The sequence below is a fragment of the Streptomyces sp. NPDC001508 genome (assembly GCF_040298665.1).
GTDB lineage: Bacteria > Actinomycetota > Actinomycetes > Streptomycetales > Streptomycetaceae > Streptomyces.
The window spans coordinates 45,297-102,683 of record NZ_JBEPAP010000024.1 but is presented as its reverse complement, the minus strand read 5'-3'; the positions used below and the strand labels follow the sequence as shown (position 1 = coordinate 102,683).

General features: G+C 72.2%; 50 protein-coding genes (1 of these 50 cut by a window edge). 22 read left to right on the top strand and 28 right to left on the bottom strand.

Translation table 11 applies throughout. From position 1 onward, the window contains the following. Positions 1-671, bottom strand: the 5' portion of a protein-coding gene (locus tag ABT245_RS22410; protein WP_351736190.1) for a BACON domain-containing protein. The gene continues 1,072 nt to the left of window position 1, outside the view; the window shows 671 of its 1,743 coding nt (coding positions 1-671); it begins with the start codon at positions 669-671; its stop codon lies off the left edge, out of view. A 198-nt stretch (positions 672-869) separates the two neighbouring features. Between ABT245_RS22410 and radA the strand changes: the two genes are divergently transcribed. Both radA and disA read left to right on the top strand, forming a co-directional pair. Next, positions 870-2,279 (top strand): DNA repair protein RadA, encoded by a 1,410-nt coding sequence (radA, locus tag ABT245_RS22405; RefSeq protein ID WP_351736188.1) that lies wholly within the window; start codon positions 870-872, stop codon positions 2,277-2,279. 80 nt (positions 2,280-2,359) lie between these two features. Next, a complete protein-coding gene (gene disA, locus ABT245_RS22400; protein WP_351736186.1) occupies positions 2,360-3,484 on the top strand; it encodes a DNA integrity scanning diadenylate cyclase DisA in 1,125 nt (374 codons plus the stop codon). A gap of 364 nt (positions 3,485-3,848) precedes the next feature. Here disA and ABT245_RS22395 read toward each other — a convergent pair whose 3' ends face one another. After that, the gene (locus ABT245_RS22395; RefSeq protein WP_351736184.1) at positions 3,849-4,667 is read right to left on the bottom strand and encodes a hypothetical protein; all 819 of its coding nucleotides are present in this window, start codon (positions 4,665-4,667) and stop codon (positions 3,849-3,851) included. Positions 4,668-4,848: 181 nt separating this feature from the next. On the opposite strand from ABT245_RS22395, the gene ABT245_RS22390 reads away from it, so the two are divergent. The 5 genes from ABT245_RS22390 to cseC all read left to right on the top strand — a co-directional run bounded on the left by ABT245_RS22390 (position 4,849) and on the right by cseC (position 9,346). After that, a complete protein-coding gene (locus ABT245_RS22390) occupies positions 4,849-5,724 on the top strand; it encodes an HhH-GPD family protein (RefSeq protein ID WP_351736182.1) in 876 nt (291 codons plus the stop codon). Positions 5,725-5,998: 274 nt separating this feature from the next. Further along, complete coding sequence (locus ABT245_RS22385; RefSeq protein ID WP_263211134.1) at positions 5,999-6,538, top strand: SigE family RNA polymerase sigma factor; 540 nt, start codon at positions 5,999-6,001, stop codon at positions 6,536-6,538. After that, on the top strand, positions 6,526-7,194 hold the full coding sequence (locus ABT245_RS22380) for a hypothetical protein (RefSeq protein ID WP_351736180.1): 669 nt from the start codon (positions 6,526-6,528) through the stop codon (positions 7,192-7,194). The genes ABT245_RS22385 and ABT245_RS22380 overlap by 13 nt, the downstream gene beginning before the upstream one ends. Before the next feature lie 91 nt (positions 7,195-7,285). After that, positions 7,286-7,990, top strand: coding sequence for a two-component system response regulator CseB (gene cseB, locus ABT245_RS22375; protein ID WP_351736178.1), 705 nt, complete (start codon positions 7,286-7,288; stop codon positions 7,988-7,990). A gap of 12 nt (positions 7,991-8,002) precedes the next feature. Beyond that, a complete protein-coding gene (cseC, locus tag ABT245_RS22370) occupies positions 8,003-9,346 on the top strand; it encodes a two-component system sensor histidine kinase CseC (RefSeq protein ID WP_351736176.1) in 1,344 nt (447 codons plus the stop codon). Between the two features lie 572 nt (positions 9,347-9,918). On the opposite strand, the gene ABT245_RS22365 is transcribed toward cseC, so the two are convergent. Further along, a complete protein-coding gene (locus tag ABT245_RS22365) occupies positions 9,919-11,502 on the bottom strand; it encodes an MDR family MFS transporter (RefSeq protein WP_351736174.1) in 1,584 nt (527 codons plus the stop codon). Positions 11,503-11,625: 123 nt separating this feature from the next. Between ABT245_RS22365 and ABT245_RS22360 the strand changes: the two genes are divergently transcribed. Continuing rightward, positions 11,626-12,282: a TetR/AcrR family transcriptional regulator gene (locus tag ABT245_RS22360; protein WP_351736172.1), complete on the top strand. Its 657-nt coding sequence runs from the start codon at positions 11,626-11,628 to the stop codon at positions 12,280-12,282. Here the strand turns inward: ABT245_RS22360 and ABT245_RS22355 are convergent. Then, positions 12,225-12,806, bottom strand: coding sequence for a M23 family metallopeptidase (locus ABT245_RS22355; RefSeq protein WP_351736170.1), 582 nt, complete (start codon positions 12,804-12,806; stop codon positions 12,225-12,227). The two genes, ABT245_RS22360 and ABT245_RS22355, sit on opposite strands and share 58 nt — an antisense overlap. 395 nt (positions 12,807-13,201) lie before the next feature. On the opposite strand from ABT245_RS22355, the gene ABT245_RS22350 reads away from it, so the two are divergent. After that, positions 13,202-16,261 carry an NACHT domain-containing protein gene (locus tag ABT245_RS22350; protein WP_351736168.1) on the top strand — a complete coding sequence of 1,020 codons (3,060 nt, stop codon included), beginning with the start codon at positions 13,202-13,204 and terminating at the stop codon, positions 16,259-16,261. A gap of 65 nt (positions 16,262-16,326) precedes the next feature. On the opposite strand, the gene ABT245_RS22345 is transcribed toward ABT245_RS22350, so the two are convergent. Further along, positions 16,327-18,852 carry an ATP-dependent Clp protease ATP-binding subunit gene (locus ABT245_RS22345; RefSeq protein ID WP_351736166.1) on the bottom strand — a complete coding sequence of 842 codons (2,526 nt, stop codon included), beginning with the start codon at positions 18,850-18,852 and terminating at the stop codon, positions 16,327-16,329. A gap of 460 nt (positions 18,853-19,312) precedes the next feature. Between ABT245_RS22345 and ABT245_RS22340 the strand changes: the two genes are divergently transcribed. Continuing rightward, complete coding sequence (locus ABT245_RS22340; RefSeq protein ID WP_351736164.1) at positions 19,313-19,993, top strand: SCO3374 family protein; 681 nt, start codon at positions 19,313-19,315, stop codon at positions 19,991-19,993. On the opposite strand, the gene ABT245_RS22335 is transcribed toward ABT245_RS22340, so the two are convergent. From ABT245_RS22335 to ABT245_RS22290, 10 genes are all read right to left on the bottom strand, one after another. Beyond that, complete coding sequence (locus tag ABT245_RS22335) at positions 19,972-20,307, bottom strand: histone-like nucleoid-structuring protein Lsr2 (protein WP_351736162.1); 336 nt, start codon at positions 20,305-20,307, stop codon at positions 19,972-19,974. The genes ABT245_RS22340 and ABT245_RS22335 overlap by 22 nt on opposite strands. A 232-nt stretch (positions 20,308-20,539) precedes the next feature. Further along, the gene (locus tag ABT245_RS22330; protein WP_351736160.1) at positions 20,540-21,073 is read right to left on the bottom strand and encodes an amino-acid N-acetyltransferase; all 534 of its coding nucleotides are present in this window, start codon (positions 21,071-21,073) and stop codon (positions 20,540-20,542) included. Positions 21,074-21,082: 9 nt separating this feature from the next. Continuing rightward, on the bottom strand, positions 21,083-21,478 hold the full coding sequence (locus tag ABT245_RS22325; RefSeq protein ID WP_502982165.1) for a BlaI/MecI/CopY family transcriptional regulator: 396 nt from the start codon (positions 21,476-21,478) through the stop codon (positions 21,083-21,085). 611 nt (positions 21,479-22,089) lie between these two features. Then, entirely contained in the window at positions 22,090-22,257 is a 168-nt protein-coding gene (locus ABT245_RS22320; RefSeq protein ID WP_351736156.1) for a hypothetical protein, read from the bottom strand. Positions 22,258-22,301: 44 nt separating this feature from the next. Continuing rightward, positions 22,302-22,904 (bottom strand): hypothetical protein, encoded by a 603-nt coding sequence (locus tag ABT245_RS22315; protein ID WP_351736224.1) that lies wholly within the window; start codon positions 22,902-22,904, stop codon positions 22,302-22,304. 184 nt (positions 22,905-23,088) lie between these two features. Further along, on the bottom strand, positions 23,089-23,886 hold the full coding sequence (locus ABT245_RS22310) for a type III pantothenate kinase (RefSeq protein WP_351736154.1): 798 nt from the start codon (positions 23,884-23,886) through the stop codon (positions 23,089-23,091). Positions 23,887-23,890: 4 nt separating this feature from the next. Continuing rightward, positions 23,891-24,868, bottom strand: coding sequence for a carboxylating nicotinate-nucleotide diphosphorylase (gene nadC, locus ABT245_RS22305; RefSeq protein ID WP_351736152.1), 978 nt, complete (start codon positions 24,866-24,868; stop codon positions 23,891-23,893). Between the two features lie 5 nt (positions 24,869-24,873). Continuing rightward, entirely contained in the window at positions 24,874-26,592 is a 1,719-nt protein-coding gene (locus tag ABT245_RS22300) for an L-aspartate oxidase (RefSeq protein ID WP_351736150.1), read from the bottom strand. Next, a complete protein-coding gene (gene panC, locus ABT245_RS22295) occupies positions 26,589-27,611 on the bottom strand; it encodes a pantoate--beta-alanine ligase (protein WP_351736148.1) in 1,023 nt (340 codons plus the stop codon). The genes ABT245_RS22300 and panC overlap by 4 nt, the downstream gene beginning before the upstream one ends. Then, entirely contained in the window at positions 27,608-28,540 is a 933-nt protein-coding gene (locus tag ABT245_RS22290) for a Rossmann-like and DUF2520 domain-containing protein (protein ID WP_351736146.1), read from the bottom strand. Before ABT245_RS22290 ends, panC begins: the two co-directional genes overlap by 4 nt. A 1,291-nt stretch (positions 28,541-29,831) precedes the next feature. Between ABT245_RS22290 and ABT245_RS22285 the strand changes: the two genes are divergently transcribed. Continuing rightward, entirely contained in the window at positions 29,832-30,998 is a 1,167-nt protein-coding gene (locus ABT245_RS22285) for a threonine aldolase family protein (protein WP_351736144.1), read from the top strand. Positions 30,999-31,081: 83 nt separating this feature from the next. Here ABT245_RS22285 and ABT245_RS22280 read toward each other — a convergent pair whose 3' ends face one another. After that, entirely contained in the window at positions 31,082-31,288 is a 207-nt protein-coding gene (locus ABT245_RS22280; protein ID WP_351736142.1) for a hypothetical protein, read from the bottom strand. A 232-nt stretch (positions 31,289-31,520) separates the two neighbouring features. On the opposite strand from ABT245_RS22280, the gene ABT245_RS22275 reads away from it, so the two are divergent. After that, a complete protein-coding gene (locus ABT245_RS22275; RefSeq protein ID WP_351736140.1) occupies positions 31,521-32,621 on the top strand; it encodes a DUF5937 family protein in 1,101 nt (366 codons plus the stop codon). Positions 32,622-32,849: 228 nt separating this feature from the next. Here the strand turns inward: ABT245_RS22275 and ABT245_RS22270 are convergent, their stop codons facing one another. The 3 genes from ABT245_RS22270 to ABT245_RS22260 form a co-directional block, all read right to left on the bottom strand. Beyond that, the gene (locus ABT245_RS22270) at positions 32,850-33,482 is read right to left on the bottom strand and encodes an AAA family ATPase (RefSeq protein ID WP_351736138.1); all 633 of its coding nucleotides are present in this window, start codon (positions 33,480-33,482) and stop codon (positions 32,850-32,852) included. 31 nt (positions 33,483-33,513) lie between these two features. Beyond that, positions 33,514-34,185, bottom strand: a complete 672-nt coding sequence (locus tag ABT245_RS22265) for a response regulator transcription factor (protein ID WP_351736136.1) — start codon at positions 34,183-34,185, stop codon at positions 33,514-33,516. A 70-nt stretch (positions 34,186-34,255) separates the two neighbouring features. Next, a complete protein-coding gene (locus ABT245_RS22260) occupies positions 34,256-35,461 on the bottom strand; it encodes a sensor histidine kinase (protein ID WP_351736134.1) in 1,206 nt (401 codons plus the stop codon). Positions 35,462-35,579: 118 nt separating this feature from the next. On the opposite strand from ABT245_RS22260, the gene ABT245_RS22255 reads away from it, so the two are divergent. Beyond that, on the top strand, positions 35,580-36,959 hold the full coding sequence (locus ABT245_RS22255) for an SAM-dependent methyltransferase (protein ID WP_351736132.1): 1,380 nt from the start codon (positions 35,580-35,582) through the stop codon (positions 36,957-36,959). 46 nt (positions 36,960-37,005) lie between these two features. Here the strand turns inward: ABT245_RS22255 and ABT245_RS22250 are convergent, their stop codons facing one another. Further along, a complete protein-coding gene (locus ABT245_RS22250; RefSeq protein ID WP_351736130.1) occupies positions 37,006-38,157 on the bottom strand; it encodes an NADH-quinone oxidoreductase subunit D in 1,152 nt (383 codons plus the stop codon). 31 nt (positions 38,158-38,188) lie between these two features. Between ABT245_RS22250 and ABT245_RS22245 the strand changes: the two genes are divergently transcribed. Together ABT245_RS22245 and ABT245_RS22240 are read left to right on the top strand one after the other, a co-directional pair. Next, positions 38,189-38,773, top strand: coding sequence for a PH domain-containing protein (locus tag ABT245_RS22245; RefSeq protein ID WP_351736128.1), 585 nt, complete (start codon positions 38,189-38,191; stop codon positions 38,771-38,773). Next, the gene (locus ABT245_RS22240; protein ID WP_351736126.1) at positions 38,770-40,185 is read left to right on the top strand and encodes a PH domain-containing protein; all 1,416 of its coding nucleotides are present in this window, start codon (positions 38,770-38,772) and stop codon (positions 40,183-40,185) included. Before ABT245_RS22245 ends, ABT245_RS22240 begins: the two co-directional genes overlap by 4 nt. 480 nt (positions 40,186-40,665) lie before the next feature. Here the strand turns inward: ABT245_RS22240 and ABT245_RS22235 are convergent, their stop codons facing one another. Next, the gene (locus ABT245_RS22235; protein WP_351736124.1) at positions 40,666-42,192 is read right to left on the bottom strand and encodes a hypothetical protein; all 1,527 of its coding nucleotides are present in this window, start codon (positions 42,190-42,192) and stop codon (positions 40,666-40,668) included. Positions 42,193-42,322: 130 nt separating this feature from the next. Further along, positions 42,323-43,447 carry an alpha/beta hydrolase gene (locus ABT245_RS22230; RefSeq protein WP_351736122.1) on the bottom strand — a complete coding sequence of 375 codons (1,125 nt, stop codon included), beginning with the start codon at positions 43,445-43,447 and terminating at the stop codon, positions 42,323-42,325. Between the two features lie 231 nt (positions 43,448-43,678). Between ABT245_RS22230 and ABT245_RS22225 the strand changes: the two genes are divergently transcribed. The 6 genes from ABT245_RS22225 (at position 43,679) to ABT245_RS22200 (ending at position 48,863) form a co-directional block, all read left to right on the top strand. Beyond that, a complete protein-coding gene (locus ABT245_RS22225) occupies positions 43,679-45,529 on the top strand; it encodes a phosphatidylglycerol lysyltransferase domain-containing protein (RefSeq protein ID WP_351736120.1) in 1,851 nt (616 codons plus the stop codon). Positions 45,530-45,648: 119 nt separating this feature from the next. After that, entirely contained in the window at positions 45,649-46,575 is a 927-nt protein-coding gene (gene folP, locus ABT245_RS22220) for a dihydropteroate synthase (RefSeq protein WP_351736118.1), read from the top strand. Further along, complete coding sequence (locus ABT245_RS22215) at positions 46,572-47,075, top strand: nuclear transport factor 2 family protein (protein ID WP_351736116.1); 504 nt, start codon at positions 46,572-46,574, stop codon at positions 47,073-47,075. Before folP ends, ABT245_RS22215 begins: the two co-directional genes overlap by 4 nt. A 249-nt stretch (positions 47,076-47,324) precedes the next feature. Continuing rightward, a complete protein-coding gene (folB, locus tag ABT245_RS22210; protein ID WP_351736114.1) occupies positions 47,325-47,684 on the top strand; it encodes a dihydroneopterin aldolase in 360 nt (119 codons plus the stop codon). Then, on the top strand, positions 47,681-48,292 hold the full coding sequence (folK, locus tag ABT245_RS22205; RefSeq protein WP_351736112.1) for a 2-amino-4-hydroxy-6-hydroxymethyldihydropteridine diphosphokinase: 612 nt from the start codon (positions 47,681-47,683) through the stop codon (positions 48,290-48,292). The genes folB and folK overlap by 4 nt, the downstream gene beginning before the upstream one ends. A gap of 82 nt (positions 48,293-48,374) precedes the next feature. Further along, entirely contained in the window at positions 48,375-48,863 is a 489-nt protein-coding gene (locus tag ABT245_RS22200) for a DUF3180 domain-containing protein (protein ID WP_351736110.1), read from the top strand. Positions 48,864-48,892: 29 nt separating this feature from the next. Here ABT245_RS22200 and folE read toward each other — a convergent pair whose 3' ends face one another. From folE to dacB, 6 genes are all read right to left on the bottom strand, one after another. Then, a complete protein-coding gene (gene folE, locus ABT245_RS22195) occupies positions 48,893-49,498 on the bottom strand; it encodes a GTP cyclohydrolase I FolE (RefSeq protein ID WP_351736108.1) in 606 nt (201 codons plus the stop codon). A 143-nt stretch (positions 49,499-49,641) separates the two neighbouring features. Then, the gene (ftsH, locus tag ABT245_RS22190; RefSeq protein WP_351736106.1) at positions 49,642-51,681 is read right to left on the bottom strand and encodes an ATP-dependent zinc metalloprotease FtsH; all 2,040 of its coding nucleotides are present in this window, start codon (positions 51,679-51,681) and stop codon (positions 49,642-49,644) included. Positions 51,682-51,867: 186 nt separating this feature from the next. After that, on the bottom strand, positions 51,868-52,428 hold the full coding sequence (hpt, locus tag ABT245_RS22185; protein WP_351736104.1) for a hypoxanthine phosphoribosyltransferase: 561 nt from the start codon (positions 52,426-52,428) through the stop codon (positions 51,868-51,870). A gap of 64 nt (positions 52,429-52,492) precedes the next feature. Further along, a complete protein-coding gene (gene tilS / locus ABT245_RS22180; RefSeq protein ID WP_351736102.1) occupies positions 52,493-53,560 on the bottom strand; it encodes a tRNA lysidine(34) synthetase TilS in 1,068 nt (355 codons plus the stop codon). A 192-nt stretch (positions 53,561-53,752) separates the two neighbouring features. After that, on the bottom strand, positions 53,753-54,886 hold the full coding sequence (locus tag ABT245_RS22175; protein WP_351736100.1) for an Rv3626c family coenzyme F420 biosynthesis-associated protein: 1,134 nt from the start codon (positions 54,884-54,886) through the stop codon (positions 53,753-53,755). Positions 54,887-55,083: 197 nt separating this feature from the next. Next, the gene (dacB, locus tag ABT245_RS22170; RefSeq protein WP_351736098.1) at positions 55,084-56,697 is read right to left on the bottom strand and encodes a D-alanyl-D-alanine carboxypeptidase/D-alanyl-D-alanine endopeptidase; all 1,614 of its coding nucleotides are present in this window, start codon (positions 56,695-56,697) and stop codon (positions 55,084-55,086) included. An 85-nt stretch (positions 56,698-56,782) separates the two neighbouring features. Here dacB and ABT245_RS22165 point away from each other — a divergent pair, with 85 nt between their 5' ends. After that, complete coding sequence (locus tag ABT245_RS22165; RefSeq protein WP_351736096.1) at positions 56,783-57,274, top strand: inorganic diphosphatase; 492 nt, start codon at positions 56,783-56,785, stop codon at positions 57,272-57,274. Positions 57,275-57,387 lie beyond the last annotated feature (113 nt).

Below are 57,387 nucleotides of genomic sequence, written 5' to 3'. Positions count from 1 at the left end.
ACGGCGAGCGCGGCACGCGTGCGTTCCACCTCGCAGGCGGCGGACGCGAGCAGATCGCGGGCGGCGGCCGGGTCAAGGCCGAGGACGGCGGCGACCTCGTGGGCGGCCAGCTGGTGGCGTACGGCGAGTTCGAGGGCCTCGCGCTGCTCCGGGGTGGTCCCGGCGGCCTCCGGCCAGGCGAGCCGGGCCAGTTCCCGTCTCCGCTGCTCCTGGACCTCGTCGGTGAGCGCCGGTCCGCCCGCCTGCGCGTCGGGCCGCCGCCCGCCGTCGGGGCCGTCCGCGGTGCCGGGCCGCTCTTCGGCGCCGGACGGCCGCTCGGTGCCGGGCCGGCCCGCCGCATGGGTGGCCTGACGTTTCTGCTTGGCCTCGGCCAGCTTGCGCAGGCATGCCCAGCGGGCCAGCGCGTACAGCCAGGCCCGGCGGCCCTCGTCCGACTCCGGCCCGCGCTGGCCGCGCCGCTCGGCCAGCGCGAGCACGTCGCCGAGCGCCGCGGTCGCCGCGTCGTGGTCGCACAGCACCGAGAGACAGTAGGTGAACAAACCGTCCAGGTAAGGCTCGTAGCGCGGCGTGCGCTGCGCCAGCGCGCGCGCCGCGGCACGGTCGCGCGCCTCCCGGTGCATCCGATGTGCGCCGGTCGTGCGGGGGAAGGTTTCCGGACTGCTGCTCATCACCCGTGCGACCGTAGGCGGCCCTGGATGGGCCCTTCCGCCACCTTGAGCACTTTTAATTCGTACGGGTGAAACGATCCCTCATAAGGGGACAGGAACGTTTCGATCTGTGACTTTCCCCTGCCGGCGCGGGGTCGGCCGCGGCGGCCGGGGCGGCGGCCCGTGCCCGCGGTGTCAGTGCCGGCCGTTACGGTTTCGTCCATGGCTGCCCGTACCAAGACGACCAAGGACCGCCCGTCCTACCGCTGCACGGAGTGCGGCTGGCAGACGGCCAAGTGGCTCGGCCGCTGCCCCGAGTGCCAGGCATGGGGCACGATCGAGGAGTACGGCGCGCCCGCGGTGCGGACGACGGCACCCGGGCGGGTCACCACCTCCGCGCTGCCCATCGGCCAGGTCGACGGCCGGCAGGCCACCGCCCGCTCGACCGGCGTGCCCGAACTGGACCGGGTGCTCGGCGGCGGCCTGGTGCCCGGCGCGGTGGTGCTGCTCGCGGGCGAGCCCGGTGTGGGCAAGTCCACGCTGCTGCTCGATGTGGCGGCCAAGTCGGCGAGCGAGGAGCACCGCACCCTCTATGTCACGGGTGAGGAGTCGGCGAGCCAGGTGCGGCTGCGCGCGGACCGCATCAAGGCCATCGACGACCATCTGTACCTGGCCGCCGAGACCGACCTGGCCGCCGTCCTCGGCCACTTGGACGCGGTCAAGCCCTCGCTGCTGATCCTCGACTCCGTGCAGACGGTCGCCTCCCCCGAGATCGACGGGGCGCCCGGCGGCATGGCGCAGGTGCGGGAGGTGGCCGGGGCCCTGATCCGCGCGTCCAAGGACCGCGGGATGTCCACGCTGCTGGTGGGCCATGTCACCAAGGACGGCGCGATCGCGGGTCCGCGGCTGCTGGAGCACCTTGTGGATGTGGTGCTCCACTTCGAGGGCGACCGGCACGCGCGCCTGCGCCTGGTGCGCGGGGTCAAGAACCGGTACGGCGCGACGGACGAGGTGGGGTGCTTCGAACTGCACGACGAGGGCATCACGGGCCTCGCCGATCCGAGCGGGCTGTTCCTGACCCGGCGTGCCGAGCCGGTGCCCGGCACCTGTCTGACCGTGACCCTGGAGGGCCGCCGCCCGCTGGTCGCCGAGGTGCAGGCGCTGACGGTCGACTCGCAGATCCCCTCCCCGCGCCGTACGACGTCGGGTCTGGAGACCTCCCGGGTGTCGATGATGCTGGCGGTGCTGGAGCAGCGCGGCCGGATCAGCGCGCTCGGCAAGCGGGACATCTACTCCGCGACGGTCGGCGGGGTGAAGCTCTCCGAGCCCGCCGCCGACCTCGCCGTCGCCCTGGCCCTGGCCTCGGCCGCGAGTGACACCCCCCTGCCGAAGAACCTCGTCGCGATCGGCGAGGTGGGGCTGGCGGGCGAGGTCAGACGGGTCACGGGGGTGCAGCGCAGGCTCACCGAGGCGCACCGCCTGGGCTTCACGCACGCGCTCGTGCCGGGCGATCCGGGCAAGATCCCCGCCGGCATGAAGGTCCTGGAAGTGGCCGACATAGGGGACGCGCTCAGAGTGCTTCCGCGCTCCCGTCGCCGAGAGGCCCCACAGGACGCGGAGGACCGCCGGTAGACTTTGCCCTGGTCTCGCCCGTCCGTACGAACGTCGTGCGGCAACGGGGGCGCCCCAGAACCTGCGACCGGAGGAGTGCAGTGGCAGCCAACGACCGGGCAGCAGCTCCCGGAAAGTCCGGTGGGAGTGCCGGTTCCGATGGCCTGATGCGCGCCTCGCTGAGCGCCGTGGCACCCGGTACGGGCCTGCGCGACGGTCTGGAGCGGGTTCTGCGGGGGAACACCGGCGGACTGATCGTGCTGGGCTCCGACAAGACCGTCGAGGCGATGTGCACGGGCGGTTTCGTGCTGGATGTGGAGTTCACCGCGACCCGGCTGCGGGAGCTGTGCAAGCTCGACGGCGGCATCGTGCTCTCCTCCGATCTGTCCAAGATCCTGCGGGCGGGCGTCCAGCTGCTCCCGGACCCGACGATCCCGACGGAGGAGACCGGCACCCGGCACCGCACCGCGGACCGGGTCTCGAAGCAGGTCGGTTTCCCGGTGGTCTCCGTGTCCCAGTCGATGCGTCTGATCGCCCTGTACGTCGACGGACAGCGCCGGGTCCTGGAGGACTCGGCGGCGATCCTCTCCCGCGCCAACCAGGCGCTCGCCACCCTGGAGCGCTACAAGCTGCGCCTGGACGAGGTCGCGGGCACGCTGTCGGCGCTGGAGATCGAGGACCTGGTGACCGTCCGCGATGTCTCGGCGGTCGCGCAGCGCCTGGAGATGGTGCGCCGTATCGCCACCGAAATCGCCGAATACGTGGTCGAACTGGGCACCGACGGGCGTCTGCTCGCTCTCCAACTGGACGAGTTGATCGCGGGCGTCGAGCCGGAGCGCGAGCTGGTGGTCCGGGACTATGTGCCGGAGCCGACGGCGAAGCGTTCCCGCACGGTGGACGAGGCACTGGCGGAGCTGGACGCGCTCAGCCATGCCGAGCTGCTGGAACTCCCCACGGTGGCCCGGGCGCTGGGGTACACCGGGTCTCCCGAGGCGCTCGACTCCGCGGTGTCGCCGCGCGGCTTCCGCCTGCTGGCCAAGGTGCCGCGGCTCCCGGGTGCGATCATCGACCGTCTCGTGGAGCACTTCGGCGGCCTGCAGAAGCTCCTCGCCGCGAGCGTCGACGACCTCCAGACGGTGGACGGTGTCGGCGAGGCCCGCGCCCGCAGTGTCCGCGAGGGCCTGTCCCGCCTGGCGGAGTCCTCGATCCTGGAACGCTACGTCTGACCGCCCCCGCTCCGGCACACGCACCGGTCTCCTGCACGCTCCTCGACTCCGACACACGCATCGACACCGCACCGGCCTCGGGCACGAGCGCGTCCGAAACGCAGCGGCTCCGGGCCATGGGGCGTCGGCGAGGCATCGGCCGCGGCACCGGAACGTCGGCGACGCATCGACCGCCGGCAGCGGAACGTCGGGAACGCATCGACCGTGGACGGAACGCCGCTCGCGGCACGTCCACCGGGTGCGGTCCGAGCGGCCGTAGCGCTCCGGTGACGGCGTTCGGGCCGTCTGCCGCAGCACGAATCGTGCGGCTGGAATGACCCCGGGGCGCCCCAGGGGACCGCCAGGTGGGACCGTCAGGTGCGCGTCAGTCCGCCGTCAGGACGAAGGAGGTCTGGGACTTTTCGAAGCCGGGGGCCTTGGCCTCGACCAGATAGGTCCCGGGGCCGGCCGAGCCGGACGGAGGCGTGGCGCACTCGGGAGCGCTCGGCTTGCGGTCCCACTTCACGGTGTAGGTGATGCTGTTGCCCGCCGGCACCCGGTACACCAGGCTTGCCGCGCCCTTGGGGCAGTCGGCGGACGACCAGTAGGCGTCGCTGTCGTCCGCGCGCGTGATGGTCAACACGGCCTTCTTCGGGCCGAGATCGACCTTGCAGTCACCGGACGAAGAGTTCTTCGCGGTCAGTTCGAAGGTCGGCGTCTGCCCGGGCGGGTAGGAGTTGTGCAGGCTGCGCAGGCTCAACTTCACCGCGCCGGGCGTGCAGTTGGACAACCCGGAGGACGCGGGGAGCGTGGGCCCCGTACCCGTACCGCCGCTGCCCGACCCGTCGCCCGCTCCCGTACCGGATCCCGAGGAGTCGCCGTCGTCCGACCCGGCGGAGCCGTCCGTGGCGCCGCCATCGCCCGCCCCGGCGCCGTCGTCGCCCGATCCCCCGCCGCCCGACTCGTCGCGCCCGCCCGGGTGTTGGCTTATCGCGGACCCGGAAGGCGACGGCCCGGCCGTGATCGTGGGCAGGGGGCTCTTGCCGTTGGACCCGTCGGCGCTCTTCTTCTCGCCCCCGCCGCCCGAGGTCACGATCCACGTGATCAGCAGCGCCAGCAGGGCGACCACGGACAGCAGAGCGACCCTCCGGCGCCAGTAGATGGAGGAGGGAAGCGGCCCGATCGGATTGCGCAGAGATCCCACGGCGCAAACTGTACGAGAGATCGGCGCGCTTGCTTGCGCCACCCGCCGCCCGCAGCCCAACTTTTCCAGATCATCATCCCGGTAACTTCCGTAGGGAGGAGCGCCCTTCAGCCGCCACGCGCCCCGGCCCGGCGGTGCCGCGGAGCACGTCAGCCCCACCCGTGGCAGGATCGGGAGGGCCATGACTGAGAAGCTCCACGCCCCCGTGATCGCCTGGTTCGACGCCCATGCCCGCGACCTCCCCTGGCGCCGCCCGGAGGCGGGCCCGTGGGGCGTGATGGTCAGCGAGTTCATGCTCCAGCAGACGCCGGTCAACCGCGTACTGCCGGTCTATGAGCAGTGGCTTGCCCGCTGGCCGCGCCCCGCCGATCTGGCCGCGGAGGCCCCCGGCGAGGCCGTCCGCGCCTGGGGCCGGCTCGGCTACCCGCGCCGCGCCCTGCGGCTGCACGGCGCCGCGGTCGCCATAACGGAACGGCACGGCGGCGATGTGCCGACGGACCACGCGCAACTGCTCGCGCTGCCCGGCATCGGCGAGTACACGGCGGCGGCCGTGGCCTCGTTCGCGTACGGGCAGCGGCACGCCGTGCTCGACACCAATGTGCGCCGGGTCTTCGCGCGGGCGGTCACGGGTGTGCAGTACCCGCCGAACGCCACCACGGCGGCCGAGCGCAGGCTGGCCCGCGAGCTGTTGCCCGAGGAGGAGCGGACCGCCGCGCGCTGGGCGGCCGCCTCCATGGAGCTGGGCGCGCTGGTGTGCACGGCGAAGAACGAGATGTGCCGGCGCTGTCCGATCGCCGACCAGTGCGCCTGGCATCTGGCGGGCAAGCCGGAGCACGAGGGCCCGCCGCGCCGCGGTCAGACGTACGCCGGTACCGACCGTCAGGTGCGCGGCAAGCTCCTGGCCGTGCTGCGCGAGGCGCACGCGCCCGTGCCGCAGGCGGCTCTCGACCGGGTGTGGCACGAGCCGGTGCAGCGCGCCCGGGCGCTGGACGGGCTCGTCGCGGACGGTCTGGTGGAGCCGCTGGCGGGCAGCCGTTATCGGCTGCCGCTCAGCTGACGTACAGGCAGATCACAGCGGCGGCGGCTCGATTACGGGCCATCAGGACGGACAAAAGGCGCCAAACCAGGACAGAAACAAGCCCTTCTTTACCCCGCCCCTACTTCCGTTACACAACTGACGGACAGCCGAGCGCCATCCGCAGGCTGCTCCGCATAACCCCGTGACAACCGCTCCGTACCTTCATTTCCGTGCCCGTCAGACCACCGGACCAGGCGACGAGGGGCACGGACCGAAGCAGAACGGGGATAACGGGGATACGGAGGCGGTTGGAATGGCGCAGGGCGAGGTGCTCGAATTCGAGGAGTACGTCCGCACCCGGCAGGACGCGCTGCTGCGCAGCGCCCGCCGGCTGGTTCCGGACCCGGTCGACGCCCAGGACCTGCTCCAGACCGCGCTCGTGCGGACGTACGGCCGCTGGGAGGGCATCGCGGACAAGCGCCTGGCCGACGCCTATCTGCGCCGGGTGATGATCAACACGCGGACCGAGTGGTGGCGGGCGCGGAAGCTGGAGGAGGTCCCCACCGAGCAGCTGCCGGACGCATGCGTGGACGACGCCACCGAGCAGCACGCCGACCGTGCGCTCCTCATGGACATCATGAAGGTGCTCGCTCCGAAGCAACGCAGTGTCGTGGTGCTGCGACACTGGGAGCAGATGTCCACGGAGGAGACGGCCGCCGCCCTCGGTATGTCGGCCGGAACGGTCAAGAGCACGCTGCACCGGGCGCTCGCCCGGCTCCGCGAGGAGCTGGAGGCGCGCGATCTGGACGCACGCGCGCTGGAGCGTGAGGAGCGGGAGCGTTGCGCGGCCTGACGGGCGCCGGGCCCAGTGCCCGAGGGAGTGTGCAGGCGGTGAGCACGGCGTTGGTCGTGCTCACCGCCCTCGCCCTTTTCGCCGCCGCCTGCGCCACCGGCGGCACCGGCGCCCGCGACGAGGGACCGGCGCACGCCGACTCGGTCGTGGGCGCGACGGTCTCCCCCACGCCCAGTCCCTCCGACAGCTACCAGCGGGTGAACGCGGTCACCCTCGTCAAGGACGACCCGAAGGTCTCGCCCGCGGTCAAACGGGACCTCAAGCCGTGCGCCGCCGACGAGTACCCGGTCGACGTGTCCTACGGCAGCCTGACCGGATCGACCGTCGAGGACATCGTGGTCAACGTGCTGACCTGCGGCGACGCCGTGGGGGTCGGCGCGTATGTGTACCGCAGCGAGGGCGGCAGGTACCAGAATGTCTTCCGGGCGGAGGAGTCCCCCGTCTACGCCGAGATAGACCGCGGCGATCTGACGGTGACCAAGCAGGTGTACGAGAAGGGCGACCCGGTCTCCAGCCCGTCCGGCGAGAACGTGATCACCTACACCTGGACCGCGGGCCGCTTCGTCGAGGAGTCCGCCCACCACACCGACTACGGCAACGCGGCCGGCGGCGTGACATCGCCGGTGCCCGAACCGACACAGGCACCGGACGGCTGACGGCTGACGGCGAGCGTGGTGAACCCCGCACATGACACCGGCGTCACAAGGGTGACGGCACAAGAAGCACACGAGGACTGAGAGCACCGGGATGGCAGAGCAGACCCACGTCCTGTTCGTCGAGGACGACGACGTCATCCGTGAGGCCACCCAGCTCACTCTGGAGCGGGACGGCTTCGCGGTCACCGCGATGCCCGACGGGCTGTCGGGTCTTGAGGCGTTCCGGGCCAGGCGCCCCGACATCGCGCTCCTGGACGTCATGGTCCCGGGGCTGGACGGGGTCAGCCTGTGCCGGCGCATCCGCGACGAGTCGACCGTGCCGGTGATCATGCTGTCGGCGCGCGCCGACTCCATCGATGTCGTGCTGGGCCTGGAGGCGGGCGCCGACGACTATGTGACCAAGCCCTTCGACGGTGCCGTACTGGTCGCCCGTATCCGCGCGGTGCTGCGCCGCTTCGGGCACGCCGGCGGGGCCGCGCAGGCCGAGAACCCCGGCACGACGGTGTCCGGCGGCGTGCTGACCTTCGGCGGACTGGAGGTCGACACCGAGGGCATGGAGGTGCGCCGGGACGGCCGGCCGGTGGCGCTCACCCCGACCGAGATGCGGCTGCTCCTGGAGTTCTCCTCCGCGCCTGGCACCGTGCTCTCACGCGACAAGCTGCTGGAACGCGTGTGGGACTACGGCTGGGGCGGCGACACCCGGGTCGTCGACGTCCATGTGCAGCGGCTGCGGACGAAGATCGGCCAGGACCGGATCGAGACGGTCCGCGGCTTCGGCTACAAGCTGAAGGCGTGAGCGGGCGGCGACATGAGGCGGTTCATTCGGCGTCCGGTCCGCGGAAAGGTGCTGTCGGTCGGCCTGCGCACGGGGCTCCGCTGGAAGCTGAGCGCGGCGATCGCGCTGGTCGGCGCGCTGGTGGCGATCGCGCTCAGCCTGGTCGTGCACAACGCGGCCCGGGTGTCCATGCTGGACAACGCGCGCGACCTGGCCGACGAGCGGGTGCAGATCGCGCAGCGCAACTACGAGCTGTCCGGGCGGCCCAACTTCCCGAGCATCAAGATCGACGACCCGGAGCTGCCGCCCGAGCTGCGGCAGAAGGTCGGGCAGGGGCGCCGGGCGACGTATGTCACCGACCATAGCGGCCCGATACCGGACATCTGGGCGGCGATCCCGGTCAAGGACGGGCATGTGCTGTCGCTGCACACCCACTTCACCGACCGCAGCACGGACGTGATGAAGGACCTCGACCAGGCCCTGGTGATCGGCTCGATCGCGGTCGTCGTCGGCGGCAGCGCGCTCGGCGTGCTCATCGGCGGGCAGCTGTCGCGGCGGCTGCGCAAGGCGGCGGCTGCCGCGAACCAGGTCGCCAAGGGCGAGCCGGACGTCCGGGTGCGGGACGCCATCGGCGGTGTCGTACGGGACGAGACCGACGATCTCGCGCGTGCGGTGGACGCCATGGCGGACGCGCTCCAGCAGCGGCTTGAGGCCGAGCGGCGGGTCACCGCCGATATCGCGCACGAGCTGCGCACCCCGGTGACCGGGCTGCTGACCGCCGCCGAGCTGCTGCCGCCCGGCCGGCCCACCGAGCTGGTCCTGGACCGGGCCAAGGCGATGCGTACGCTCGTCGAGGACGTGCTGGAGGTGGCCCGGCTCGACAGCGCATCCGAGCGGGCCGAGCTGCAGGACATCATGCTGGGCGAGTTCGTCGCCCGGCGGGTGGCCGCCAAGGACCCGGAGATCATGGTGCGGGTGGTGCACGAGTCGGAGGTCACCACCGACCCGCGGCGGCTGGAACGGGTGCTGTTCAACCTGCTCGCCAACGCCGCCCGGCACGGCAAGCCGCCCGTCGAGGTCACCGTCGAGGGCCGGGTCATCCGGGTCCGCGACCACGGGCCGGGCTTCCCGGAGGAACTGCTCGCCCATGGCCCGAGCCGCTTCCGTACCGGCAGCGAGGACCGCGCGGGCGAGGGCCACGGTCTGGGCCTGACCATCGCCGCCGGGCAGGCCCGGGTGCTGGGCGCCCGGCTGACCTTCCGCAACGTACGCCCCACGGGCACACCGGAGGACATCCCCGCCGAGGGCGCGGTGGCCGTCCTCTGGCTCCCGGAACACGCCCCGACCAACACGGGCAGCTACCCCATACTCCAGTAGCAGCCCCGCACCAGACGGGCGGCGCACCCGGCAGCACCCCGCACCGGGCCGGGCAGGCCCCGCGGGGCCTGGCCGTGCACCGGGCAGCGAGCACGGCGACTTTCTCCGCCGGGCGGATGGTGCGCGGCGGCGCACGGCCGCGGATGGCGGGCGGTCCGCCGACCACACACCACCCCCCAGCCCGACGACACCCGGCCAGCCGGCACCCCACACCGCCCGGGCTACCTGCCCCCAGCCTCGTACACACAGCAGCAGGCACCCGACCAGCACAGCAGCGCCCGACCCCGCGGCACCCCGGCCGGCCGGGCTACCTGCCCCCAGGGGCGTGCACACAACAGAGGACGCCCCGACCGGCACGACGACGCCCCAGCCAGCAGCACCCCACACCGACCGGACGGCCGCCCCCAGGGGCGGGCCTCGTCGACCAGAGGGCACCGGCAGGTCGGCTGGGTGGGGTGACACGCGGTGTCGACAACGCCCCGCGGGCGAGCAGACTCGCGGTGCTCGACGCACGGACAAGGCGAGGGCCCCCAGGGCGGACACCGCTGGAGGGCCTTCGGGGCGGGCGTGGGTCAGATGGCCTCGGCCACCGGCGTCTGCGCGGCGTCCGCCGGGTCCTTCTGCGGTCCGCCCTTGAGCGGGACCTCCTTCACGAACAGCGCCGCGACCAGCACGATCACGGCGACCGCCGTGCCCAGCAGGAAGGCGCTGTGGGTGCCCGCGGACACCGCGTGCTGGTAGGCCTCGCGTGCCGCCGCCGGCAGCTTGGCCAGGCTCGCCGCGTCCAGCTGTGCGGACTGCTCGGTCAGCTGCCGGCCCGCCGAGCCGGCCCGCTCCGCCATGACGTCCTGGACCCGGTGGTTGAACAGCGCACCCATGATGGCGACACCGAACGAGGAGCCGAGCGTACGGAACAGGGTGGTCGACGAGGACGCGACGCCCATGTCCTTCATCTGCACGCTGTTCTGCGCGACCAGCATGGTGATCTGCATCAGGCAGCCCATGCCCAGGCCCAGGACAGCCATGTACACGCCGGAGGTGAACCGGGAGGTGCCCGTGTCCATCAGTGACAGCAGATACAGACCGGCGACCATCAGCACGCCACCGGCGATCGGGAAGATCTTGTAGCGGCCGCTGTTGGTGGTGACCCGCCCCGCGACCATCGACGTGACCAGCATCGCGCCGAGCATCGGCAGGAGCAGCAGTCCGGAGTTGGTCGCGGACGCGCCCTGCACCGACTGCTGGTACAGCGGCAGGAACAGCGTGGCGCCGAACATCACGAAGCCGGTGATGAAGCCGATGACCGACATCAGGGTGAAGTTGCGGCTGCGGAAGATGTGCAGCGGCAGCACCGGCTCGGCGGCCTTGGTCTGCCAGAACACGAAGCCGACCAGCGAGACGATGCCGATGGCGCCCAGTTCCATGATCCGCGCGGAGGTCCAGGCGTACTCGGTGCCGCCCCAGGTCGTCACCAGCACGATCGCGGTGATGCCGACGGTCAGCAGCGTGGCACCCAGATAGTCGATGCGCGTCTTGGTCCGCTTCTTCGGCAGGTGCAGCACCGCGCTGATCGCGGCCAGCGCGATCACGCCGAGCGGCAGGTTGATGTAGAAGGCCCAGCGCCAGCCCCAGTTGTCGGTGATGGTGCCGCCGACCAGCGGGCCGCCGATCATCGCGAGCGCCATGACGCCGGCCATCATGCCCTGGTACTTGCCGCGCTCACGCGGCGGAATGAGATCGCCGATGATCGCCATGACGCCGACCATCAGACCGCCGGCGCCGAGACCCTGCACGGCCCGGAAACCGATCAGCTCGCCCATGTTCTGGGCCATACCGCTCAGCGCGGACCCGATCAGGAAGATCACGATCGAGGTCATGAAGGCGCCCTTGCGGCCGTACATGTCCCCGAGCTTGCCCCAGATCGGGGTGGCCGCCGCGGTGGCGAGCGTGTACCCGGTGACCACCCAGGACAGGTGTTCAAGGCCGCCCAGTTCACCGACGATCGTCGGCATCGCCGTGCCCACGATCATGTTGTCGAGCATCGCGAGCATCATCGCGATCATCAGCGCGAGCAGGACCACGCGCACGCTCTTCGGCTGCTTGCCCTGCTCTTCGGATATCTCCTGGCCCGCCCGGGCCTGCAGTGTGTCCGCCATCTTTGGCACTCCCCCTGCGGCGGCCACTTACTTGCCGCCCGGCTAGTTGACTACACTGGGGAAGGTAGACCCGTCACTAGCCGGTCGTCAAGTAAGTTTCCGCAGCGCGCGAGGAGTACGAAGATGGGGGTCACCATGGACGGGACCAAGCAGCAGCGCCGCGGAAACACCCGCCAGCGCATCCAGGACGTGGCGCTCGAACTCTTCGCGGAGCAGGGGTACGAAAAGACCTCCCTGCGGGAGATCGCCGAACGCCTCGACGTCACCAAGGCGGCGCTCTACTACCACTTCAAGACGAAGGAAGAGATCATCGTCAGCCTCTTCGAGGATCTGACGAAGCCGATGGAGGACCTGATCGCCTGGGGCGAGCGGCAGCCGCACACCCTGGAGACCAAGCGGGAGATCATCCGGCGCTACAGCCAGGCACTGGTCGACGCGGCACCGCTGTTCCGCTTCATGCAGGAGAACCAGGCGACCGTGCGGGAACTGCGCATCGGCGACTCGTTCAAGGACCGCATGCGCGGCCTGCGGGACATCGTCATCGACCCGGACGCGGACCTGGTGGACCAAGTCCGCTGTGTGAGCGCCATCTTCACGCTGCACGCCGGGATGTTCGTCCTGCTGGACCTGGAAGGCGACCCCGAGGAGAAGCGCGCGGCCGTTCTCGAGGTCGCCGTGGACCTGGTGACACAGGCGCACAACGGCGCCGGGAACACCAGGACTCAGACCCGCACACCCTTGCCCCGCAGGAAGGAGACCGGGTCTATCGCGGAGCCGTAGTTCGGGGTCGTACGGATCTCGAAGTGCAGGTGCGGGCCGGTGGAGTTGCCGGTGCTCCCGGAGCGCGCGATGTGCTCTCCGGCGCCGACGGCCTGACCCACCCGCACGTCGATCCTCGACAGGTGGGCGTACTGGGAGTACGTCCCGTTGCCGTGCTTGATGACGATGGCGTTGCCGTACGCGGGGCCGTCACCGGCGCCGTTGCCGCCGGCCTTCACGACGGTGCCGCCGGACGCGGCGACGACCTCGGTGCCGGTCGGCACGGCGAAGTCCTGGCCGCTGTGCTTGGCCTTCCACATGCCGCCGGCCTGGTTGAAGCTCGCGGAGAGCGTGTACTTCTTCACCGGGTCGACCCACGCGACCGCACCCTGGGCGGTCGTGGCCGTGACGGCGGTTGCGGGAGTGGCGGCCGCCGCGACCCCGGCCCCCAGTACGGCCGAGACACCGAGACCGGCGGCGAGAACCGCGGCGCGGTTGCGGAGCAGGGACGTGCGGGACCGGCGGGACGTGACGCGCTGGGACATCGAAACCTCGTGTACTCGGGGACGGGAGACCCGGCCGGAGCGCGGACGGCTCCCGGTCGGGCCATCCCTTGGTAACCCCCGACCTCACCCGCCTCCAAAACCCCCATCTACGAGGCGATCTAGTATTTCATCGGGACATCATTGCCTTTCTTGACAAATGCCTCACTAACCGGACAGGCCTCCTGGCACGGGCAAATCGACTCCCAGACATCCGGGGCAAATGTCCTAATTTGCCCCGACGCGAACTGCCACTAAGTGGTCTAGTAACGGACATTTGACCTGTGTGGCATATCACCGAGCCGCTGGATCCAACCGCCCCGTAACCCCCACCGAACGCTCCGGTTAGGCTCCTCCGTGTTTCTCGTTCGCGGCGGTACGACCACGGGGGTGGACGGATGGAGCCGACGGTCCTGGGCAGCAAGCTCGCCTCCAGCGTGATCGGGCCGCTGGTGAGAAAGCTGATCGTCGGCGACGGCCCCGGCGCCGGACTCGTGGACAAGCCGGTGCGACTGACCCGTCTGGTGTCCTTCCGTGGCGAGAAACGCACCCTCACCGAGCAGGACGTCCACCGGCTCGCCGCACATCTGGTGAAGCAGGCGGTGGACTCCCCCGGCGAACCGCCCTTCCCGGCGGACGAACAACCGGCCGTGGCCGACGCCCTCGCCCGCAGGCTGCTCGCCCTCGGCGACCTGGACATGGACGACGTCCAGGCGGTCCGGCTCGGCCACCGAGAGCTGGCCAAGAAGCTGCACCACGGCTCGGCGGCTCCCGGCGGCCTGTCCGCGGATGCCACCCTCTTCCTCGACTCCGCGACCGAATGGGCCTGCCTGCAGATCCTGGAGTTCTTCACCCGGCGCTCCACCTTTGTCGCGCGCACCCTCGTCGAACAGACCCGCGGCCAGGCCGAACTCATCGCCAAAGTGGACGAGTTGCTGGCCCGCGCCGCACGGCCCGACGCCCGCGACACGGCCTTCGAGCGCCGCTATCTGCCCTACGTCGCGCGACAGCACGACCACATCACCCTCTACGGCGTCGACCTGCGCGACGCACCCGACCGCTGGCCCCTGGAAGTCGCCTACCTGAGCCTGGAAGCCACGGGCGACGACGAAGCGGGCGACGCCACCTCGGACGAGCACCCCGCCCCGGCCACGGTCCGTCGGGCCGCCGAGGACGCGCTGCGCGGCCACGACCGGGTACTGCTGCGGGGCGACGCGGGCTCCGGCAAGACGACCCTGGTGCAGTGGCTGGCGGTGACGGCCGCCCTGCACGGGGACGGGCGCATCCCGTACGTCCTGCCGCTGCGCTCCCTGATCCGCGCGGGTGCGCTCCCGGCGCCCGCCGCCTTCCTCACCGCGGTCAACTGCCCGCTGTCACCGCCCGAAGGCTGGGCGGAACGCGTCCTGACCGCCGGCCGGGCCCTGGTCCTCGTCGACGGCCTGGACGAGATCCCGGCCGCCGAGCGCCATCGCACCCGCGACTGGCTGCTCGCCCTGATCCACGCCTTCCCCGGCAACCGGTGGCTGCTGACCTCCCGCCCCACCGCCGTACGCCCCGACTGGCTGGCCGCCGAGGGCTTCCGGGAGCGGGCCCTGGCTCCGATGCGGCGCGCCGACGTCACCACCTTCGTGCGGCGCTGGCACACGGCGGCACGGGCCGAAAAGTACGCGGCCGGGCTGCTGGACTCCCTGCGCACCAAGCGTGACCTGGCCCGGCTCGCCACCAACCCGCTGATGTGCGGCCTGATCTGCGCCCTGCACCGCGAGCGCCGCGGCTATCTGCCCACCGGCCGCAAGGAGTTGTACGACGCCTCCCTCACGATGCTGCTGTCCCGCCGGGACCGGGAGCGGGGCATGGGCGCGGTGGACGGCACGGAGCTGGGCGAGGAGGCCCAACTGGAGCTGTTGCAGCGCCTGGCCTACGCGCTGGTGCTGAGCGGCCGTACCGAGATGGACCTGGACACGGCCGAGGGGATCGTGGAGCGCTGTCTGCCGACAGTGGCGTCGGCCGCGGGCCAGGGGGACGCGGCGACGGTGCTGCGGGCGCTGCTGCTGCGCAGCGGTCTGCTGCGGCAACCGGCCGAGGGCGTCGTGGATTTCGTGCACCGCACCTTCCAGGACTACCTGGGCGCCCGGTACGCCGTGACGGAGGGCCACCTGGACGTCCTGATGAGCCACGCGGACGACACACAGTGGGAGGACGTCATCCGCATGGCGGTGGCCCACGCCCGCCCCCGCGAACGGGCCACGCTGCTACGGCGGTTGACGGCCCGGGAGACACCCCGGCTGACCTTGCTGGCGCTGGCCTGCCTGGAGCAGGCGACGGCCGTGGATCCGGCGGTGCGGGCGGAGGTGGAGGAGCGTGCCGCGGCGCTGATTCCCCCGCGGAGCACGCAGGACGCGCGGACGCTGGCCGAGGCGGGGCCGCTGGTGCTGGAGCTGCTGCCGGGTCCCGAGGGGCTGACGGACGAGGAGGCGCGGGGCGTGACGGTCACGGCCTCACTCCTCGGGGACGAGGAGCCGGACGGGGCACTGGCGGTGCTGCGCCGGTTCCGGAACCACCCGGACCTGGGCGTACGGCGTCAACTGGTGGGAACCTGGGGCCGGTTCGACACCGTCGAGTACGCGGCCGAGGTACTGGACCAGCTGGACCGTACGGAGCTGCATCTGTCCTGCGGGTCGGCCGGACAGCTCGCGGCACTGGCCGGGATGCGGCCCTGGTACGAACTCTCCTTCGAGGGCGAGCACCGGATGGCGGACATCCTGGCCGCCGTGCCGACCGCCGACGCGGTGGCATCGCTCCGGGTGTCGGACAACCCCCGTCTCACCGATCTCGGGTCCCTGCTGCCGTTCGGCTCCCTCCACAGGCTGTGGATCGACGACTGCCCGGCGGCGGGCGCCCTTGACCGCCTCTCCGCGCTGCCGCTCAGGTTCTTCGGCTGCTCCGGAATCGGCGACATGACGGGGCTGCGGGCCCTGCGGTCACTGACCAGGATCACCCTGGGCCAGCGGCTGCCGGGCACCGACCTCACCGACACCCTGCCGCTCGACGCGCCGTTGGAGTTCCTGTTCCTCGGCGCACACAGCACCGACGGCACGGGGCTGCGCGGGGTGCAGCACTGGAGCGGCCTGAAGACGCTCAGCCTCGGGCCGCTGACCACGGAAGTGACGGCCACCGACTGGCGGGCGGTCACCGAACTGCCGGAGCTGACCCAGCTCTGTCTGAACGCGCGGTTCATCCAGGGGTTCCCGCAATCCATCGCACGGATGCCGGAGCTGCCGGGCATCGAGGTGCTGCGGGTCGCCTCGATGACGGGCGAGGAGGATCTCGCCCCTCTGGTGCCCCGGCTGCCCGGAGTGCGTTCGGTGACCCTGGCCAACCGGCCGGGGCACTCCGTTGCCGTCTCCCGCTTCGCGGGTCTCTTCCCCGGCGCGGAAACGAGCCTGGAGCCGCGCTGAGAACGCCCGAGGGGCCGGTGCCCGCAAGGCACCGGCCCACTCGGCTCGGCCAGTGGGCCGGAGGCTTACGCCTCCTTGCTCAGGTTCGGGCCGGCTCCGCCGGCCGCCTGCTCGATCGGCGGGGCGTCCGGCAGTGCGGACTTCTCCTCGCCCCGGAAGGTGAAGGTCTTGGTCTCGCCCTCGCCCTCGGTGTCCACGACCACGATGTGACCGGGGCGCAGCTCACCGAAGAGGATCTTCTCCGAGAGTGTGTCCTCGATCTCGCGCTGGATCGTGCGGCGCAGCGGCCGGGCGCCCAGCACCGGGTCGTAGCCCTTCTTGGCCAGCAGCTCCTTGGCGGACTGGGACAGCTCGATGCCCATGTCCCGGTCCTTCAGGCGCTCGTCCACCTTGCTGATCATCAGGTCGACGATCCGCAGGATGTCCTCCTGCGTCAGCTGCGGGAAGACGACCACGTCGTCGACGCGGTTGAGGAACTCGGGCCGGAAGTGCTGCTTCAGCTCGTCCGAGACCTTGTTCTTCATGCGCTCGTAGTTGGTCTTCGTGTCGCCCGAGGCCGCGAAGCCCAGGTTGAAGCCCTTGGAGATGTCCCGGGTGCCGAGGTTGGTCGTCATGATGATGACCGTGTTCTTGAAGTCCACGACCCGGCCCTGGGAGTCGGTCAGCCGACCGTCCTCCAGGATCTGCAGCAGCGAGTTGAAGATGTCCGGGTGGGCCTTCTCGACCTCGTCGAACAGGACGACGGAGAACGGCTTGCGGCGGACCTTCTCGGTCAGCTGACCGCCCTCCTCGTAGCCCACGTAGCCGGGGGGCGAACCGAAGAGACGCGAGACCGTGTGCTTCTCGCTGAACTCCGACATGTCGAGGGAGATCAGCGCGTCCTCGTCGCCGAACAGGAACTCCGCCAGCGCCTTGGACAGCTCGGTCTTACCGACACCGGACGGGCCGGCGAAGATGAACGAGCCACCCGGACGCTTGGGGTCCTTCAGACCCGCGCGCGTACGGCGGATCGCCTTCGACAGCGCCTTGACGGCGTCGACCTGGCCGATGACCCGCTTGTGCAGCTCGTCCTCCATGCGGAGCAGACGGCTGGACTCCTCCTCGGTCAGCTTGAAGACCGGGATGCCGGTGGCCGTGGCGAGGACCTCGGCGATCAGCTCGCCGTCGACCTCGGCGACGACGTCCATGTCGCCGGCCTTCCACTCCTTCTCCCGCTTGGCCTTGGCGGCCAGGAGCTGCTTCTCCTTGTCACGCAGGGAGGCGGCCTTCTCGAAGTCCTGCGAGTCGATCGCGGACTCCTTGTCCCGGCGCACCCCGGCGATCTTCTCGTCGAACTCGCGCAGGTCCGGCGGAGCCGTCATCCGGCGGATGCGCATCCGGGAACCGGCCTCGTCGATCAGGTCGATCGCCTTGTCCGGCAGGAAGCGGTCCGAGATGTAGCGGTCGGCCAGGGTGGCGGCCTGGACCAGCGCCTCGTCCGTGATGGAGACCCGGTGGTGGGCCTCGTAGCGGTCGCGCAGGCCCTTGAGGATCTCGATCGTGTGCGGCAGGGACGGCTCGGCGACCTGGATCGGCTGGAAGCGGCGCTCCAGGGCCGCGTCCTTCTCCAGGTGCTTGCGGTACTCGTCCAGCGTGGTCGCACCGATGGTCTGCAGCTCACCGCGGGCCAGCATCGGCTTCAGGATCGAAGCGGCGTCGATGGCGCCCTCGGCGGCACCCGCACCGACCAGCGTGTGCAGCTCGTCGATGAACAGGATGATGTCGCCGCGGGTGCGGATCTCCTTGAGCACCTTCTTCAGGCGCTCCTCGAAGTCACCGCGGTAGCGGGAGCCTGCGACCAGCGCGCCGAGGTCCAGCGTGTAGAGGTGCTTGTCCTTGAGCGTCTCGGGCACCTCGCCCTTGACGATGGCCTGGGCCAGGCCCTCGACGACGGCGGTCTTGCCGACGCCGGGCTCACCGATGAGGACCGGGTTGTTCTTGGTACGGCGGGACAGCACCTGCATGACCCGCTCGATCTCCTTCTCGCGCCCGATGACCGGGTCGAGCTTGGACTCGCGAGCGGCCTGGGTGAGGTTCCGGCCGAACTGGTCGAGGACCAGGGACGTCGAGGGAGTGCCCTCGGCAGGGCCGCCGGCGGTGGCGGTCTCCTTGCCCTGGTAGCCCGACAGCAGCTGGATGACCTGCTGGCGGACACGGTTGAGATCGGCGCCCAGCTTGACCAGGACCTGGGCGGCGACGCCCTCGCCCTCACGGATCAGACCGAGCAGGATGTGCTCCGTACCGATGTAGTTGTGGCCCAGCTGAAGGGCCTCGCGAAGCGACAGCTCCAGGACCTTCTTGGCACGGGGGGTGAAGGGGATGTGCCCGGACGGGGCCTGCTGGCCCTGGCCGATGATCTCCTCCACCTGCTGGCGGACCGCCTCAAGCGAAATGCCGAGGCTCTCCAGGGCCTTGGCGGCGACACCCTCACCCTCGTGGATCAGGCCCAGGAGGATGTGCTCGGTGCCGATGTAGTTGTGGTTGAGCATCCGGGCTTCTTCCTGAGCCAGGACGACAACCCGCCGCGCGCGGTCGGTGAACCTCTCGAACATCGTTAATCGCTCCTCAGAGCGGTCAGGCAGTAAGGGGACGCTCCCCTCTCTGTCCTTCCGCAGCTTAGTCCCGCAAGCGGGGACCGCTCATTCCAACTGCCGACACCGTCCGGATCACCTCCGCTCTCGCGGAGACAAGCTGCTGCCTCCTGACCCCGAACGCCGACATGTGCTCCAACCCGATGGTGCGAGACGATGTTCCCGCAGGCCAGACAGTTACCCCCACCATCAGTACGCCGATGGCGAACGTGAGACGGTCTGTTCTGCGTGTCGCCCCCTCCCACTAGGGATGTCTTACCCGTACGGACTGACACTCCATGCCGGGCGCCCCGGTTCCCTCCGCTATGGGCGAACAACCTTGCGCCTGCTCGGGCCCCCTGGCGCCCCCTCGTCCAGCACTCTGCGCAGTCATTGCCATACCAAGCGTAACTCTCGGCGAGGTTCCGCTGTTGCGCCTTGCATGGTTGGCACCGTCCCCAGGATCCCGCTCCCCCGTCGGCCTGTCGCGCCGGACGCACGAGCCCTCGACTGGTACGAGAACGAGCTGGGCTGGGCCACGGCACCCGGGGATCCGCTGCGGCTTCTCACGGGGGTGCGCTTCGACGTCCTGGACGTCCCGGCCGCGGCGGGCGCCGCGGCGCTCCGGCATCTGGCGCCGGGCTCTCCGGTGGCGCTGCGGGGCGACCGGGTGCGGCTTCTGGTGGCCGCGGGCAGCGCGGAGGAACTGCCGGCGCTGCTTGACTGGCTGGAGTGGGGCTCGCTGCCGCTCGATCTGATCGCTCTGGGCGCGGGCGGGTGGCTGGCCGCGCCGGTGCCTCCGGGTCCCGGCGCCGACGGGCCGCGGCCGCCGCTCCCGGGCCGCTCCGGTCCCGCGCTGCACGCGCGCGCGGTCCCTGCGCCGCGTTCCCCGCGGTCCGTGCGTTCTGCTCATCCCGCGCAGGGGGCCGCCGTGTGGCTGCGGCCCCCCGAGCCGGGGCGCGAGGTCGAGGCCTCGCTGCCGACCCTGTCGGCCGTGGGGGGCGGTGGGGGCGCCCCCGATCTCGTACGGCTGGTGGACACGGTGGCGACGTGCTGCCACCGGATCCGGCTGCGGCGCGCGTGCGCCGGGCCGTCGGCCGGTCAGCCGTTGGCCTTCTCGTAGGCCTCGCGGATGGACGCGGGAACACGGCCACGGTCGTTGACCTCGTAACCGTTCTCCTTCGCCCAGGCGCGGATCTGCGCGGTGTCCTGGCTGCCGCCGGAGGTGACGCGGGTCTTTCCGCGTCCGCCCGAAGCACGGCCACCGGTACGACGACCGCCCTTCACATAAGGGTCGAGAAGTCCACGCAGCTTGTCCGCGTTGGCGGTCGTGAGGTCGATCTCGTACGTCTTGCCGTCCAGCGCGAACGTCACGGTCTCGTCCGCCTCGCCACCGTCGAGGTCGTCGACAAGAAGGACCTGAACCTTCTGTGCCACCGGATTTCCTTTCATCGATAACTTGAGGGCTCGGAGCCCGCGGCGTCCGCCGTTTCGCCGCCCCCTGTTATATGCAGTACTGCAGTACGTCGGAAAGCAAACCGCCTTTGCCGGAAAAACACAAACCCCCGGGAGAGACTCTGGGGGCGCACCAGTCCGGAAACATGCGCGTTTCGGACATAGGGAACGTGGGCAGGGTCGGCGGCCGGAATACCGGGTCAAGCCCCGGCGATCACAGATGCAGAAGCATCCGGCTGTTGCCCAAGGTGTTCGGTTTCACTCGTTCGAGACCCAGGAACTCGGCGACGCCCTCGTCATAGGAACGCAACAGCTCCGTGTAGACATCGGTGTCGACGGGTGTCTCGCCGATCTCCACGAAGCCGTGCTTCCCGAAGAAGTCCACTTCGAAGGTCAGGCAGAAAACGCGTCGAACACCGAGCCAACGGGCGGTGTGCAGCAACTTCTCCAGCAACTGGTGGCCGACGCCGGCGCCCTTCAGTCCGGGTTTGACCGCGAGAGTGCGCACTTCCGCGAGGTCTTCCCACATGACGTGCAGCGCGCCGCAGCCGACCACCTCGGCGTTGTCGTCGCGTTCGGCGACCCAGAACTCCTGGATGTCCTCGTAAAGCGTGACGGTCGCTTTGTCCAGCAGGATGCGCTCACGGACGTACACGTCAAGGAGACGGCGCACGGCCGGGACATCGCCGGTCCGGGCCCGCCGGACGGTGATGGCTTTTGCGGTGACTTCGGGGCGCTCTGCTGACATGAGCGGACGCTATCGCCCGCCGCCGTCCTGTGCGGAGCCGGGGTTCTCGGCGCCGGTATCGGGGACCGTATCGGAGGTTTCCGGGCCCTGGACGATGCGGACGGCGTCCCTGAGGGCCCGGCGCTGTTCGTCGCTCATCATGCCGAAGAAGGCGACCAGAGCGGCCGCCGGGTTGTCACTGTGCGACCACGCGTCGTTCATCAGGGCGGCGGCGTAGGCGGCCCTGGTGGAGACGGCCGCATATCGATAGGCCCGACCCTCGGCCTCGCGGCGCACCCAGCCCTTCTGATGGAGATTGTCCAATACGGTCATGACCGTGGTGTACGCGATCGACCGTTCCCGCTGAAGGTCTTCCAGGACTTCTCGAACGGTCACCGGGCGGTTCCACTTCCACACCCGCGTCATGACCGCGTCTTCGAGTTCTCCCAATGGGCGAGGCACAACTCAGAACAATAGTAGGAGACCCGACCAACGGCCCCCCGAGCGCCCCCAACCCCAACAACCCACCCAAAAAGGACCCCACCTAGCCGCCGCCCACCCCACACAGACGATCACCGCACCCCTCATGGCGGGCGCCGCGGTCCGAGGCGGGCGCCGCAGGCGCGGGCGGGCGCCGCGGTCCGAGACGGGCGCCGCCGTCGGGCGCAGGCGCTGCGGTCCGGGACGGGCGCCGTGGGCCTAGGCGGGTGCCGTGGTGCGGGGCGCGCCTCACGGGGGCGGGTGCCGTGGGCCGGGACGCGCCACGGGCACGAGCAGGAACGCGAGCCGGGACAGGCGCTTCAGGAGCGGGCAGACGCCGTGGGTCGGGGCGGGATCTCAGGCGGCGAGGCAGTTACCGCGGGTCGCAGTGGGCGCCGTGGGCCGGAGTAAGGGCTCAGCCGGGCGCCCGGGGCGCGGACTGGCATCGAGGTCCGGGAGGCGCCTCGGGCGCGAGCATGCACGGCTGTGCCGCGCGGGTGCCGTGGGTCAGGATGGGCGGCGCAGGCGCGGGCAGGGGGCGTGCACCGGCGGAAGGCTCAGGCGTCGGAGTTGGCGGGGGGCTGTTGGCGGGTCAGGGCGGCTTCGACGGCGGCGTCTTCCTTGGTCTTGGCGGCGCCGCCCTGGGTCTTCACGATCACCCTGACCACACCGATGAAGAACACCGCCATGACGACGGGGGGCACGAGCGCGGAGACGTATTCCATGCCCTCAGGGTAGCCACGGACCCGTGCCGCCGGCGGACCGCCCCTCAGCCGGCGGCGAGCCGCTGCTGAGGGGGGCCGGGGTCGGCGGGAGGCGTGGGCGGCTTGCGGCGGGGAAAGACCTCGCCGGGCGTCGGAATGGGCCGTGACGGCTTCGACGGGGCCGGGGCCGGCCGCTGCCCGGGCCGCTCGCCCGGACGCTCCTTCGGGCGCTCCGCGGGCTTCTTGCCCTGTTCCTCGCCCGCTCCTCCCGGCAGGGCCAGCAGCCGGGTGCTCCGGCGGGAGGCGGGCACACTCCGCACACCGGCGCCCCCTCCGCCCGTGCAGCGGTGCAGCAGCGCCGCCGCGACCGGATTGCCGCGCAGCGCCCGCAGCGCGGCGAGATCGTCGTCCGACGGCCGGTACCCGGCGGCCAGCGTTTCCTCCAGGAGCGCGAGATAGCCGACGACGGTGCCGGGCAGGGCGGCGCGGTACCGGGCGAGGTCCGCCACCAGGAAGGCGCGCAACCGGGCCCCCTCGCGCATCGCCTCGTCGAGCGACTCGGCGAGCCGGAGACAGTCCTGGACGTCCTCGGCCGAAGCGGGGCAGGGGTGAAGGGCGAGGGCGAGAGCACGGCGGAGCACACGCAGCTCCTCCGCACCGAACGCCATGCCGCCGCGGGATCCGTATGGCGTGGGCATGCACCGACGATACGCACTAATCAGACAAACTCGACACAAGGGGCGCGCGTGGCGTGCGCGGCCCACCCGCCTGGACCTCCGCGCCCCGCCCCGCGCCGGGTCGAAAACAGGCCAGAGTCAGCAGGCAAGGGGCAGGGCCAGCGACAGGCCAGGCTCAGAGACGGGACATGTTCCGCTCGTACACCAGGCGCAGCCCGATCAGCGTCAGCCACGGCTCGTGCTCGTCGATGACCGACGACTCGCCCAGGACCATCGGCGCCAGCCCACCCGTGGCGATCACCGTCACGTCGTCCGGGTCGTCGGCCAGCTCCCGGGCCATCCGGGTCACCACGCCGTCGACCTGGCCGGCGAACCCGTACACGATCCCCGCCTGCATCGCCTCCACGGTGTTCTTGCCGATGACGCTGCGCGGCCGGGCCACCTCGATCTTCCGCAGCTGCGCGCCCTTGACCCCGAGCGCGTCGACCGAGATCTCGATGCCCGGCGCGATGACCCCGCCGATGTACTCCCCGCGCGCGCTGACCGCGTCGAACGTGGTCGCCGTGCCGAAGTCCACGACGATCGCCGGGCCCCCGTACAGCTCGACGGCCGCGACCGAGTTGATGATCCGGTCCGCGCCGACCTCCTTGGGGTGGTCGGTCAGGATCGGCACGCCGGTCTTCACCCCGGGCTCCACCAGCACCGCGGGCACGTCCCCGTAGTACCGCCGCGTCACCTCCCGCAGCTCGTGCAGCACCGACGGCACGGTCGCGCAGATCGCGATGCCGTCGATGCCGTCCCCGAGTTCCTCGCCGAGCAGCGGGTGCATGCCCATCAGCCCCTGCAGCAGCACCGCCAGCTCGTCCGCCGTGCGCCGGGCGTCCGTGGAGATGCGCCAGTGCTCGACGATGTCGTCACCGTCGAACAGACCCAGCACGGTGTGCGTGTTGCCCACATCGATCGTGAGGAGCATGGCCCTACTCCGCCTCACGCAGGTCCAGGCCGATGTCCAGGATCGGCGACGAGTGGGTGAGGGCACCGACGGCAAGGAAGTCCACGCCGGTGTCCGCGTAGGCCCTGGCGTTCTCCAGCGTCAGCCGGCCCGACGCCTCCAGCAGCGCCCGCCCGTGCACGACGGCCACCGCCTCCTCGCACTCCCCGGGCGTGAAGTTGTCCAGCAGGACCAGGTCGGCGCCCGCGTCGACGACCTCGCGCAGCTGGTGCAGGGTGTCGACCTCGACCTCGATCGGCACATCGGGGAACGCCGCCCGCACCGACTCGAAGGCCAGGGCGACGCCGCCCGCGGCGACCACGTGGTTGTCCTTGACCAGCGCCGCGTCCGACAGCGACATGCGGTGGTTGACCCCGCCGCCGCAGCGCACCGCGTACTTCTCCAGCGACCTGAGGCCCGGTGTCGTCTTGCGGGTGTCACGGACCTTCGTGCCGGTGTCCCCGAGGGCGTCCGCCCACGCGCGCGTGGCCGTCGCGATGCCCGACAGGCGGCACAGCAGGTTCAGCGCGCTGCGCTCGGCCGTCAGCAGGTCACGCGTGCGCGTGGTGACCGACAGCAGCCGCTGCCCCGCCGCCACCCGGTCGCCGTCCGCCACGTGCCGCTCGACCTCGAACTCGTCCGTGCAGACCACCGAGAGCACCGCCTCGGCGACCCGCAGGCCCGCCACCACGCCCGCCTCGCGCGCGGTGAAGTCGCCGGTGGCCACGGCCTCCTCGGCGATGGTCGCCACGGTCGTCACGTCCACGCCGCCCGCCAGGTCCTCCTGGACGGCGACGTTCGCGATGTCCTCGATCTCCATGGGGTCGAGCCCGGCGTCGGCCAGGAGCTGGGCGAGCGCGGGGTCGAGCCCGCACTCCAGGTATGCCTCGTCGCCCTCGGCACCGCAGGCGCAGCCGTCGCCGCAGCAACCGGTCGAGGCGAGGGGAAGGTCGGGGGTGCTCACTTGTGTCACTGCTCCTGGGGACGGTGCTGCCGGGTCGGGGGGAAGTCTGCGGTGTCCGTGGTACGCACGGCCAGCGTGCGGTCCGGATTCAGCCGTACGACGATGTGGCGCCGCCAGGCCGCGTCGTCGCGGGCGGGCCGGTCCTCGCGCCAGTGGCAGCCGCGGGTCTCCTCGCGCAGCCGGGCGGCGGCGACCAGGACGCGGGCCACGCACAGGAGGTTGGTGGCCTCCCAGGTGTCCACGCCCGGCTCGGCGGTCTTGCCGTTCTCTTCGAGGGCGTCACGGGCCTCGGTGTCCAGCCGCTGAAGCTGGTCGGCGGCCTTGGCCAGGGACTCCTCCGAGCGCAGAACGCCCGCGCCGTCGGTCATGATCCGCTGGATCGCGAACCGGGCCTCGGGGCCGAGCAGCGGGTGCGCGGGCCGGCCCGGCCGCCCGACCGGGTCCGGCTCGCCGGCGGGCAGGCCGTCCCGCGCCCGGCTCGCCGCGATGTCGGCGGCGATCCGCTCGGCGTAGACCAGGCCCTCCAGGAGGGAGTTGGAGGCGAGCCGGTTGGCGCCGTGCACGCCGGTGCAGGCGACCTCGCCGCACGCGTACAGCCCGGGGACCGTCGTACGGCCCAGGGAGTCGGTGCGGACGCCGCCGGAGGCGTAGTGGGCGGCCGGGGCGATCGGGATGGGCTCCTCGACCGGGTCGATGCCGTGCGCGCGGCAGGCGGCCAGGATCGTCGGGAAGCGGCGCTCCCACATGGCGGCGCCGAAGTGCCGGGCGTCCAGGAACATGTGCCCGGCGTCCTGTTCCTGCATCCGCCGCATGATGCCCTTGGCGACGATGTCCCGGGGTGCCAGCTCGGCCAGTTCGTGCTGCCCGAGCATGAAGCGCACGCCGTCGCCGTCGACCAGGTGGGCGCCCTCGCCGCGCACCGCCTCGGAGACCAGCGGCTGCTGGCCCTCCGCGTCCGCGCCGAGGAACAGCACGGTCGGATGGAACTGCACGAACTCCAGGTCGGAGACCTCCGCGCCCGCGCGCAGGGCGAGTGCGACGCCGTCGCCCGTCGACACCGACGGGTTGGTGGTCGCCGAGAACACCTGGCCCATGCCGCCGGTCGCCAGCACCACGGCGGGCGCGTGCACGGCGCCCACGCCGTCGTGCTGGCCCTCGCCCATGACATGCAGGGTGACGCCCGCGGTCCGGCCGTCCGGGCCCGTCAGCAGGTCGAGCACGAGCGCGTTCTCGACGGTGCGCAGTCCACGCGCGTGTACGGCCTCCACGAGTGCCCGGGAGACCTCCGCGCCGGTGGCGTCGCCGCCGGCGTGCGCGATCCGACGGCGGTGGTGGCCGCCCTCCCGGGCCAGCTCGATGTCGCCCTCGTCGTCGGTGTCGAAGTGGGCGCCGGTGGAGATCAGCCGCCGTACCGCGTCGGGGCCCTCGGTGACGAGGATGCGTACGGCCTCCTCGTCGCACAGGCCCGCGCCCGCCACCAGGGTGTCGTCCAGGTGCTGCTCGGGGCTGTCGCCCTCGCCCAGGGCCGCCGCGATGCCGCCCTGCGCCCAGCGGGTGGAGCCGTCGTCGAGGCGGGCCTTGGTGACGACGACGGTGCGCAGGCCGGCCGCCTCGCAGCGCAGGGCCGCGGTCAGTCCGGCCACGCCGGAGCCGACGACGACCACGTCCGCGTCGATGGACCACCCGGGAGCGGGCGCGTGCAGTCGTATGCCTGTGCTGGTCACGAGGCGGCTCCGAGGGTTCCGAAGGTGAGGGGGAGATTGTCGATCAGCCGGGTCGTCCCGACCCGGGCGGCCACCGCGAGGACGGCCTCGCCGGTGAAGTCGTCGTCGATCTCGGTGAAGTCCGCCGGGTCGACGAGGGCGACGTAGTCAAGCTCCAACGGCGGGTCGTAGCGCGCCGCCTCGTCCAGGACGGTGCGGGCGGCGGCGCGGACGGCCGCCGCGGCTCCCGGCACGGCCTTGGCGACGGCATGCGCGTCGGCCGCCGCCCGGGACTCGCCGATCGCGCTCAGCGCCTCGGCACGCGCACGCGTGGAGGGCACTTCGAGGGCACGCGCGCGCAGTGCCTCCTGGGCGGCGTGCCGGTCGTGGCCCGCGAACAGGGCCCGGGACAGGGCGAGCGCGGTGCGCCGCTCGGCGGGCGAGAGATAGCGGTTGCGGCTGGACAGGGCCAGGCCGTCGGGTTCGCGCACGGTCGGCACGGCGACGATGTCGACGCCGAAGTTCAGGTCCCGCACCATGCGCCGGATCAGGGCCAGCTGCTGGGCGTCCTTCTGCCCGAACAGGGCCAGGTCGGGGCGGGTGAGGTGGAACATCTTGCCGACGATCGTGAGCACGCCGTCGAAGTGCCCGGGGCGCGCGGCGCCCTCCAGGCGCTCCCCCATGGGGCCCGCGGAGATGCGCACCTGGGGCCGGCCGCCGGGGTAGACCTCGTCCACCGACGGCGCGAACACCGCGTCGGCGCCGGACTGTTCGGCGATCTTCAGGTCGGCTTCGAGGGTGCGCGGATAGCGGTCGAGGTCCTCGCCCGCGCCGAACTGGAGCGGGTTGACGAAGACGGTGACGATCACGAACCCGGCGTCGCCGACGCGCTCGCGCGCGGCCCGCACCAAGGTGGCGTGGCCTTCGTGCAGGGCGCCCATGGTCATGACGACGGCGGTGCGTCCCGGTGCCGCGAAACGCTCGCGCAGGTGCGTCAGGTCCTCGGCCGTGGGGACCGGTTCGAAGCGGCGGCGGCTCATCGGTCTTCCCCGTTCTCGGGCAGGTCCGTCCCCGTGGCGAGCACTCCGAGCAGGTCCTCGGCCAGTTCCGGCTTCAGCAGTCCGTGCGCCAGCGCCCGGTCGGCGGTCGCGCGGGCCATCGCCAGATAGCCGGCGACGCTCTGCGGGGCGTGCTTGCGCAACTCGGTGACGTGCGCCGCGACCGTGCCCGCGTCCCCGCGCGCGACCGGCCCGGTCAGCGCCGCGTCACCGGAGCGCAGGGCGTTGTCCAGGGCGGCGCCGAGCAGCGGGCCGAGCATCCGGTCGGGCGCGGCGACGCCGGCCGCGCGCAGCAGCTCCATGGACTGCGCGACCAGGGTCACCAGGTGGTTGGAGCCCAGGGCGAGGGCCGCGTGGTACAGCGGGCGGCTCTCCTCGTCGATCCACTCGGGTTCGCCGCCCATCTCGATGACCAGCGCCTCGGCGGCCAGCCGCAGCTCGTCGGGGGCGGTGACGCCGAAGGAGCAGCCGGCCAGCCGCTGGACGTCCACGGGGGTGCCGGTGAAGGTCATCACGGGGTGCAGCGCGAGCGGCAGCGCGCCCGCGCGCAGCGCCGGGTCCAGGACCCGGGCGCCGTAGCGTCCCGAGGTGTGCACGAGCAGCTGACCCGGCCGTACGGCGCTGGTCTCGGCGAGGCCCGTCACCAGGTCCGGCAGGGTGTCGTCCGGGACGGTGAGCAGGACCAGGTCGGCCCGCTGGAGGACCTCGGCGGGCGGCACGACCGGTACGTCCGGCAGCAGCAGTTCGGCCCGCCTCCTGGAGGCGTCGGAGACCGCGGAGACGGCCACCGGGTGGTGCCCGGCGAGCCGCAGGGACGCGGCCAGGGCGGGGCCCACCCGGCCGGCGCCGACGACGCCCACGGTGAGCCGCGCGGGGCGGTCCTTGAGGTCTGGCTGTTGGTCTGTACTCACGCGACGGTGGCCTTCCCGTTCCAGTCCGCTCCGGGTACCGGACGATTTCTCGTCATGTTAACGCGATCGGCCCAGAGCCCGGCCGCTTGTCCACACCCTGTGGGCCCCCTCGAACCCGACTCGGACCCTGCGGTCAGGGGGCCTGTGGTTCGGGCGGCCTGTGATCAGGGGGGCCTGTGGTTCGGGGGGCCTGTGATCAGGGGGGCCTGAGGTTCGGGGGGCCTGAGGTTCGGGCGGCAGTGTGGAGCGGGGCCATGTGGAGCGGGGGCGCGGCGCGAGCGCCGTCGGGGCAGCGGGGGCGGGGGCGCGGGCACCGCGGGGCCGTGCGCGGGTGACGCCCGGGGTGGTGCGCCGCGAGGCGCGGGCGCGCGGGTCGGCCGTGCGCGGGGGGACTCCCAGGGTGGTACGCCGCGAGGCACGGGCGCACGGGCCAACCAGCCGTGCGCGGGGGGACTCCCAGAGTGGTACGCCGCGAGGCACGGGCGCACGGGCCAACCAGCCGTGCGCGGGGGGACTCCCAGAGTGGTACGCCGCGAGGCACGGGCGCACGGGCCGGCCATGCGCGGGGGGACTCCCAGAGTGGTACGCCGCGAGGCACGGGCGCACGGGCCAACCAGCCGTGCGCGGGTAACACCCAGGGGGTGCGCCACGAGGGCACGTGCGCACGCGGGTTGAGCGGTGCGCGACACCACCACTGCTTCCGTTCGCCCCGCACAGGGCCCAACGCCCCGATGGCCGCCGCCCCGGCGCACCGCACAGCCCCGCAGGCACACCGTCCGCGTGCGGTCCACCGCACCGCTCACCCAACCCCCCATACGCCCCACCCGCTCACGCCCCGCAAGCACCCGCCACACCGTGGGCGCTCCCCACACGCCCCACTACGGCGCTCTCGCCCCGCTTACACCCGCAGCGCCGCCGCGCCCCACCACCGCCCGCGACCCGCGTCAGAGCGCAACCCCCGCACAGCCCACGGCACAGCACCCGCATCGCATGCCATCACTCCGCCCGGCCCGCTGCTTCACGCGCGAACCGCCCCACCCCGCACAGCCCCACTTCACGCACGAACCACGCACCGCCCCGCTTCACGCGCGCGTGGTCCACCGTGCCGCCCAGCTTCACGCGCGCCGCGCCCACGCACCGCCCCGCTTCACGCGCGCCGCGCCCACGCACCGCCCCGCTTCACGCGCGCGTGGTCCACCGTGCCGTTGTGCGTCGCCCGTGGGTCGCCCGGGGTGCCGGCTCTCGGAAATGGGGCTGCCTTCGGGGAGGTCGGCGCGGCATGATCCGGGGCATGAGCGACAAGGCTGAGCAAGGCGAAGAGCCGTCGGAGCGGCTGCGGGAGCGGCGGGCGGCGGCGCACCGGAAGGCGCGGCACGTACTGGCCCGTCCCGGCATGCGGGCCACGCTCCGCGAACGGCTGGACCTGCTGCGGGATGCCGGATCCCGGGTGTACGACCTGGACGAACCGGCGGACATGTACGGCGACCGGATCGTGGCGGCCTTGGAGGACCGGGTCGCCGCGCTGCTCGGCACGGAGGCCGCCGCGTTCTTCCCGACGGGCACGATGGCCCAGCAGGTGGCCCTGCGCTGCTGGGCGGCCCGCACCGGCAACACATCGGTCGCGCTGCACCCGCTGTCGCACCCCGAGGTGCACGAGCGGCATGCGCTCAGCCAGGTCAGCGGCCTGCGCCCGGTCCATGTGACCACCGCGACCCGGCTCCCCACGGCCGCGGAGATACACGCCCTCGCGGAGCCCTTCGGCACCCTGATGCTGGAACTGCCCCTCCGGGACGCCGGTTTCGTGCTGCCCACCTGGCAGGAGCTGACCGAGGTCGTGGCGGCCGCCCGGGAACGGGACGCCGTGGTGCACTTCGACGGGGCCCGGCTGTGGGAGTCGACCGTCCGTCTCGGCCGCTCCCTGGACGAGATCGCTGGCCTGGCCGACAGCGTCTACGTGTCGTTCTACAAGTCCCTCGACGGCCTGAGCGGCGCCGCGCTCGCCGGCGGCAGGGGGCTGGTGGAGGACGCCAAGGTCTGGCGGCACCGGTACGGCGGCACGCTGTTCCAGGAGTTCCCGGCCGCGCTGTCGGCGCTCGTCGGACTGGAGCACGAACTGCCCCGGCTGCCGGAGTACGTGCGGCACGCGCGCGTGGTGGCCTGCGCGCTGCGCGAGGGGTTCACCGCGGCCGGGCTGCCGTGGGCGAGCGTGCACCCCGAGGAGCCGCACACCCACCAGTTCCAGGTCTGGCTGCCGTACGAGCCGGACGTGGCCGCGGAGGCGGCGGTGCGCCAGGCCGAGGAGACCTCCGTTGCCCTCTTCGCGGGCGCCTGGCAGTCCGGCGGCCCCGGCCTCGCCATGACGGAGGTCACCGTCGGGGCGGCCGGCCTGGAGTGGACGGCGCAGGACGTGAGGGCGGCCGTGGCCGAGTTCACCGCCCGGCTGCCGGAGAAGCCGTAGCCACCACCGGCCGCTCCCGCCCCGCTCGGGCTGCTCCCGGCCCGTTCCCCGCGCGGCGCGGGACCGCTCCCACGCGCGGCGCGCTACAGGGGCCCGGCGCGCAGCCACCGGCCCAGGGCGTGCCGCAGCCGGCCCCGGGCCGGGCGGCCCGCGACGACCGCGCGGAAACGCCGCAGGTCGCGCAGCTCGCGCACGAGACGTACGTCACCCGTACCGGGCGCGGGTGGTGCGGGCTCGCCGTGCTGCCGGGCACGGTGGATGTCGAGGAAGTACTGCTGGGTGACGCTCATGGCCGTTCGCCCTCCCGGAACGCGCTCGGACGTCCTCAGGCGTGCTCAAAACGTGCTCAAGACGTCCTCGGACGTGCTCAGACCTGCTCAGGACGTACTCGGATCGTGGTGTCGGGCTCCGCGGCTGCCCCGGTGGTCCCAGGTTGCGCCGATCGCACCGGGAAGTCCCGTCGTTTGACGGCCGCCGTCAAACGAGACGGCCGTTGTCAGTGGCGCCGTGCACCATGGGGGCATGAGCGTGCGCATCGACATCGCGGGGCTGCGGCCGGAGCGGGTCGTCGTCGTGCCCTCGCCCCTGGCCGAGCTGGGCATGGCGCTGCACGCGCTGTCCGAGCCCGGGCACCATCCGGGCCTGCGCGGCTGGGCGGCGGACGTGACCGCGCGGCTGGACGCGCACCTCGCCGACCGGATGTGCGACGCGGACTTCCTGTGGCGGACGACGTTCTCGGACCTGTTCATGCCGTTCGCGGGCCTGTCCGGCGCGGTCCCGGGCACCACCCTCGCCGAGGACATGGACCTGCTGGACAAGCTGGCGGACGAGGACTTCGTGGACGCGGCCCTGGAGTTCACGTGCCTGCTCACGTACGACACCCAGGCCCCGGACATCCTGTCGAACGCCGGCGTACGCCGCCGCGCGCTGGAGGCGGCCGCCTCGCGCGGGCCGCGGCAGGTGCGGTTCACCCAGCGGCTGCTGGACGATCCGCCGAGCGTCCGGGCCTGGCTGCGGCGGTTCCTGGAAGACTGCGACGAGGCGTTCTTCGCCGACACCTGGGACCGGCTGCGCCACCAGCTCACGGCGGACGCCCGGCACAAGGGCGAGTTGCTGCGCCGCAAGGGGCTGGCCGAGGCGCTGGCCGCCGTCTCCCCGGCCGTGACGCTGGACGAGTCCGCCGCGCGGATCACCGTGGACAAGCTCACCGAGGGCCGCACGGTCACCGCGGGCGGCGGCCTGCTCCTGATACCGACGAACCTGGGCCGGCCGCATCTGAGCGTGCTGCACCGCTACGGGTGGCAGCCCGCCCTGCACTACCCGGTCGCCTCCCCCGAGCCGGCCTCGCCCCCGTCGGTGGAGCAGCTCACGCTGCGGATGACCGCGCTGTCCCACCCGGTCCGTATGCGAATATGCCGCCATCTGGCGCGCAGCGCGTACACCACGAGCGAGCTGGCCCAGGTGCACGGCCTGACCGCACCCGAGGTGTCCCGGCACCTGGGCGTGCTGAAGAAGGCGGGCCTGGTCACCACCCGCCGCCGCGGCCGCTATGTGCTGCACCAACTGGACGTGACGGTCGTCGCCCGGCTGGGCGGCGACCTCCTGGAGGGGCTGCTGCGCTGAGCGCTCCGGGGGGCAGGGCCGTGATGCGCCGTCCGTCGGCTGCGGCGGCATCGTGGCGGGTCGCTCCCCACGTGCTCGGCTTCGCTCGAACAGGGGGGACCTCATCGCAGCGGAGCCTCAGGCGATACAGCCCCGCACCCCATCGCGGCGGAGCCACATGGCGATAAAGCCTCGCGCCCCCTTCGGGGCGCTGCCGGACCCGGTCGGCCCGGGCGTGCGCGGGCGGGGTCAGTCGAGACGGATGTGCCGCAGCCCGACGCCGACCTGTCTGATCCGTGTGCGCAGCGCGCCCTCGGTGTTGGACAGCAGCGTCAGCCCGGCCAGCACCGCGATCCGGTCCGCCGTCTTCGGCACGGTCGAGTGGTCGGTCCACAGATGCTCGGCGAACTCCGGCTCGCGCAGCCGCTCCAGGCAGCGGTCGAGCTGCTGGACGGCCCAGCTCTCCCTGCGCGGAACCGTCTTCTTGCCGCCGGAAAGCCGCAGCAGCTGCCCGAGGCCCCGCTCGCGCAGCCGCCGCAGCACCGTCTCGCGCTCGGCGAGAAGCGTGAAGTGCTGTACGTCGTGGCCGAGTTCACGCAGCCGGCCGACGGTCTCGGCGAAGTGGCCCGTGTCGGTGACCGTCATCGGCGCGATCACCACGCCGTCGTGCCGGGCCAGGGCGAGATCGAGCACCTCGACGACGCCCTGCCGCCAGGACGTCAAGTCCTGGAAGTCTCCGCGCAGTTCGGGCGGGAGCATGCGGCTCAGCCCGAAGCCGGGGTGCTCGGGGTCGCAGATCACGCTGCCGGGCAGGCGGCGCTGGATCTCGTGCGCGGTCTGTGTCTTGCCGCCCCCGAAGGGGCCGTTGATCCACAGGAGCATGCGCAGACCCTATCGATGCCCCGCGCCGGGGTCAGCCGTGTCCGCCCGCCCGCACCAGACCCTTCTCGTACGCGAGGACCACCACCTGCACCCGGTCCCGCAGCCCGAGCTTGGTCAGGATGCGGCCGACGTGGGTCTTGACCGTCGCCTCGGACAGCACCAGCCGGGCCGCGATCTCGCCGTTCGACAGTCCCTGGGCCACCAGCACCATGACCTCGCGCTCGCGGTCCGTGAGCCGGTCCAGCTCCTTGTGCTGCGGCTCCCGGCCTGCGGCGGGCAGCATCGGCGCGAAGCGGTCGAGCAGGCGCCGGGTGGTGGAGGGGGCGACGACGGCGTCGCCGCTGTGCACGGAGCGGATGGCGGCCAGCAGTTCGGCGGGCGGCACGTCCTTCAGCATGAAGCCGGATGCGCCCGCCTTCAGCCCGGAGAAGGCGTACTCGTCCAGGTCGAAGGTGGTCAGGATCAGCACCTTCGGCGGGTCGGGCTCCGAGCAGATGCGGCGGGTGGCCTCCACACCGTCCAGCTTCGGCATGCGGACGTCCATCAGGACGACGTCGACGGCGGTGGAGCGCAGCACCTGAAGGGCCTCGACGCCGTCACCCGCCTCCGCGACGACCTCCATGTCCGGCTGGGCGGCCAGCACCATCCGGAAGCCGGTGCGCAGCAGCACCTGGTCATCGACGAGCATCACGCGGATCGTCATCGGGTCCTCAATTCGGCTCTCGGGTCTGCCGCGGGGCGTGACAGATGTCAACAGGGAGCGTGCGTCGGCGTCAAAGCGCTGGTTTGAGCGGGAGCAGGGCACTGATGCGGAATCCTCCGCCCGGACGGGGGCCCGCGTCGAGAGTGCCGCCGACCATGCCGACCCGCTCGCGCATGCCGATCAGGCCGTGGCCGCCGCCGTCGGCGCCGCCCTCCTCGTACAGCTCGTGCGGGGCGCCCTTGCCGTCGTCCTCGACGAGCAGGCCGAGCCCGTCGTCGAAGTAGACGAGGCGCACGCTGGCGCCCGCGTTCGGCCCGCCGTGCTTGCGGGTGTTGGTCAGGGCCTCCTGCACGATGCGGTACGCGGTCAGCTCGACACCGCTGGGCAGCGGGCGCGGGGTGCCCTCGACCTTGAAGTCGACGGGCAGTCCGGAGCTGCGGCACTGCTCGATCAGCTCGTCGATCTGCTCCACGTCGGGCTGCGGGACGTACTCGCCGGCTTCCTTGTGCTCGCCGGTGCGCAGCACGCCGAGCAGGCGGCGCATCTCGGCGAGCGCCTGGCGGCCGGTGGAGGAGATCGTCTCCAGGGCCTTCTTCGCCTGGTCGGGCGCGGCGTCGAGGACGTAGGCGGCGCCGTCCGCCTGCACCACCATCACCGACACGTTGTGCGCGACGACGTCGTGCAGCTCGCGCGCGATCCGGGCGCGCTCGGCGGCGACCGCCACCTTGGCCTGCGCCTCCCGTTCCTTCTCCAGGCGGGCGGCCCGCTCCTCCAGCTGGGCGAAGTAGGCGCGGCGTGTGCGCATGGAGTCGCCGAGCACCCACGCGAGGGCGAACGGCACCGTCTGGAAGACCGCTATCCCGATCTGCCCCGCGAAGCCCGCCTGCTCGGTCGGCCAGCGGATCTCCGCGAGGGTCGCCGCGCACAGGCCGGTGACCAGGGCGAACCTGGAGGCCCAGCGCACGCCGGTCGCGGCGACCGTGTAGATGATCACCAGCATGGCGAAGTCGGCGGCGGTCGTCTCGATGTCCAGGGCGAGCTGGGCCACACCGGTCGCGGCCGTCACCAGCAGCATCGGCTCCGGCAGCCGGCGGCGCAGCGCGGTGACGATGCACAGCACGGCGGACACGGCCAGCCCCGAGGCGACCGATCCGTGGTGGCCCGACGCCCGGTGGACGCTGACGACCCCCACGCAGGAGATCCCGAACAGGACGACGGCCCAGAAGCTGTCGACCCACGTCGGGTGTCTGCGAAGGAAGTCGTAGAGGCGCTGCACGTAACCCAGAGTAGGGAAGTGTGATGTGTGCAGGGGTCAACCGGAGGGCCGATCCGCGGCTGACGCACATACTCCGCAAGGTGGAGACTGTGATCATCTGTGCGCCTAGTCTGGTCCGATGACGGATGGAACGACGCGCGGAACCACGAGCGGATCCACGGGCGGGTCCGCAGGTGAAACGGGCGGCGCGGAGCGGAATGCGGCGCCGGGCGCGTGGCGCGGCTGGCGTGCCGCCACCGAGGCGGCGCTCTACGGGCCCGGCGGCTTCTACCGCCGTCCCGAGGGCCCCGCCGGGCACTTCCGTACGTCCGTGCACGCCTCGCCGCTGTTCGCCGCGGCCGTGGCGAGGCTGCTGTGCCGGGTCGACGACGCGCTCGGACGACCCGGGACGCTGGATTTCGTGGACATGGCAGCCGGGCGGGGCGAACTGGTCACCGGCGTGCTCGCCGCGCTGCCCGCAGAGGTGGCCGCACGCGCGCGCGGGTACGCCGTGGAGATCGCCGCCCGTCCGGCGGGGCTGGACGAGCGGATCACCTGGCTGAGCGAGCCCCCTGCCGGGATCACCGGGCTGCTGTTCGCCAACGAGTGGCTGGACAACGTGCCGCTGGACGTCGCCGAGGTGGACCACGCGGGCGTGCCCCGGCGGGTGCTCGTACGGCCGGACGGCGCCGAACGGCTCGGGGAGCCCGTGACGGGGCCGGAGGCGGCGTGGCTGGCGCGCTGGTGGCCGCTGCCGCCCGAGGAGGGGCTGCGCGCGGAGATCGGGCTGCCGCGGGACGCCGCGTGGGCGTCCGCCGTCGCCTGCGTCGAGCGGGGGCTCGCGGTGGCCGTCGACTATGCGCACACGGCACGGTCACGGCCCCCGTTCGGGACGCTCACCGGGTTCCGGGAGGGCCGCGAGACGGCGCCCGTGCCGGACGGGTCGTGCGACATCACGGCGCACGTCGCACTGGACGCGTGCGCGGCGCTGGACCCATCGGCGGCACTGGCCCCGTTCGCCGCGCCAGGTGCCTCGGCGGCGCGGGAAGCGTCGGCTGCGCCGGAGGCATCGGCGGCGCGGGAAGCATCAGCGGCGCCGGAGGCGTCGGCGGCGCGGGAAGCGCGCGCGGGGGGTACGTCGGCTGCGGGTGCCGATGGGCCGCCGGGCGCCGACAGGGCGCGTACCGCCGATACGATGCCGGCCTCCGGGGCCTCGGATGCCGAGGCAGCCGCGGGCGTGCGCGCCGGGCCGGGCGCCGGTACACCCTTCCGCGCGGCGCGGGCGCTCCCGGCCGCGCGCCTGCTCACCCAACGCGATGCGCTGCACGCCCTGGGCCTCGCCGGCACACGCCCCCCGCTCGCGCTCGCCGCCACGGACCCCCAGGCGTACCTACGCGCCCTCGCGGGCGCCGGCGAGGCCGCGGAACTCACCGAGGCCGGCGGCCTGGGCGACTTCGGCTGGCTGCTCCAGCCGGTCGGCATCCCGCACCCGCTCGCCCCGGCCCCCGCCCGCGCCTGAGGCGCCACCCGGGCCGCTCCTCGGCTTCCGGCCGGCCGGAGGCCGGTTACTTGTCGATGTCCCCGACCACGAAGAACATCGACCCAAGGATCGCCACCATGTCCGCGACCAGCGTCCCCGGAAGCAGCTCGGTGAGCGCCTGGATGTTGTTGTACGAGGCGGAGCGCAGCTTGAGCCGGTACGGGGTCTTCTCCCCCTTGCTGACCAGGTAGTAGCCGTTGATCCCGAGCGGGTTCTCGGTCCACGCGTACGTGTGCCCCTCGGGTGCCTTCAGGACCTTCGGCAGCCGCTGGTTGATCGGGCCGGGCGGCAGCTCAGCGAGCCGGTCGAGACAGGCGTCGGCCAGCGCCAGGGCGTTGTGCGTCTGCTCCAGCAGGCACTCGAAGCGGGCGAGGCAGTCGCCCTCCTGCCGGGTCACCACCCGCAGGGTGTCCCGCAGCTCCCCGTACGCCAGGTACGGCTCGTCGCGCCGCAGATCGAAGTCGACGCCGGCCGCCCGGGCGATGGGCCCGCTCACGCCGTACGCGTGCACGGCCTGCGGCGCGAGCGTCCCGACGCCGCGGGTGCGTCCGCGGAAGATCTCGTTGCCGAGGACCAGGTCGTCGAAGACGTCCATGCGCGAGCGCACCGCGGCGACGGCGGCACGCGCGCGTGCCGTCCAGCCGGCCGGCAGGTCCTCCTTGAGGCCGCCGACCCGGTTGAACATGTAGTGCATGCGCCCGCCGGAGACCTCCTCCATGACGTTCTGCAGCACCTCACGCTCCCGGAACGCGTAGAACACGGGGGTGATGCCGCCCAGCTCCAGCGGGTAGGAGCCGAGGAACATCAGGTGGTTGAGCACCCGGTTCAGCTCGGCGAGCAGCGTGCGCGTCCACACCGCGCGCGTGGGGACCTCCATGCCGAGCATCCGCTCCACGGCGAGCACCACGCCCAGCTCGTTGGAGAACGCCGACAGCCAGTCGTGGCGGTTGGCGAGCATGATGATCTGGCGGTAGTCGCGCGCCTCGAAGAGCTTCTCCGCCCCCCGGTGCATGTAGCCGATCACGGGTTCGGCGTGCAGGATGCGCTCGCCGTCCAGCACGAGCCGCAGCCGCAGCACGCCGTGTGTGGAAGGGTGCTGCGGGCCGATGTTGAGCACCATGTCGGTGCTCTCCGCCGCGCCGCCGATCCCGACCGTGGTCTCCGTCGTAGGAGTCATGCACCCAGTCTCCCCTACGTAGGCTGGCCGTATGGAGACGGGGAGCCCGCGCGAGGCGGGAGCGGAGGGGAGCGCCGAGGGAACGGGGACGGCGGACGCAACGGAGACGGCGGACGCAACGGAGACGGCGGGCGCGACGGGGACGGCGGGGACCGAGCCGGTGTGGACCGGGCTGCCGCCGGGGCTGCTGCGGATGCGGCGACTGCTGCTGTCGGTGTGGCTGGGGCTGGTCGCCCTTGCCGCGGGTCTGCTGCCCGGCCTGCTCGCCGGGCCGCCCTGGGCCGCGTTCGCGCTGCCGCCGCTCGCCCTGCTGGCATGGGGCTGGGTGATACTGGGCCGCAACTGGCGCTCCTGGCGGTACGCCGAGCGCGCCGACGACCTGCTGATCAGCCGCGGCGTCCTGTGGCGCGAGGAGACCGTCGTGCCCTACGGGCGCATGCAACTCGTCGAGGTGACATCCGGGCCGGTGGAGCGGCACTTCGGGCTGGCCAGCGTCCAGCTGCACACCGCGGCCGCGGCCACCGACGCCACCATCCCGGGCCTCGATCCGGCCGAGGCGGAGCGGCTGCGCGACCGGCTCACCGAGCTGGGCGAGGCCCGATCGGCCGGCCTGTGACCGCGCCGGGCGTCGAGGACGGCGTACGACCGCGGCGGGCCGTGACCGAGCGGCGGCTGCACCCGGTGACGCCGTTCCGGCGGGCGTGGGCGCCGGTCGCCGTGCTCGCCGGATGGGCGATGCACGACCCGAACCAGGCGCAGGAGCAGCTGACCAGGCTGACCACGGCATGGCTGCTGACCGGGCTCGCCGTGCTGGTACCGGCCGCCGCCCTCTACGGCTTCCTGTCCTGGTGGTTCACCCACTTCTCGGTGACCGACAGCGAACTGCGCATACGCACCGGCCTGTTGTTCCGGCGCACGGCGCACATCCGGCTGGAGCGCATCCAGGCCGTCGACGTGACGCGTCCCCTCCTCGCGCGCGTGGCGGGCGTCGCCAAGCTGCGGATCGACGTCGTCGGGGCCGACAAGAAGGACGAACTCGCCTTCCTGGGCGAGGACGAGGCGCGCGCCCTGCGCGCGGAACTGCTCGCGCGCGCCGCCGGTTTCGCGCCCGAGACGGCGCACGAGGTCGGCGAGGCCCCGGCGCACGAACTGCTGCGGCTGCCCGCGCGGGATCTCGCGGTCTCCCTGGTGCTGACGGGCGCCACCTGGGGCTCTCTGGTGGCCGCGCTCGTCGTGCCGCCCGTGCTGTGGCTGGCCACCCACAGCGTGTGGACGGTCCTCGCCACCGGGCTGCCGCTGCTCGGCGCGGCAGGCGCGAGCAGCGTGGGCCGGTTCGTCGCCGAGTACGACTGGACGGTGGCCGAGTCCCCGGACGGGCTGCGGATCGACCACGGGCTGCTCGACCGCGCGCACGAGACGGTGCCGCCGGGGCGGGTGCAGACGGTGCGGATCGTGGAGCCGCTGCTGTGGCGCCGGCGCGGCTGGGTGCGGGTGGAACTGGACGTCGCCGGGTCGTCGAACTCGGTGCTGGTGCCGGTCGCCCCGCGCCAGGCCGCCGAGTCGGTCATCGCGCGCGTGCTGCCCGGCGTGGCCGTGCCGCGGTCGGTGGAGCGCCCGCCGCGGCGCGCCCGGTGGTGCCTGCCGGTGTGGTGGCGCGGGCACGGCATCGCGGTCACCGACACGGTGTTCGCCGCCCGGCACGGGCTGCTGCGCCGGAGCCTGTCGCTGGTGCCGCACGCCAAGGTCCAGAGCGTACGGCTCACGCAGGGCCCCTGGGGGCGCCTGTGGCGCCTCGCGGACGTCCATGTGGACACCGGGGCCGACGGGACCGTCACGGCCCGTCTGCGGGACGCCCGGGAGGCGACGGAACTACTGCACGCCCAGGCCGAGCGATCCCGAACAAGCCGCAGAGACGCCCCACCGGACCGATGGATGACCTCAACACACCCGGCAGCCCCCGGAGTTGCCCCGAACACGCCCGGCAGATCAGAAATCGGCCCGAACGCACCCCACCTGACCGGTGAATGACCTCAACGCGCCCGACAGACCACGGCGTTGCCCCGAACACGCCCGGTTGACGGCAACGACGGAACGACCGCTCGCAGATCAGGAGCCGGCCGAACACGCCCCACCTGACCGGTGAATGACCTCCACGCGCCTGGCACACCACAGCGTTGCCCGAACACGCGCCGCAGATCAATCTCGGCCCGAACGGCCCCACCGGACCGGTGAATGACCTCAACACGCCCGGAGGACCGCGTCGTTGCCCCGAACACGCCCGGTTGACGGCGACGACGGAACGACCGCTCGCAGATCAGGAGCCGGCCGAACGCGCCCCACCGGATCGGCGGGCGGCCCAGACGCGCGCCCCCGCACGCGGCCACGGGCACCGGCCGACGGCAGGGCCGGACCGGGCCGCCGCGCGCGACCATGGGCACCGCCCGGTGGCCGGCCCGGACGCGCCGGGCGGACGCGCGCCGCTTGCCGGTCCGAGCGCGCCCGCCGGGCTCAGGAGGCCGCGCTGTGCAGCCCGTGCAGGTCGAGCTGTTCCGTCTCGTCGTGCGCCGTCAGGTCGATGACCTCGCCGGCGTCGTCCGCTTTCTTGTCCGCGGGCTTGAACCCGCCCTCGGACTCGGCCTTGTGGAGCGCGAGCGCCTCCTGACCGACCACATCGGCCAGGTCCTCGTTCTGCACGGCGTCCAAGGGGGCCGACAGCGCGTCCTCCTGGGTGCCGAAGAAGTCGAACCCGCCCTCGACCGCCGGCCGGCGCGCGGGCGTGGCCGGTACGACGGCCACCGCGGTCGGCACGGTGAAGTGCCCCGAGGGCTGCCGCTCGGGCGTGGCGGACCCGGCGGGCGCAGAGGTGTTGACGGCGGTCGCGTGCTCGGGCCCGGCGACCGCCTCGGACTGCCCCTGGTCCTCATCCTCCGGGACGGGCCCCGCGGCGCGCTCCCTGACGTGCTCCGCGTCGCCGCCGCTCGGCCGCGCCTCGGCGGCCTCGGCCTCGACCGTCACGCCCCTGTCCGTCACGCCCGTGTTCGTCACGCCCGCGCGCCGCTGCTTCCCTCCTTTGGGAGCGGACTCCGGGGCCTGCCGCGGTGCCGGCGCGGCGGGCGACGCGGACTCCGTGGCGGCCTCGGGGTCGGAACCGGACCCCGGTCCGGCGGCGGGCTCCGGAACGGACTCGGCGGCGGATCCGCCCACGGACGCCACGTCGGCCACGGCGGCCTCCTCAGCCGCGGCCTCGTCAGCCCCAAGCACCTCGTCGGCCTCGTCAGCCCCAAGCACCTCGTCGGCCTCGTCAGCCCCAGACACCTCATCGGCCGCGACCGCACCGCCACCGCCGGCCAAGCGGGCCAGCGCCACCCCGGCCCGCAGGAACAGTTGGGCGCCCTCGGGCGAGAACACCCCGGCAGCCGCCTGCTTCCCCTCGACGGCCTCGTTCTTCTCGAAGTCCCCGTCAGCCGAGTTCGCCTCCAACGCTCCGCGGACCCCGCGTTCACCGGCCGCCCTGCCGGCGTCCGCCCGTGCGGGCTCCGGCTGCGCCCCGGTCGGCGCGGGCGGCGGCGCGGGCGAGGGCGCGGCCTCGATCTCCAGCAGCCGGCGGCCCTCCAGGGCGGTGGCGCGCTCGGTCTCCGCCGTGGCGTAGCGCCGCAGCAGCGCGGCGTGCTCGTTGCGCAGCCCCGCCAGTTCGGCTCGCTTGGCGCGCAGCCGCTGTTCCAGCTTGACGCGCAGTTCGCGCGACTCCTCCAGGTCGGTCTCCAGCTCCGCGACCCGCTCCTCGTGGCGCCACTCGTCACCGGCACGCGCGCGCGTGAGGTCGGCGACCTGCTTGCCCGCCTGCGCGTCCCAGCGTCGCATCACGGCCGCGCCCACGAACGCGGTCGCCGCGGCGACCGCGGCGACCAGTCGGAGCGCCATCGGATCGGAGGACACCCAGGGGCCCAGCGCGCAGACGAGGGAGACGCCGGCGATCGCCGAGGGCGGCAACAGCCTGTGCAAAGAGGGGGAATGGCGGTGACGTCCACGTGGCATGGCCAGAAACTTACCGCGCGTACGCGAATCGTGGTGACCCGGCCCGTAAAAACACAGCCATACCGAAGCCTTCTCGCAACATAGGGAACGGCATCGGCGAACCGCGCCGCCGAATTCATCAAGATCGTTTTCAGTGGTCGGCCAATCTCCGGCTCAGCCACTGCAACGTACCGGGGATCTCGCGCCGCCAGGTGTTGAAGTTGTGCCCGCCGCTGTCGAGGATGATCGACGAGATCCGGGTCAGGCGCGTGGCCACCACCCGCCTGATGAATTCCCGCGTGGCCTTGTAGTTGGTCTCGCCGACCTTGCTGCTGCTGACGAGCAGTGAGGTGTCCGGCGCGGGCTCGTGAGCGAGGAACCAGCGCAGATCGGCGCGATTGCGCAGCTCCTTGTCGCCGTGGAAGAGATCGCCGGTGGTGGGATCGACCGGCGCCTTGTAGTACGGCGACAGGCCCGCGCCCGCCGCGTACACATCCGGATGGTGCATTGCGAGCTTCAAGGCGCAGTAACCGCCGGTGGAATCACCGACGATTCCCCAGCTGTCAGGCTTTTGGCCCACCCGGTAGTGGGCGCGCACGGCATCGGGCAGGTCCCGGGCGAAGAACGTCTCGGCGCGCGGGCCGCCCGGGACGTCCACGCACTCCGTGTCCCGCGGCGGCGCCACCGTCGGCCGCAGCATCACCAGGATCATCGGCTGCGCGCGCCCGTCCTCGGCGAGTTGCTGTGCGGTCCGCGGGTAGTGCAGCTTGTCCACCAGGGAGCGCGCCGTACCGGGGTAACCGGTGAGGACGACGACCGCCGGGAACGTACGCGTGCGGTAGCGCGGCTGGAAGTACTCGGGCGGCAGATACACGTACGCGGGCGTGGCGAGGTGGGTCGTACGCCCCACGACGGAGACCCGCTGCACCTCCCCGGCGGTCTGCGGCAGCGAGCCGCTGACCCCCGGCACGCGCGCGGTGCCGACCACCCGGAGCGGGCCCGCGTGGCCGCCGGCCGCGTGGTCGACGACGACGCCCTGTTCGGTCTCCTGACCGAACAGGTCCGCCCAGCCGGCGTAGAAGCCGAACGCCTGGTTGGCGGCGACGCCCAGGGAGGCGAACAGCGCCACCTGGGTCGCCAGGAGAAGGGCGATCCGTCCGCTGACGGCCCGCCAGGTCGTGCGGGCCAGCCGCGGCCACACCCACACCGTGCCGGCGAACAGGAGGACGGCGAACCCCACCGCCAGCGCCAGCACCTTGTCGCTAGTGAGACCCATGGGTTGTTTCCTGCCTGCGCTTTCCGCCCACGGCCCGTCGACGCGTTCGTCGCGTGGACTTGCCCTGAGCTTTCCGTGGCCTTTGAACCGGCTTTCCGGTGAGCAATGAACCTCTCCCCCCGAGACACCGTCCTAGAGGGCGCAATGTCGCCGGATGCCCGAATCGGCACCGGGTCGAAGGTCTCTCGCAGAACTACGGGATGCGATGTGTCTGTCAGGATAGATGGGGATATGTCGGGCAAGGTTCCGAGTCGAGCAAACGTGGCGCGCCGCATACTCCGCGGCCCTCGCCCCGAGGCCGTCCCCGCCCTGACCGGCCGGGCGAGCGCTCTCGTGGGCATCCTGGACATCGCCGCGAGCGTCTTCCCGCGCTTCAGACACAGCCGTATGCACGCGCTCGCCGAGGTGCTGCCCGGCGCGCTCGGCCCGTTCGCCGCCGCCCTCTCGCTCAGCACCGGTGTGCTGTTGCTGCTGCTCGCGCACGGCCTCAAACGGCGCAAGCGACGGGCCTGGCGGGCCGCGGTCGCCCTGCTGCCGGCCGGCGCGGTCGCCCAGTTCACGTACCGGCACTCGGTCATCGGGGCGCTCATCTCGCTGGCCCTGCTCGTACTGCTGCTGCGCCACCGCGGCGAGTTCGCGGCCCTGCCCGATCCGCGCAGCCGGTGGCGGGCGCTCGCCAACTTCGTCCTCATGGGCGCCGGTTCGCTCGCCCTCGGGCTGGTCATCGTCAGCGTCCACCCGAAGCGCACGATCGGCGACCCGAGCGTGGCCGACCGTCTCACCCACGTGCTGTACGGCCTGTTCGGCATCGAGGGACCGGTGAACTACCGGGGCAGCACCTCCTGGACGGTCGCCTTCTCGCTCGGCGCCCTCGGCCTGCTCACCGCGGTCACCACCATCTACCTCGCCTTCCGTCCCGAACACCCGGCGGCCCGGCTGACCGAGGAGGACGAGGCCCGGCTGCGCGCCCTGCTCGCCCAGCACGGCGGGCGCGACTCCCTCGGGCACTTCGCACTGCGCCGCGACAAGGCCGTCGTGTTCTCGCCCAGCGGCAAGGCGGCCGTGACCTACCGCGTCGTCTCCGGCGTGATGCTCGCCAGCGGCGACCCGATCGGCGACGTCGAGGCCTGGCCGGGCGCCATCGAGCGCTTCATGGACGAGGCCAGGGCGCACTCCTGGACGCCCGCCGTGATGGGCTGCTCGGAGACCGGCGGCGAGGTCTGGACCCGGGAGACCGGTCTGGACGCGCTCGAACTCGGCGACGAGGCGGTGGTGGACGTCGCGGATTTCTCGCTCGCCGGACGCGCGATGCGCAACGTCCGGCAAATGGTCAAGCGCATCGAACGAGCCGGTTACGAAACCCGGGTACGGCGCATCCGTGACCTCGGCGAAGGGGAACTCGAACGCATCCGGCGGGCCGCGGAGGACTGGCGCGGCACCGACACCGAGCGCGGCTTCTCCATGGCGCTCGGCCGCATCGGCGACCCGGCCGACGGCGACTGCCTGATCGCCACCGCCCACCGGGTCGACGGGGCGGCGGCGCCCGCCCCGGGCGACGGCCGGGCCGAGGACCAGCCCGGCCCTTACGGCGACTTGAAGGCCATCCTGCACTTCGTGCCCTGGGGCGACGACGGTGTGTCCCTGGACCTGATGCGCCGCGACCGCACCGCCGATCCCGGCATGAACGAACTGCTGATCGTCGCCGCGCTCCAGGCGGCGCCGAAGCTCGGCATCACCCGGATCTCGCTCAACTTCGCGATGTTCCGCTCGGCCCTGGCCCGCGGCGAGAAGATCGGCGCGGGCCCGGTGCTGCGCGCCTGGCGCGGGCTGCTGGTCTTCCTCTCGCGCTGGTTCCAGATCGAGTCGCTGTACAAGTTCAACGCCAAGTTCCGGCCCCGCTGGGAGCCGCGGTTCGTCGTCTACCGCGCCTCCGGGGACCTGCCGCGCATCGGCTTCGCCGCCATGCAGGCGGAGGGCTTCGTCAACCTCGCCCTGCCGCTGCCCCGTTTCCTGCGACGCCGCTCGCCCGCCGCCCGCCCGTGCGCCCACGGCCTCGCGGAACGCGACGTACGAGCCGCCTGACCGGCACCGGCACCCGACCTCCATGGCCCGGGGGCCGGCTCCGGCCGGGGCCCGCCGGCCCGGCCGCGTCGCCCGGTCCGACGGGCCGGACCGTCCCGCCCGGGGCCTACGCTGAACGTATGAGCAACCAGAGCGGACGCGGCCGAGTGGCGGGCCTTCCGGCATGGGACCGCTGCGCGGTCATGGGCGTCGTGAACGTGACCCCCGACTCCTTCTCCGACGGCGGCCGCTACTTCGACACGACCGCCGCCGTCAAACACGGCCTCGACCTGGTCGCCGAGGGGGCCGACCTGATCGACGTCGGCGGCGAGTCCACCCGCCCGGGCGCCACCCGCGTCGACCGTGCCGAGGAGCTGAGGCGGGTCACCCCTGTCGTGCGCGGCCTCGCCGCCGAGGGCGTCACCGTCTCCGTCGACACCATGCGCGCCTCGGTCGCCGAACAGTCCCTCGCGGTCGGCGCCACGCTCGTCAACGACGTCAGCGGCGGGCTCGCCGACCCCGCGATGATCCCGGTGGTGGCCGCGGCGGGCGCCCCCTTCGTCGTCATGCACTGGCGCGGCTTCCTGCACGGCGGCAACGTCCCCGGCGGGTACGACGACGTCGTCACCGAAGTCGTCGACGAGCTGCACGCGCGCGTGGAGGCCGTCCTGGCGGGCGGCATCGCCGCCGACCGCATCGTGGTGGATCCGGGCCTCGGCTTCTCCAAGGAGGCCGAGCACGACCTCATGCTCCTCGCCCACCTCGACCGTCTGCGCGCCCTTGGCCACCCGCTGCTCGTCGCCGCCTCCCGCAAGCGGTTCCTCGGCCGGGTCCTGGCCGGCCCGGACGGGGCGCCGCCGCCCGCCCGGGAGCGCGACGCGGCCACGGCCGCCGTCTCCGCACTCGCCGCACAGGCCGGCGCCTGGGCCGTGCGCGTCCACGAGGTACGCGCCACGGCGGACGCCGTAAGAGTGGCGCGCGCCGTGGAGAAAGCGCGCACGCCGGCGAACCCGACGGGAAGCACGCCGGGCGCGAACGACGCGCACGGCGCCGGTGACGCCCGGTGAGCGCCGCCCACACGGACGTCGAACACGTCGAACAGGCCAACGCAGCCTTCTACGAAGCGCTGGAACGGGGCGACTTCGAAGAGCTGTCCTCGCTCTGGCTCGCCCCGTCCGACCTGGGGGTCGACGAGGAGTACCACGACCCGGCGGACACCGGCGTGGTCTCCTGCGTGCACCCGGGCTGGCCGGTGCTCACCGGCCGCGGCGAGGTCCTCAGGTCGTACGCGCTGATCATGGCGAACACCGACTACATCCAGTTCTTCCTCACGGACGTGCATGTCTCCGTCACCGGCGACACCGCCCTGGTCACCTGCACCGAGAACATCCTCAGCGGCGGCCCCGCACCCGAGTCCGGCGCGGAACTCGGCCCCCTGGTCGGGCAGCTCGTCGTCGCCACGAATGTGTTCCGGCGCACATCCGACGGATGGAAGCTCTGGTCACACCACGCCTCACCGGTTCTGGCCGAAAACGACGAGGACGAGGACGACGCCTCACCGGCCTGAGCGGGTAGGGGCCCTGCCAGGGATCGAGAAGTGGCCGGAATCACGAACCGGCGGGCAGGTCGGGCCACCGACCCGTGAGCCGCCGGGTTCCCCACGGGAAACAGGCGGTGAAACCTCCCGGTCCCCGGCCGGGCGCACACCCCCGTGGCCCGGTGCTGTCAGTGCCCGCAGGTAGATTCGTGTGAGGCCGGAGTGCCGCCCGCACTCGGTACGAACCGGCCGTCACCGACGATTGCAGGAGTGATTCGCGTGGATCGTGTCGCGTTGCGCGGCCTGAAGGCCCGCGGGCACCACGGTGTGTTCCCCAAGGAACGCGAGGAGGGCCAGACCTTCATCGTGGACCTGGTCCTCGGCCTGGACACCCGGCCGGCCGCCGCCGACGACGACCTGGCGAAGACCGTGCACTACGGCATCGTGGCCGAGGAGGTCGTGGCCGTGGTCGAGGGCGAACCGGTGAACCTGATCGAGACCCTGGCCGAGCGCATCGCGCAGAGCTGCCTGAAGCACGAAGGGGTCGAGGAGATCGAGGTCTGCGTCCACAAACCGGACGCGCCGATCACGGTTCCCTTCGACGACGTGACCGTCACCATCACCCGGAGCCGAGTATGACCGCATTCTTCACACACGGTCCGAGCGACCCGACCGTACAGCCGGTGCCCGCCTCCGTCGTCGAGCAGGTCGACGCCGCCGACACCACCCTGCAGAACCCCAAACGCGCGGTGATCTCCCTCGGCTCCAACCTCGGCAACCGCCTGGAGACCCTTCAGGGCGCCGTCGACGCCCTGGAGGACACCCCGGGCGTCCGCATCAAGGCGGTCTCGCCGGTGTACGAGACGCAGCCGTGGGGTGTGAAGCCGGGCAGCCAGCCCTCGTACTTCAACGCGGTGGTGGTGCTCAAGACCACCCTCCCGCCGTCCTCCCTGCTGGAGCGGGCGCACGCGGTCGAGGAGGCCTTCCACCGGGTGCGGGACGAGCACTGGGGTCCGCGGACCCTCGATGTGGACATCGTGGCGTACGCCGACATCGTCTCCGACGACCCGCAGCTCACCCTGCCCCACCCGCGCGCCCATGAACGCGCCTTCGTGCTGGCGCCCTGGCATGATCTGGACCCCGACGCCAAGCTCCCCGGCCGCGGCACCGTCGCCGGCCTCCTCGGCACCGTCACCCGCAACGGCGTCGAAGCGCGCACGGACCTGGAACTCCGACTGCCCGAGTAGTCGTTAAGGTCGAGACGACCACGGGACGGACACACCGAGGTGGGCCGCCCACGACCACGTCCGGGGGAGCTGAACAAACACCGTGAGAGAGCTGCACATCAGGGTGCTGGTCGGCGTGTTCGTCGTCGCCGGAGTGCTGTCCTGGGCGGGCGCCCGCCTGTGGAACTCGGTGGGGACGCTGCCCAGCGTGCCGCTGGCCGCCCCCATCGTCCTCGCCCTGATCGCGGCGGTCCTGCTGTCCACGGCGCTGTCGCTGCGCGCCCGCCTCAAGGCCCAGCGGGAACGGCGTCCCGGCGCCAAGGGTGTCGACCCGCTGATGGCCGCCCGCGCGGTCGTCTTCGGCCAGGCCAGCGCCCTGGTCGCCGCCCTCGTCGCCGGGATGTACGGCGGCACGGGCGTCTTCCTGCTGGAGCTACTCGACATCCCCGCCCGCCGCGACCAGGCCTTCTACGCGGGCTTCTGCGTCCTGGCCGGCATCGCCGTCATAGCGGCGGCCCTCTTCCTGGAACGTGTCTGCAAACTCCCCGAAGACGACGACCACGACAACTCGGGCGCGGAACCGGTGTCCTGACGCGACTGTCCCCGGACGGGGCGGGCCGTTCAGCGCGCCAGTATCAGGCTCATGGCCTCGGCGCGGGTCGTGGCGTCCCTGAGTTGGCCGCGCACGGCCGAAGTCGTCGTCTTGGCACCGGGCTTGCGGATGCCGCGCACGGACATGCACATATGCTCCGCCTCGATGACGACGATCACACCCCGGGCCTCAAGGATCCGCACGAGGGAGTCGGCGATCTGCGTGGTGAGTCGTTCCTGCACCTGCAGACGACGGGCGAACACCTCCACGAGGCGAGCCAGCTTCGACAAACCGGTGATCTTGCCGCTTTCGGCCGGAATGTACCCGACGTGCGCCACGCCGTGAAACGGCAGCAGATGATGTTCGCAGAGCGACACGATCTCGATGTCCTTCACCAGGACCATCTCGTCATGGCCCAGATCGAACGTCGTCGTCAGAACGTCCTCGGGCTCCTGCCGCAGCCCCGCCAGCAGTTCGCGGTACGCCCGTGCCACCCGTGCCGGTGTCTCCCTCAGGCCCTCGCGGTCGGGGTCCTCGCCGACCGCGATGAGGAGTTCGCGTACGGCGTTCTCGGCGCGCTTCTCGTCGAACTCGCCGATGGTGCCCTCGACGTCCAAGGTCACGGGGTCGGTCATGGGGTGCCTCGTTCCTGTCGCTCATGTGCGGACATGCGTGAATGCCGCGCCCCCAAGGCTAGAACCCTGGGGGGCGCGGCATTCATTCCGGGGTTGGTGTGGCCACCGGGGCCACACCGCCGACGGCCACACCGTCGGCGGGGTCAGCTCTCCGGGCGGTCCTCCGGGGTCGGCTCGGCCACCGGAGCGGACTCCGCCGCCGTCGACTTGGCCGTGGTGATCGCCGGCGTCGCACCGTTCGCCCCGTTGGTCAGTGCCAGCTCCTTGGGGGAGAGCACCGGCGGGCGGGTGGAGGGCGTACGCCGGGAGGAGCCGGTCCAGGCGGGCCGCGGCGGCCGCTTGACGATCGGCGCGAAGACCTCGGCGATCTCCTCCTTGCCCAGCGTCTCCTTCTCCAGGAGGGCCAGCACCAGGTTGTCGAGGACGTCGCGGTTCTCGACCAGGATCTCCCAGGCCTCGTTGTGCGCGGTCTCGATGAGCTTCTTGACTTCCTCGTCCACCAGGGCGGCGACCTCTTCCGAGTAGTCGCGCTGGTGGGCCATCTCACGTCCGAGGAACGGCTCGGTGTTGTCGCCGCCGAACTTGATCGCGCCCAGCCGCTCGGTCATGCCGTACTGGGTGACCATCGCGCGGGCCGTGGCGGTGGCCTTCTCGATGTCGTTCGCGGCGCCCGTGGTCGGGTCGTGGAAGACCAGTTCCTCGGCCGCGCGACCGCCCAGCATGTAGGCGAGCTGGTCCAGCATCTCGTTGCGGGTCGTGGAGTACTTGTCCTCGTCCGGGAGCACCATGGTGTAGCCGAGCGCCCGGCCGCGGGACAGGATGGTGATCTTGTGGACCGGGTCGGAGTTCGGGGAGGCCGCCGCGACCAGGGCGTGTCCGCCCTCGTGGTACGCGGTGATCTTCTTCTCCTTGTCCGACATGATCCGGGTCCGCTTCTGCGGGCCCGCGACCACACGGTCGATCGCCTCGTCCAGCATCTGGTTGTCGATCAGCTTCCTGTCGCTGCGGGCCGTGAGCAGCGCCGCCTCGTTCAGCACGTTCGACAGGTCGGCGCCGGTGAAGCCGGGGGTGCGGCGGGCGACGGCCGAGAGGTCGACGTCCGGGGCGACCGGCTTGCCCTTCTGGTGGACCTTGAGGATCTCCAGGCGGCCCTGCATGTCCGGGCGGTCGACCGCGATCTGGCGGTCGAAGCGGCCGGGGCGCAGCAGGGCCGGGTCGAGGATGTCCGGACGGTTCGTCGCGGCGATGAGGATCACACCGCCCTTGACGTCAAAGCCGTCCATCTCGACCAGCAGCTGGTTCAGCGTCTGCTCGCGCTCGTCGTGACCGCCGCCGAGGCCGGCGCCGCGGTGGCGGCCGACCGCGTCGATCTCGTCGACGAAGACGATCGCGGGCGCGTTGGCCTTGGCCTGCTCGAACAGGTCACGGACCCGGGAGGCACCGACACCGACGAACATCTCGACGAAGTCGGAACCGGAGATCGAGTAGAAGGGGACCCCTGCCTCGCCGGCCACGGCACGCGCGAGCAGCGTCTTGCCGGTGCCGGGCGGGCCGTAGAGCAGCACGCCCTTGGGGATCTTGGCGCCGACGGCCTGGAACTTGGCCGGCTCCTGGAGGAACTCCTTGATCTCGTGGAGTTCCTCGACCGCCTCGTCCGAACCCGCGACATCGGCGAACGTCGTCTTCGGGGTGTCCTTGGTGATGAGCTTGGCCTTGGACTTCCCGAAGTTCATGACCCGGGAGCCGCCGCCCTGCATCTGGTTCATCAGGAACAGGAAGACGACCACGATCAGGACGAAGGGCAGCAGCGAGAGCAGCACGCCCACGAACGGGTTCTGCTTGGACGGCGACACGGTGTAGCCGTCGGTGATCTGCTTGTCCTGGTACTTGGTCTGCAGGGTGCTGGCAATGGCCACGCCCTGGTCGCCGATGTAGCTCGCCTGGATCTTCGAGCTGCCGTCGACCTTCTGGCCGTCCTTCAGCGTGACCTTGATGCTCTGCTCGTCACCGGTGGTGAGCTTGGCCGACTGCACCCGGTTGTCGTTGATCGCTGCCACGACCTGGCCGGTGTCCACCGTCTTGTAGCCGCCGGACGAGCCGACGACCTGCATCAACACGACCACGGCAAGGACGGCCAGCACGATCCACATGACCGGCCCACGGAAGTATCGCTTCACGTCCATCCATACGGAGCGGTGCCGCCCCGTCCCTCCTGCCATAGTGAGTTTGATAAGACAGTTCTTCTGACGGTACCCCAGCATTGTTGCCCGAAGTGGCACGGACGGCTGGCATTCCCGTCTCTGCATGCTCCAACGGCGCGAAACCCGCTGGGGTTCCCGATCGTCTTACGAGAATGGCCCCGCTGGGGCTCAGCCGCCGTAGACGTGAGGCGCGAGCGTACCGACGAACGGGAGGTTGCGGTACTTCTCGGCGTAGTCGAGCCCGTAGCCGACGACGAACTCGTTGGGGATGTCGAAGCCGACCCACTCCACGTCGATGGCGACCTTGGCGGCCTCGGGCTTGCGCAGCAGCGTGCACACCTTGAGGGTGGCCGGCTCCCGGGAGCCCAGGTTGGAGATCAGCCAGGACAGGGTCAGCCCGGAGTCGATGATGTCCTCGACGACGAGCACGTGCTTGCCCTTGATGTCGGTGTCGAGGTCCTTGAGGATCCGCACGACACCGGAGGACTGGGTGCCCGCGCCGTAGGAGGACACGGCCATCCAGTCCATGGTGACGGGGGTGGACAGTGCCCGGGCGAGGTCCGCCATGACCATCACGGCGCCCTTGAGGACACCGACGATCAACAGGTCCTTGCCCGCGTACTCCGCGTCGATCTTCGCGGCCAGCTCGGCCAGCTTCGCGTCGATCTCTTCCTTGGTGATGAGCACCTGCTGGAGGTCGGCACCCATGTCTTTCGCGTCCACCCGCATCACTTTCGGTCGTCCCGCAGTTACGGCACCGGCCCGTCCGGCCCCCCGCACGGAGGAGTGAGATTCAGCCCTGCCGGATCACCAGTCTGCCACCCTGGCGCTGGGCGACGACTTTGCCCGGGAGGTTGATGGCTCCCTGGCCGCGCCAGCCCGTGATCAGGCGGTCGACTTCCTCGATATGGCGGGCGAAAAGCGAGCCGGCCGGGGCGCCGGCCTCGATGGCGGCGCGGCGCAGCACTCGGCGGCGCACGGCGGGCGGCAGCGCGTAGAGCTTGGCGCACTCCAGGACCCCGGCGGCGTCACGCACGGCGGTCGCGGCCTGGACGGCCCAGGCGTCGAGGGCGTCGGCGTCGTCGCGGGACAGCCGCGCGGTGCGGGCGAGGGCTTCGACGACGCCCTTGCCGAGGGCCTTCTCCAGGGCGGGCAGGCCCTCGTGGCGCAGCCGGGAGCGGGTGTACGCCGGGTCCGTGTTGTGCGGGTCGTCCCAGACCGGCAGGGACTGGACCATGCAGGCCTTGCGGACGGTCTGCCGGTCGAGCCGCAGGAAGGGACGCCGGTAACGGCCGCCGGCCCCCGAGACCGCGGCCATTCCGGACAGGGAGCGGATGCCGGACCCCCGGGCGAGCCCGAGCAGGACGGTTTCTGCCTGGTCGTCACGGGTGTGGCCGAGCAGGATCGCGGAGGCGCCGTGCCGGTCGGCGGCGGCGTCGAGGGCGGCGTAGCGGGCATCGCGGGCGGCCGCCTCGGGTCCGCCCGCGCGGCCGACGCTCACCGCGACGCACTCCACGGGGTCCAGGCCCAGCTCACGCAGCCGCAGCACGACCTCCTCGGCACGGGCGCCGGAGCCGGGCTGGAGGCCGTGGTCGACGGTGATGCCGCCGGCGCGGATGCCGAGTTTGGGGGCTTCGAAGGCGAGGGCGGAGGCGAGGCCCATGGAGTCGGCGCCGCCGGAGCACGCCACGAGTACGAGCGGGGAGGGGGAACGCTCGTGCCCGGCGCCGCGACCGCCGGTGCGCGGGCCCGCGCGCCGGGGAGCGGCCTGCGGGGTCGCGGAAGTGTGGTCGGTGAGGATGTCGTGGAGGACGCGGCGGACCGCCAGGCGTATCGCCGCGACCGCAGGATGGGGACCCATGTCCGGTTCCCTTCATGAAGTCTTCGGGGGTGAACCCGAGGTTCGGTCACTCAGAGTGTGTAGATGGTGACAGAAACGGGCCGTTCCCCGAGCATTGCACGCCTACCCCTGGCACACGGTCCCTCGGACGAGTGATTGAAGGGGCGTTCGCCTGCCGTAGGCCGGATTCCGTTCACGACGACCGCATGCCGTTCACGACTCCGGCTTGCGATGCACCCGCGCGATCCAGTCCGCCGGTTTGGCGATCTCCGCCTTGGTCGGCAGGGTGTTCGGGGAGGTCCACACCCGGTTGAAGCCGTCCATGCCGACCTGGTCGACGACGGCTCGCACAAAGCGTTCGCCGTCCCGGTACTGCCTGAGTTTGGCATCCAGACCGAGCAGCTTGCGCAGGGCCATGTCCAGCCGGGAGGCGCCCTTGGCGCGGCGCTGCTGGAACTTCTCGCGGATCTCGGCGACGGTCGGCACGACATCCGGGCCGACTCCGTCCATCACGAAGTCGGCGTGTCCCTCCAGCAGGGACATCACGGCGGTGAGCCGGCCCAGGATCTCCCGCTGCGCCGGAGTCTGCACGAGGTCCACGAAGGACCGCCCGCCGTCGTCCTCCTCGGCCTCGGGCCGTCCGCCGGCCAGCGACTGGGCGGCCTCGCGGATGCGCTCCAGGACGGTCATGGGGTCGACGTCGGTCTCCGCGAGGAACGACTGGATCTCGCCCTCCAGGTGGTCGCGCAGCCAGGGCACCGCCGAGAACTGGGTGCGGTGGGTCTCCTCGTGCAGGCACACCCACAGCCTGAAGTCGTGCGGCCGGACGTCGAGTTCCCGCTCCACGTGGACGATGTTCGGCGCGACCAGCAGCAGCCGGCCGCCGCCGTTCCGGCCCGCCGGCAGGTCCCGGGTGGCGGGGGCGAAGGTCTCGTACTGGCCGAGGACGCGGGAGGCCAGGAAGGACAGCAGCATGCCGAGTTCGACGCCGGTGACCTTGCCGCCGACCGTGCCAAGGACCGCGCCGCCCGGGGTGCCGCCGCGCCGCTCCTGCATCTTGTCGAGCAGCGGTTTGAGGACCTCCCGGAACCCGGCCACGTTCGCCCGGATCCAGCCGGGGCGGTCGACGACGAGGACCGGGGTGTCGTGGATGTCCTCGGTACCCAATCGGGTGAAGCCCCGGACGTGCGCCTCCGAGGACTTCGCGTGCCGGCGCAGCTCCGCGACGACGGCCCTGGCCTCGTCGCGGCTCGCCTCGGGGCCCGGCCGTACGAGCCGGGTCGCGGTCGCGACCGCGAGATTCCAGTCGACCAACCCAGAAGAAGCGGCACCGCCGATGCTCGTCATGCGTCAACGGTACGTGAGCACCCCGCCTTGAGGCAGTCCAAGCACCCGCGCCCCCAAGGACCGCAGGCAACTGCACGACCTACGCCGCGAAGGGGCGCGGGGAACTGCGCGAGCAACCACAGCGCACCCGCACCCGAAGGACGCCCCCCTTTCGGCCCCACCCGGCAAAGCGTCCGGCGGAGCGTCCGGTGGAGCGGTCAGCAGCCGCAGTCCGCCAGCGCCGTAGCGGTGGCGTCCAGCGCCGCCTGGGCCTCGACGGCGTTCGTCGTGTCGGACGCCAGGAAGGCGAAGGCCAGCAGCCGGCCGTCCCGGTCGGCCACGGTGCCGGCCAGCGAGTTGACCCCCGTGAGGGTGCCGGTCTTGGCCCGTACGACGCCCGCCGCGCCGTTCGCGTAGCGGTCGCTGAGGGTGCCGGTGAAGCCGGCCACCGGGAGGCCGGTGAGGACCGGACGCAGATCGGGCCGGCCGGGCGAGGCGGCCTTGGCCAGGAGGGCGGTGAGCAGGTTCGCCGTCAGCCGGTCGTCGCGGTTCAGGCCGCTGCCGTCGTGGAAGACGGACCCGGCCGTCGGCAGGCCCAGCTTCGTCAGCTGGGCGGCGATGGCCCGGGCGCCGCCGTCGAAGTCGGCCCGCCCGCCGGTCGCGACGGCGGTCTGCCGGGCCAGCGCCTCGGCGATGTCGTTGTCGCTGTCGGTCAGCATGCGTTCGACCAGGGCGGACAGCGGGGGCGAGGCGACGGAGGCGAGGGCGGCGGCGCGTCCGGTGGCCTTGGCGGGGCCGGGAGCCGTCGTCTTGACGCCGGCCTTTCCGAGGAGGTCGGCGAAGGTGCGGGCCGCGCCCGCCGCCGGGTCGGGCACCCGGGGCGCGGGGCCGCTCGTGGTGGCGTCGGCGCGGCCCTCGTCGGCCATCAGGGCGCTGACCCGGGCGAGGTTGTCGTTCACGCCGATGGGGTGCAGGTCGGGGCCCGAGTACAGGCTGGTGTCGTAGGAGAGGGTGACCTCGTGGACGCCGCGGGCGCGCAGCGCCTTCGCGGTGTCGGCGGCGAGGGTGCGCAGGCCGGCCCAGCCGTCGGGGTTCTTCCGGGCGGTGAGGGTGGGGTCGCCGCCGCCGACGAGCACGAGTTTCCTGCTGCCGGGTTCCAGGACGGCGCGGGTGGTGAGGCGGTGGTCGGGGCCGAGAGTGGAGAGCGCGGCGACCGCGGTGGCGATCTTCGTGGTGGAGGCGGGGGTCAGCGCCTTGTCGGCTCCGGTGCCGTACAGCCGTTTACCGGTCGCCGCGTCCACCACCACGGCCGTGTGGGAACCGCCCAGTGCCGGGGCGTCCAGGAGCGGCCCGAGGACGTCCGCGAGGGCTTTCCCGGTGCCCTTGGCGCCCGTGGAGTCGCTGGTGTCCTTGGTGTCCGCGGCGCTCGCGGTGCCGCCGAGACCGGTCAGCACAGGCGCCGCGCTCGGGGCCGGCCGCAGGTCTTCGGAGGCCGTACCGGAGTCGCCGCCGTGATCTGCGCCACCTGCCCGCTCCAGGGCGGCGGCCCGGTCCCGCTCGGCCGTACGCTGACCGTTGGCGTCCCAGGGACCGGCGGCGGTCACCACCCCGGCGGCCAGCGCCAGCCCGGCGGTGGCGGCACCCGCGGTGACCTGCCAGGTCCGCGCTGTCCCGGGCCCGGGGAGCCGCGCGAGCTGCGGTTTCACGGCCCGTACGAGCCGCGCGACCCGTGGCCGGACGGTCGCCGCGCCCCCTGCCAGACGTGGTAGTACGGCGTTCACGATCCGCATCACGTGCGGTCTCGCGGCGCGCCACGGCCTCAGCTCTGGCATGACCACCAGCCCCTTTCGCGATCACACACCTGCGTGAGGGACACTTAACCACCAGAACTATGTGCTGATCATGGAGGAGCCACCGGTGGAGTTCGACGTCACGATCGAGATTCCGAAGGGTTCGCGGAACAAGTACGAGGTGGACCACGAGACCGGTCGTATCCGCCTGGACCGTCGTCTCTTCACCTCGACCGCCTACCCGACCGACTACGGCTTCGTCGAGAACACCCTCGGCGAGGACGGCGACCCGTTGGACGCGCTGGTCATCCTGGACGAGCCGACGTTCCCGGGCTGCCTGATCCGCTGCCGGGCGATCGGCATGTTCCGCATGACGGACGAGGCGGGCGGCGACGACAAGCTGCTGTGCGTCCCGGCCACCGACCCGCGGGTGGAGCACCTGCGCGACATCCACCACGTCTCCGAGTTCGACCGCCTGGAGATCCAGCACTTCTTCGAGGTCTACAAGGACCTGGAGCCCGGCAAGTCGGTCGAGGGTGCCAACTGGGTGGGTCGTACGGACGCCGAGGCGGAGATCGAGCGGTCCTACAAGCGCGCCAAGGAGCAGGGCGGTCACTGAGCCCGCTGCCGCACGGACGGGGCGCCCCCCCACCCCTGCCGGCCCTCCCGGTGTACCAGGGGCTAAAGAGGGTGAGGGTAGGTGGGGGTGAGGGGGGGGGGAGGAGTGACGGA

Coding starts and splice junctions, on each gene's coding strand:
- ABT245_RS22320 (WP_351736156.1), bottom strand. CDS start 22,257: ATGGAATACGTCTCCGCGCTCGTGCCCCCCGTCGTCATGGCGGTGTTC.
- ABT245_RS22360 (WP_351736172.1), top strand. CDS start 11,626: ATGGGGGTCACCATGGACGGGACCAAGCAGCAGCGCCGCGGAAACACC.
- cseB (WP_351736178.1), top strand. CDS start 7,286: ATGGCAGAGCAGACCCACGTCCTGTTCGTCGAGGACGACGACGTCATC.
- ABT245_RS22310 (WP_351736154.1), bottom strand. CDS start 23,886: ATGCTCCTCACGATCGATGTGGGCAACACGCACACCGTGCTGGGTCTG.
- ABT245_RS22265 (WP_351736136.1), bottom strand. CDS start 34,185: ATGACGATCCGCGTGATGCTCGTCGATGACCAGGTGCTGCTGCGCACC.
- ABT245_RS22280 (WP_351736142.1), bottom strand. CDS start 31,288: ATGAGCGTCACCCAGCAGTACTTCCTCGACATCCACCGTGCCCGGCAG.
- ABT245_RS22225 (WP_351736120.1), top strand. CDS start 43,679: ATGTCGGGCAAGGTTCCGAGTCGAGCAAACGTGGCGCGCCGCATACTC.
- folK (WP_351736112.1), top strand. CDS start 47,681: ATGACCGCATTCTTCACACACGGTCCGAGCGACCCGACCGTACAGCCG.
- ABT245_RS22315 (WP_351736224.1), bottom strand. CDS start 22,904: ATGGCGTTCGGTGCGGAGGAGCTGCGTGTGCTCCGCCGTGCTCTCGCC.
- ABT245_RS22175 (WP_351736100.1), bottom strand. CDS start 54,886: ATGACGAGCATCGGCGGTGCCGCTTCTTCTGGGTTGGTCGACTGGAAT.
- ABT245_RS22235 (WP_351736124.1), bottom strand. CDS start 42,192: ATGCCACGTGGACGTCACCGCCATTCCCCCTCTTTGCACAGGCTGTTG.
- ABT245_RS22285 (WP_351736144.1), top strand. CDS start 29,832: ATGAGCGACAAGGCTGAGCAAGGCGAAGAGCCGTCGGAGCGGCTGCGG.
- ABT245_RS22275 (WP_351736140.1), top strand. CDS start 31,521: ATGAGCGTGCGCATCGACATCGCGGGGCTGCGGCCGGAGCGGGTCGTC.
- folP (WP_351736118.1), top strand. CDS start 45,649: ATGAGCAACCAGAGCGGACGCGGCCGAGTGGCGGGCCTTCCGGCATGG.
- hpt (WP_351736104.1), bottom strand. CDS start 52,428: ATGCGGGTGGACGCGAAAGACATGGGTGCCGACCTCCAGCAGGTGCTC.
- folE (WP_351736108.1), bottom strand. CDS start 49,498: ATGACCGACCCCGTGACCTTGGACGTCGAGGGCACCATCGGCGAGTTC.
- ABT245_RS22230 (WP_351736122.1), bottom strand. CDS start 43,447: ATGGGTCTCACTAGCGACAAGGTGCTGGCGCTGGCGGTGGGGTTCGCC.
- ABT245_RS22365 (WP_351736174.1), bottom strand. CDS start 11,502: ATGGCGGACACACTGCAGGCCCGGGCGGGCCAGGAGATATCCGAAGAG.
- ABT245_RS22340 (WP_351736164.1), top strand. CDS start 19,313: ATGGTTGGCACCGTCCCCAGGATCCCGCTCCCCCGTCGGCCTGTCGCG.
- panC (WP_351736148.1), bottom strand. CDS start 27,611: ATGAGCCGCCGCCGCTTCGAACCGGTCCCCACGGCCGAGGACCTGACG.
- ABT245_RS22250 (WP_351736130.1), bottom strand. CDS start 38,157: ATGACTCCTACGACGGAGACCACGGTCGGGATCGGCGGCGCGGCGGAG.
- ABT245_RS22255 (WP_351736132.1), top strand. CDS start 35,580: ATGACGGATGGAACGACGCGCGGAACCACGAGCGGATCCACGGGCGGG.
- ABT245_RS22390 (WP_351736182.1), top strand. CDS start 4,849: ATGACTGAGAAGCTCCACGCCCCCGTGATCGCCTGGTTCGACGCCCAT.
- ABT245_RS22245 (WP_351736128.1), top strand. CDS start 38,189: ATGGAGACGGGGAGCCCGCGCGAGGCGGGAGCGGAGGGGAGCGCCGAG.
- ABT245_RS22325 (WP_502982165.1), bottom strand. CDS start 21,478: ATGACGCGGGTGTGGAAGTGGAACCGCCCGGTGACCGTTCGAGAAGTC.
- dacB (WP_351736098.1), bottom strand. CDS start 56,697: ATGCCAGAGCTGAGGCCGTGGCGCGCCGCGAGACCGCACGTGATGCGG.
- ftsH (WP_351736106.1), bottom strand. CDS start 51,681: ATGGACGTGAAGCGATACTTCCGTGGGCCGGTCATGTGGATCGTGCTG.
- cseC (WP_351736176.1), top strand. CDS start 8,003: ATGAGGCGGTTCATTCGGCGTCCGGTCCGCGGAAAGGTGCTGTCGGTC.
- tilS (WP_351736102.1), bottom strand. CDS start 53,560: ATGGGTCCCCATCCTGCGGTCGCGGCGATACGCCTGGCGGTCCGCCGC.
- radA (WP_351736188.1), top strand. CDS start 870: ATGGCTGCCCGTACCAAGACGACCAAGGACCGCCCGTCCTACCGCTGC.
- ABT245_RS22355 (WP_351736170.1), bottom strand. CDS start 12,806: ATGTCCCAGCGCGTCACGTCCCGCCGGTCCCGCACGTCCCTGCTCCGC.
- ABT245_RS22385 (WP_263211134.1), top strand. CDS start 5,999: ATGGCGCAGGGCGAGGTGCTCGAATTCGAGGAGTACGTCCGCACCCGG.
- ABT245_RS22330 (WP_351736160.1), bottom strand. CDS start 21,073: ATGTCAGCAGAGCGCCCCGAAGTCACCGCAAAAGCCATCACCGTCCGG.
- ABT245_RS22345 (WP_351736166.1), bottom strand. CDS start 18,852: ATGTTCGAGAGGTTCACCGACCGCGCGCGGCGGGTTGTCGTCCTGGCT.
- ABT245_RS22350 (WP_351736168.1), top strand. CDS start 13,202: ATGGAGCCGACGGTCCTGGGCAGCAAGCTCGCCTCCAGCGTGATCGGG.
- ABT245_RS22270 (WP_351736138.1), bottom strand. CDS start 33,482: ATGCTCCTGTGGATCAACGGCCCCTTCGGGGGCGGCAAGACACAGACC.